44 protein-coding genes, 2 tRNA genes and 1 pseudogene are annotated in these 57671 nt (G+C 68.4%); 30 read left to right on the top strand and 17 right to left on the bottom strand.

Annotation, left to right across the window (positions count from 1 at the left end; all coding sequences use genetic code 11):
* The 4 genes and pseudogenes from QZ755_RS06050 to QZ755_RS06065 form a co-directional block, all read left to right on the top strand.
* A pseudogene (locus tag QZ755_RS06050) lies at positions 1-227 on the top strand (hypothetical protein); the annotation flags it as partial.
* Between the two features lie 67 nt (positions 228-294).
* A complete protein-coding gene (gene recN, locus QZ755_RS06055; protein WP_294320750.1) occupies positions 295-1959 on the top strand; it encodes a DNA repair protein RecN in 1665 nt (554 codons plus the stop codon).
* Positions 1956-2270, top strand: a complete 315-nt coding sequence (locus QZ755_RS06060) for a hypothetical protein (RefSeq protein ID WP_294320752.1) — start codon at positions 1956-1958, stop codon at positions 2268-2270. Before recN ends, QZ755_RS06060 begins: the two co-directional genes overlap by 4 nt.
* A 154-nt stretch (positions 2271-2424) precedes the next feature.
* Complete coding sequence (locus QZ755_RS06065; protein WP_294320753.1) at positions 2425-2925, top strand: homogentisate 1,2-dioxygenase; 501 nt, start codon at positions 2425-2427, stop codon at positions 2923-2925.
* Positions 2926-2931: 6 nt separating this feature from the next.
* Here QZ755_RS06065 and QZ755_RS06070 read toward each other — a convergent pair whose 3' ends face one another.
* Positions 2932-3294, bottom strand: coding sequence for a hypothetical protein (locus QZ755_RS06070; RefSeq protein ID WP_294320755.1), 363 nt, complete (start codon positions 3292-3294; stop codon positions 2932-2934).
* Positions 3295-3596: 302 nt separating this feature from the next.
* Positions 3597-4241: a DNA-3-methyladenine glycosylase 2 family protein gene (locus tag QZ755_RS06075; RefSeq protein WP_294320757.1), complete on the bottom strand. Its 645-nt coding sequence runs from the start codon at positions 4239-4241 to the stop codon at positions 3597-3599.
* 60 nt (positions 4242-4301) lie between these two features.
* On the opposite strand from QZ755_RS06075, the gene QZ755_RS06080 reads away from it, so the two are divergent.
* Positions 4302-4619, top strand: a complete 318-nt coding sequence (locus QZ755_RS06080; RefSeq protein ID WP_055818463.1) for a 2Fe-2S iron-sulfur cluster-binding protein — start codon at positions 4302-4304, stop codon at positions 4617-4619.
* 279 nt (positions 4620-4898) lie between these two features.
* On the opposite strand, the gene rlmB is transcribed toward QZ755_RS06080, so the two are convergent.
* A complete protein-coding gene (gene rlmB / locus QZ755_RS06085; RefSeq protein WP_294320764.1) occupies positions 4899-5648 on the bottom strand; it encodes a 23S rRNA (guanosine(2251)-2'-O)-methyltransferase RlmB in 750 nt (249 codons plus the stop codon).
* 180 nt (positions 5649-5828) lie between these two features.
* Between rlmB and QZ755_RS06090 the strand changes: the two genes are divergently transcribed.
* Both QZ755_RS06090 and QZ755_RS06095 read left to right on the top strand, forming a co-directional pair.
* Positions 5829-5915: transfer RNA gene (locus QZ755_RS06090), tRNA-Tyr, on the top strand.
* A 44-nt stretch (positions 5916-5959) separates the two neighbouring features.
* On the top strand, positions 5960-6280 hold the full coding sequence (locus QZ755_RS06095) for a YnfA family protein (protein WP_294320867.1): 321 nt from the start codon (positions 5960-5962) through the stop codon (positions 6278-6280).
* A gap of 8 nt (positions 6281-6288) precedes the next feature.
* Here the strand turns inward: QZ755_RS06095 and QZ755_RS06100 are convergent.
* Positions 6289-6362: transfer RNA gene (locus QZ755_RS06100), tRNA-Gly, on the bottom strand.
* 131 nt (positions 6363-6493) lie between these two features.
* Here QZ755_RS06100 and QZ755_RS06105 point away from each other — a divergent pair.
* The 5 genes from QZ755_RS06105 (at position 6494) to QZ755_RS06125 (ending at position 12272) form a co-directional block, all read left to right on the top strand.
* A complete protein-coding gene (locus tag QZ755_RS06105; RefSeq protein WP_294320766.1) occupies positions 6494-7834 on the top strand; it encodes a cation:proton antiporter in 1341 nt (446 codons plus the stop codon).
* A 42-nt stretch (positions 7835-7876) separates the two neighbouring features.
* Positions 7877-9223 (top strand): histidine--tRNA ligase, encoded by a 1347-nt coding sequence (gene hisS, locus QZ755_RS06110; RefSeq protein ID WP_294320768.1) that lies wholly within the window; start codon positions 7877-7879, stop codon positions 9221-9223.
* Positions 9220-10290: a peptide chain release factor 1 gene (prfA, locus tag QZ755_RS06115; RefSeq protein ID WP_294320770.1), complete on the top strand. Its 1071-nt coding sequence runs from the start codon at positions 9220-9222 to the stop codon at positions 10288-10290. The genes hisS and prfA overlap by 4 nt, the downstream gene beginning before the upstream one ends.
* 58 nt (positions 10291-10348) lie before the next feature.
* Positions 10349-11167, top strand: a complete 819-nt coding sequence (gene prmC, locus QZ755_RS06120) for a peptide chain release factor N(5)-glutamine methyltransferase (RefSeq protein ID WP_294320773.1) — start codon at positions 10349-10351, stop codon at positions 11165-11167.
* Positions 11168-11408: 241 nt separating this feature from the next.
* Positions 11409-12272: a DUF4167 domain-containing protein gene (locus QZ755_RS06125; RefSeq protein ID WP_294320775.1), complete on the top strand. Its 864-nt coding sequence runs from the start codon at positions 11409-11411 to the stop codon at positions 12270-12272.
* Positions 12273-12336: 64 nt separating this feature from the next.
* Here QZ755_RS06125 and QZ755_RS06130 read toward each other — a convergent pair whose 3' ends face one another.
* The gene (locus QZ755_RS06130; protein WP_294320777.1) at positions 12337-14058 is read right to left on the bottom strand and encodes an acyl-CoA dehydrogenase; all 1722 of its coding nucleotides are present in this window, start codon (positions 14056-14058) and stop codon (positions 12337-12339) included.
* A 46-nt stretch (positions 14059-14104) separates the two neighbouring features.
* On the opposite strand from QZ755_RS06130, the gene QZ755_RS06135 reads away from it, so the two are divergent.
* The 9 genes from QZ755_RS06135 (at position 14105) to QZ755_RS06175 (ending at position 30834) form a co-directional block, all read left to right on the top strand.
* Positions 14105-15061, top strand: a complete 957-nt coding sequence (locus QZ755_RS06135; RefSeq protein ID WP_294320779.1) for an L-threonylcarbamoyladenylate synthase — start codon at positions 14105-14107, stop codon at positions 15059-15061.
* A gap of 103 nt (positions 15062-15164) precedes the next feature.
* Positions 15165-16619, top strand: a complete 1455-nt coding sequence (locus QZ755_RS06140; RefSeq protein ID WP_294320781.1) for a globin-coupled sensor protein — start codon at positions 15165-15167, stop codon at positions 16617-16619.
* Positions 16620-16840: 221 nt separating this feature from the next.
* Positions 16841-19327, top strand: a complete 2487-nt coding sequence (locus QZ755_RS06145) for a circularly permuted type 2 ATP-grasp protein (RefSeq protein ID WP_294320783.1) — start codon at positions 16841-16843, stop codon at positions 19325-19327.
* On the top strand, positions 19327-20211 hold the full coding sequence (locus tag QZ755_RS06150) for a transglutaminase family protein (protein WP_294320869.1): 885 nt from the start codon (positions 19327-19329) through the stop codon (positions 20209-20211). The genes QZ755_RS06145 and QZ755_RS06150 overlap by 1 nt, the downstream gene beginning before the upstream one ends.
* Positions 20212-20273: 62 nt before the next feature.
* A complete protein-coding gene (locus QZ755_RS06155) occupies positions 20274-21065 on the top strand; it encodes a hypothetical protein (RefSeq protein WP_294320784.1) in 792 nt (263 codons plus the stop codon).
* A complete protein-coding gene (locus tag QZ755_RS06160; RefSeq protein ID WP_294320786.1) occupies positions 21055-22506 on the top strand; it encodes a DNA polymerase Y family protein in 1452 nt (483 codons plus the stop codon). The genes QZ755_RS06155 and QZ755_RS06160 overlap by 11 nt, the downstream gene beginning before the upstream one ends.
* A 258-nt stretch (positions 22507-22764) precedes the next feature.
* Positions 22765-25968: an error-prone DNA polymerase gene (locus QZ755_RS06165; protein ID WP_294320788.1), complete on the top strand. Its 3204-nt coding sequence runs from the start codon at positions 22765-22767 to the stop codon at positions 25966-25968.
* 48 nt (positions 25969-26016) lie between these two features.
* Positions 26017-29274 carry a PAS domain-containing hybrid sensor histidine kinase/response regulator gene (locus tag QZ755_RS06170; RefSeq protein WP_294320790.1) on the top strand — a complete coding sequence of 1086 codons (3258 nt, stop codon included), beginning with the start codon at positions 26017-26019 and terminating at the stop codon, positions 29272-29274.
* Between the two features lie 594 nt (positions 29275-29868).
* The gene (locus QZ755_RS06175) at positions 29869-30834 is read left to right on the top strand and encodes an alpha/beta hydrolase (protein ID WP_294320792.1); all 966 of its coding nucleotides are present in this window, start codon (positions 29869-29871) and stop codon (positions 30832-30834) included.
* Positions 30835-30840: 6 nt separating this feature from the next.
* On the opposite strand, the gene QZ755_RS06180 is transcribed toward QZ755_RS06175, so the two are convergent.
* On the bottom strand, positions 30841-31461 hold the full coding sequence (locus QZ755_RS06180; RefSeq protein WP_294320794.1) for a response regulator transcription factor: 621 nt from the start codon (positions 31459-31461) through the stop codon (positions 30841-30843).
* A gap of 163 nt (positions 31462-31624) precedes the next feature.
* Positions 31625-33559: an acetate--CoA ligase gene (gene acs / locus QZ755_RS06185; protein ID WP_294320796.1), complete on the bottom strand. Its 1935-nt coding sequence runs from the start codon at positions 33557-33559 to the stop codon at positions 31625-31627.
* A 161-nt stretch (positions 33560-33720) separates the two neighbouring features.
* On the opposite strand from acs, the gene QZ755_RS06190 reads away from it, so the two are divergent.
* A complete protein-coding gene (locus QZ755_RS06190; RefSeq protein ID WP_294320797.1) occupies positions 33721-35382 on the top strand; it encodes an MFS transporter in 1662 nt (553 codons plus the stop codon).
* Positions 35383-35551: 169 nt separating this feature from the next.
* On the opposite strand, the gene QZ755_RS06195 is transcribed toward QZ755_RS06190, so the two are convergent.
* Both QZ755_RS06195 and QZ755_RS06200 read right to left on the bottom strand, forming a co-directional pair.
* Positions 35552-35740: a YbdD/YjiX family protein gene (locus tag QZ755_RS06195; RefSeq protein ID WP_294320800.1), complete on the bottom strand. Its 189-nt coding sequence runs from the start codon at positions 35738-35740 to the stop codon at positions 35552-35554.
* Positions 35724-37805, bottom strand: coding sequence for a carbon starvation CstA family protein (locus QZ755_RS06200; protein WP_366509163.1), 2082 nt, complete (start codon positions 37803-37805; stop codon positions 35724-35726). Before QZ755_RS06200 ends, QZ755_RS06195 begins: the two co-directional genes overlap by 17 nt.
* A gap of 241 nt (positions 37806-38046) precedes the next feature.
* On the opposite strand from QZ755_RS06200, the gene QZ755_RS06205 reads away from it, so the two are divergent.
* Positions 38047-38544: a low molecular weight protein-tyrosine-phosphatase gene (locus QZ755_RS06205; protein WP_294320802.1), complete on the top strand. Its 498-nt coding sequence runs from the start codon at positions 38047-38049 to the stop codon at positions 38542-38544.
* A gap of 79 nt (positions 38545-38623) precedes the next feature.
* Here QZ755_RS06205 and QZ755_RS06210 read toward each other — a convergent pair whose 3' ends face one another.
* The 4 genes from QZ755_RS06210 to QZ755_RS06225 are packed head-to-tail and all read right to left on the bottom strand — an operon-like array spanning position 38624 to position 41331.
* Positions 38624-39253 (bottom strand): DUF1190 domain-containing protein, encoded by a 630-nt coding sequence (locus QZ755_RS06210; RefSeq protein ID WP_294320804.1) that lies wholly within the window; start codon positions 39251-39253, stop codon positions 38624-38626.
* A gap of 11 nt (positions 39254-39264) precedes the next feature.
* Positions 39265-39678 (bottom strand): DUF350 domain-containing protein, encoded by a 414-nt coding sequence (locus QZ755_RS06215; RefSeq protein WP_294320806.1) that lies wholly within the window; start codon positions 39676-39678, stop codon positions 39265-39267.
* A 13-nt stretch (positions 39679-39691) separates the two neighbouring features.
* A complete protein-coding gene (locus tag QZ755_RS06220; RefSeq protein ID WP_294320808.1) occupies positions 39692-40330 on the bottom strand; it encodes a DUF2491 family protein in 639 nt (212 codons plus the stop codon).
* Positions 40327-41331 carry a potassium channel family protein gene (locus QZ755_RS06225; protein ID WP_294320810.1) on the bottom strand — a complete coding sequence of 335 codons (1005 nt, stop codon included), beginning with the start codon at positions 41329-41331 and terminating at the stop codon, positions 40327-40329. The genes QZ755_RS06220 and QZ755_RS06225 overlap by 4 nt, the downstream gene beginning before the upstream one ends.
* A gap of 93 nt (positions 41332-41424) precedes the next feature.
* On the opposite strand from QZ755_RS06225, the gene QZ755_RS06230 reads away from it, so the two are divergent.
* Genes QZ755_RS06230 through QZ755_RS06240 form a run of 3 tightly spaced genes read left to right on the top strand, consistent with a single transcriptional unit; the run spans position 41425 to position 43776 of the window.
* Positions 41425-41856: a YjfI family protein gene (locus QZ755_RS06230; RefSeq protein ID WP_294320811.1), complete on the top strand. Its 432-nt coding sequence runs from the start codon at positions 41425-41427 to the stop codon at positions 41854-41856.
* 13 nt (positions 41857-41869) lie between these two features.
* Entirely contained in the window at positions 41870-42613 is a 744-nt protein-coding gene (locus QZ755_RS06235; protein WP_294320813.1) for a PspA/IM30 family protein, read from the top strand.
* On the top strand, positions 42613-43776 hold the full coding sequence (locus QZ755_RS06240) for a glutathionylspermidine synthase family protein (RefSeq protein WP_294320815.1): 1164 nt from the start codon (positions 42613-42615) through the stop codon (positions 43774-43776). Before QZ755_RS06235 ends, QZ755_RS06240 begins: the two co-directional genes overlap by 1 nt.
* A gap of 267 nt (positions 43777-44043) precedes the next feature.
* Here the strand turns inward: QZ755_RS06240 and QZ755_RS06245 are convergent, their stop codons facing one another.
* On the bottom strand, positions 44044-44355 hold the full coding sequence (locus QZ755_RS06245; RefSeq protein WP_294320817.1) for a DUF167 domain-containing protein: 312 nt from the start codon (positions 44353-44355) through the stop codon (positions 44044-44046).
* Positions 44356-44432: 77 nt separating this feature from the next.
* Between QZ755_RS06245 and QZ755_RS06250 the strand changes: the two genes are divergently transcribed.
* Positions 44433-46103, top strand: a complete 1671-nt coding sequence (locus QZ755_RS06250) for an MFS transporter (protein ID WP_294320818.1) — start codon at positions 44433-44435, stop codon at positions 46101-46103.
* 104 nt (positions 46104-46207) lie between these two features.
* Positions 46208-49603 carry an acyl-[ACP]--phospholipid O-acyltransferase gene (locus QZ755_RS06255; RefSeq protein WP_294320819.1) on the top strand — a complete coding sequence of 1132 codons (3396 nt, stop codon included), beginning with the start codon at positions 46208-46210 and terminating at the stop codon, positions 49601-49603.
* A gap of 202 nt (positions 49604-49805) precedes the next feature.
* Here QZ755_RS06255 and QZ755_RS06260 read toward each other — a convergent pair whose 3' ends face one another.
* The 3 genes from QZ755_RS06260 to QZ755_RS06270 form a co-directional block, all read right to left on the bottom strand.
* Positions 49806-51176, bottom strand: coding sequence for a hypothetical protein (locus QZ755_RS06260; protein WP_294320820.1), 1371 nt, complete (start codon positions 51174-51176; stop codon positions 49806-49808).
* A gap of 281 nt (positions 51177-51457) precedes the next feature.
* Positions 51458-52873, bottom strand: coding sequence for a DUF4139 domain-containing protein (locus QZ755_RS06265; RefSeq protein ID WP_294320821.1), 1416 nt, complete (start codon positions 52871-52873; stop codon positions 51458-51460).
* Positions 52874-53124: 251 nt separating this feature from the next.
* The gene (locus tag QZ755_RS06270) at positions 53125-54915 is read right to left on the bottom strand and encodes an IlvD/Edd family dehydratase (protein WP_294320823.1); all 1791 of its coding nucleotides are present in this window, start codon (positions 54913-54915) and stop codon (positions 53125-53127) included.
* 220 nt (positions 54916-55135) lie between these two features.
* On the opposite strand from QZ755_RS06270, the gene QZ755_RS06275 reads away from it, so the two are divergent.
* Complete coding sequence (locus QZ755_RS06275; RefSeq protein WP_294320826.1) at positions 55136-56455, top strand: sugar MFS transporter; 1320 nt, start codon at positions 55136-55138, stop codon at positions 56453-56455.
* A 10-nt stretch (positions 56456-56465) separates the two neighbouring features.
* The gene (araD1, locus tag QZ755_RS06280) at positions 56466-57452 is read left to right on the top strand and encodes an AraD1 family protein (RefSeq protein ID WP_294320828.1); all 987 of its coding nucleotides are present in this window, start codon (positions 56466-56468) and stop codon (positions 57450-57452) included.
* The last annotated feature ends 219 nt before the right edge of the window (positions 57453-57671 follow it).

Below are 57671 nucleotides of genomic sequence, written 5' to 3' on the forward strand. Positions count from 1 at the left end.
ATCCGGTCGAACTCGCCGCGCTGGTCCCGCCGGGCCAGCCGATCGTGCCGCCCGCCGTGCACCCTGCGCCGCCGCCGCCCAAGCCGACGGTGGAGGTGCTGCCGCCCGAGAACGGCCCGGCCGCGCCGATCTCCGCCCCCTCCGGCGCCACCCCCGCCTCTCCGCCCTCCACGGTCGGGACGGGTGCCGGCGCCGTGCCGCTGCCCAGCGGCGAAACGCCGCGCTGAGCCTTCGGCGGACGGGACGGAACATAAGCGGTTCAAATCCGTCCCCGATCGGCCTACATCGGGCGCGATGCTGACCCGGCTTTCCATCCGCGACGTGGTGCTGATCGAGGCGCTGGACCTCGATTTCGCTGCTGGCCTGGGCGTGTTGACCGGGGAAACCGGCGCGGGAAAATCGATCCTGCTCGACGCGCTGGGCCTCGCGCTCGGCGCACGCGGCGATACCGCGCTGGTCCGCCACGGCGCGAAGCAGGCGGCGGTCACCGCGATCTTCGCCGCGCCCGTGCCCGATGGCCCGGTCGCCCGACTGTTCGACGATAACGGCCTCGACCTCGAACCGGGCGAGCCGCTCATCATCCGCCGCATCGTAAAGGCCGATGGCGGCAGCCGCGGCTTCGTCAACGATCAGCCCGCGTCGGCCGGCCTCTTGCGCGACCTCGCGCCGCATCTGGTCGAAATCCACGGCCAACATGACGATCGCGGCCTGCTCAACCCGCGCGGTCACCGCGCGCTGCTCGACGGGTTCGGCCGGATCGACACTGCCCCTTTGTCGCGCGCCTATCGCGACTGGCGCGGGGCGGAGGCGACGCTGAGCGCGGCCCTGGCCGAGATCGAGGTGGCGCAGCGCGACCGCGAATGGCTGGAACATGCCGTCGCCGAACTGACCGCACTCCGTCCCGAATCGGGCGAGGAAGAAACGCTGGCCGAACGCCGCCGCTCGATGCAGCGCGCCGAAAAGGTCGCCGACGACCTGACCCAGGTCGAGGAGCGTCTCGACGGCGCCAACGGCGCGCTGTCGGCATTGCGACAGGCGGCCCGTGCACTCGAACGTATCGCCGACGCGCATCCCGCGCTTACCGAATCGCTGGCGGCGGTCGATCGCGCGCTGGTCGAGGCAGAGGCGGCGGAGACTGCGCTCCGCGACGCGACCGACGCGCTCGCCTTCGATGCCGGCGCGCTGGAGGATGACGAACAGCGGCTGTTCGCGCTCCGGGCGATGGCGCGCAAGCACCGCGTGCAACCCGACGACCTCGCCACCCTGGCAGAGGATCTGACCGCGCGACTGGCGCTGCTCGAATCGGGCGAGGCGGGCCTGGGCAAGCTGGAGGCGACCGTCGCGAAGGCGCGCGCCGCCTATGCGACGGAAGCCGATCGCGTCCACGCCGGCCGTACCGAAGCGGCCGCGCGACTCGACGCGGCGGTGGCGGGCGAACTGGCGCCCCTCAAACTCGACGCCGCCCGCTTCCGCACCGTCGTCGCCGAACTGGACGATGGCCAATGGTCCTCATCGGGTCGCGACCGGGTGGAGTTCGAGATTTCGACCAACCCCGGCGCGCCATTCGCGCCGCTCGCCAAGATCGCGTCCGGCGGTGAACTCTCGCGCTTCATCCTCGCGCTGAAGGTCGCGCTGGCCGAAGAGGGCGGGGCGGCGACGATGATCTTTGACGAAATCGATCGCGGCGTCGGCGGCGCGGTGGCGTCCGCAATCGGCGACCGGCTCCACCGCCTGTCGCGCGCCACGCAGCTGCTGGTCGTCACCCACAGCCCGCAGGTCGCGGCACGCGGCGACCGCCACCTGCTGATCGCCAAGCGCCACGACGGCATCGTCACCCGCACCGGCGTCCGGCCCCTGTCGAGTGACGAACGCCGCGAGGAAATCGCGCGGATGCTCTCCGGCGCGGAGATCACCGATGAGGCGCGGGCGCAGGCGCGCCGCCTGATCGAACCGGCGTGACCGAACCGCCGCACACGCCCGATGGCCGCTATATCGTGGTCGACGGCGTGCTGTGGCGCGCGACCCGGCCCGACCTGCCCGAAGCGGAGCGCGATGGGCTGGTCCATGCCCTCATGGACGCGCGGCGCGCGGTAGGGGCGGGCAAGCGCGCCGCCGATGACGCGGCGGTGGCAAAGGCGGGCAAGGCGGTCGATGCGGCCAAGGTCGCGTTGGGCGAACGCGGCCCCGTCTGGTGGACCGACGGCGCGCCCGACTATAACCGGCACAAGGTGGCGAACACGCCCTACGCCGACTGGTGTGCGGGGCGGTAGCGTTGTCGCTGGCCGAACCATATGTCATCCCAGCGCAGGCTGGGATCTCCCGATGATGGCGCGCAGCAGTCGGCCCGGATAACGGATGCTTCAAATAGCCGCGCCCACGCTGTAGCGTGCGCCGGTACCGACCTTCGAGCTGACGGGAACCTCCATGCTGCTGGCGACCCTTATCGCGCTGTCCCTGCCACAGGTGGTTGCCACCCATCGGGACGAAGCCTGCCCGCCAACGCCGATCGCTCTGCCGCGCGGCATGGAGGGGTGGAGTCGGCCAACCGCCGTCGCCGCGGCGGCGACCGCGGCGAAGCCTGTGCTGCTAACCGCGCGATCCGCCGTGCGCGCGACGCTGCTGCCCATCACCGGCGTGACCTATGCCGTACCGCCGGCCAAGCCCGGTGCGGCGACCAGCCATGGTGGCCTGTTCGCGTTCGATGTGGCCCGCGCCGGGCGCTACCGCGTCGCGCTCGGATCGCCGGCATGGATCGACGTACTCCGCGGCACGATGCCCGTCGCATCGGTGACGCACGGCCACGGCCCGTCCTGCTCGACGATTCGCAAGATGGTCGATTTCGACCTCAAACCCGGTCGCCACCTCCTCCAGATCGCGGGCAGCGAACCGGCGGCGGTGACGCTCATGGTGCTACCGGTCGACTGACCGGCCTTACCCCCGTGTCGCGTTCCAATTGAACAGGAACCGGCGATGCTCGGCCCAGGTTTGCCCCTCGACCACCTTGCCCCGCAGGCAGGCGCTGCTGTGATACGGCCCCACGCCGTCACGGGTGCGGAAACTGACGCAGGTCCGCCCGCGATCGGTCTTCCACTGGCCCCCCTCGATGCTGCTGTCATAGAAGCTGCCGGTGACCGATCCGTCCACCGCCAGATGCAGTTCCATCGTCTTTACATAGGGTTTGGCCGGATCGGTGCTGAGGTCGACCTGCCAACGCCCCTCCAGCGGGTTGGCGGGTGCGGCGGCGATGAGCGGCGCGGCCGTCAACAGGGCGGCAAGCAGGAGCGTTCGGCGCATGATCCCCTCCGATATCCGGGGGCAGCGTAGCCGCAATCCCCGCATGGGGAAATCGCTTTCCTACATCGGATCGCCCTGTCAGCGTCGCTGCACTCTTTGACCCATCGATCGCTATTGCGCAGCAGTCGCAAATAACGCGCGAAAGCGTGGTGAGTGTGAACTTTGTGAACTTTGGCTGGAAAAGTGTTTGTTTTCAACGCAGCGTCACCGGCAAAGCCGGTGCCGTCGGTCGGCGCTTTTCGCGCCGCCGGCCGGACGCGCCTTGAGCCTTGGTCCAGCCATGCTGGACCTTGGCCGGCGCGTCAGATCGCGCTGTTCTTCGCCGCCTTCGTCTCTGGATCGAACATATAATGGTGCCACGCGAATACCGTCGCGGCGCTGCGGTGCGGGCGCCATTGTTCGGCAAGGTCCCGGATCTGCTTCTCGCTCGGCCGCTCGGGCAGGCCCAGGATCTTGCCGATCTCGACCTGCACCGCCAGGTCGCCCGCCGGCCACACGTCTGTCCGCCCCTCGGCGAACAGCAGGTAGATTTCGGCCGACCACCGCCCGATCCCCTTGACCCGCACCAGCTGCGCGATGGCCTCCTCATCCTCCTCCGGCAGATGGGCAAGGTCGAGCCGCCCGCTCAGCACCTCGTCGGCAAGGCTGCGGGCATAGCCGCTCTTCTGCCGCGACAGCCCGGCGGCACGCAGTTCCTCGTCGCTTTTGGTCGCGATCATGGCGGGGTCGGTGGCATCGCCCAGCAGCGCCTCCAGCTTCTTCCACACCGCGTCCGCCGCCTTGTAGCTCACCTGCTGCCCGACGATGGTGCGCAGCAGTGTGACATAGCCCCGCTCGCGGATGCGCGGTTCGGGATAGCCCGCATAGGCCAGCGCCGCCGCGAATGCCGGTTCGCGCGCGGCCAGCGCATCCAGCGACGTGCGCAGCTGTTCGGCGGAAAGCCCCATGTCCGGTCCTTGAAATGCGTCGGTCGCCCCGGCATGGGGCGACGAACAGGAGAAGATACGATGCCAACGCTTACCGTCGTCGACCGTGCCGGGGAAGAACGAACCGTGGACGCGGAGGTCGGGCTGTCCGTCATGGAAGTGCTGAAGATCAACGGCTTCGACGACATCCTCGCGCTGTGCGGCGGCTGTTGTTCGTGCGCGACCTGCCACGTCCATGTCGACGCGGCCTATCTCGACCGCCTGCCGCCGGTCAGCCCGGACGAGGACGACCTGCTCGACGCGGTGGACGACCGCGACGCGACCTCGCGCCTGTCGTGCCAGCTGCCGGTCAGCGAGGCGCTGGATGGGATGCGGGTGGTCATCGCGAAGGAAGACTGACGCGGCAGCGTAGCTGGCGCGCAGCCCTTCCACGCGCGGCCGGCGGGGCAATGCCCCGACCGACGGCATGGGCTTTGCCCATGGCGCTCTTGGGGGGGTACGCTCCCGTCTACCCACCCCGTTCGGTTCGAGCAGCTTCGAGCCTATCGAGAAGCGCCCGTCGAAAACCGAGAATCCCGCCCACCACAACCCGCCATGGGCAAAGCCCATGTCGTCGGTCGGGCTAAAGCCCGCCGGCCGGCACGGGGATGATGCGAACCAGCTGGCGCTGCTTCGTCTTCATCCCTCGTGCGTGGCCACCGCATACAGCGCGATCGCCGCCGCATTCGACACGTTCAAGCTCTCGATCCGGTCCGAAATCGGCAGCTTGGCCAGGATGTCGCAATGCGCCGCGGTATTTTGGCGCATCCCCTCACCCTCGGCACCCACGACCAGCGCGACCCGCTTAGGCCCCAGCGCCTGTGCCAGTGTCGTCTCGGTATGGCCGGTCAGCCCGACGCGCCAGTACCCGGCATCGCCCAGTTCGACGAGCGCGCGCGAAAGGTTCACCACCCGCACCCACGGCACGCTCTCCAGCGCGCCCGATGCCGACCGTGCGACCGTGCCCGATTCGGGCGGCGCGTGGCGGTCCTGCGTGACCACGCCCAGACAGTCGAACGCCGCCGCCGATCGCAGGATCGCACCGACATTGTGCGGGTCGGTCACCTGGTCGAGCAACAGGATCGGGCGATCATCGTCGCGCCCCTGTTCGATCAGGTCGGCCAGCCAGATATCCTCCAGCGGATCGGCCTCGACCACGATTCCCTGGTGCGGCGCATCGGCGGGGACCAGCCGGGCGAGGTCGGCGGCTTCGGCGAACACCACCGGCACGCCGTCCGGCAGGACCAGCTGCGACCCCATTTCGCGGGTACACCAGATCTTGCGGATCACCCGTTCCGGGTTGTCGAGCGCGGCGAAGGCGGCATGCCGGCCCCAGAAGCGGGGGCGTTGCGGCGATGCCTTGCTGGGGCGGTGTCCTTTGCGGGCCATGTCGGTCTTTCGAATCTTTCGGGGTGCGGCCGTGGTCGGCAAACGCGATGCCCGGCTCATAGCCGCGACGGGCGGCCGCGCGCAAATCGGCAACAAAGTTGCAGGCAGGCGTTGACAGCGCGGCGCGGGGACGGCAATGGGCGCCCTCGCTCAAGCGGCCTCGCCGCCTGAGTGGCGGCTGGACAGGTGGCCGAGTGGTTAAAGGCAGCAGACTGTAAATCTGCCCGGGTTTCCCGTACGCTGGTTCGAATCCAGCCCTGTCCACCACCGCCCGCGCGGGTAGCGCGGCGGTGCCCCAGCGGGAGGCAGTCATCCCGACCCCCATTCTCTTCATCCTTGCCGCTGTGTGCGAGATCGCGGGCTGCTTCGCCTTCTGGGCTTGGTGGCGGCTCGACCGGTCACCGCTGTGGCTGGTTCCCGGCATCGCCGCGCTGGTCGCCTTCGCATGGCTGCTCGCGCAGAGCGACACCGCCGGGGCCGGACGTGCCTATGCGGCCTATGGCGGCGTCTATGTGCTGGGCGCGGTGCTGTGGGGCTGGGCGGTCGAGGGGATGGCGCCCGACCGGTTCGACCTGATCGGCGCGGCACTCTGCATCGCCGGCTGCGGGGTGATCCTGTTCGGGCCGCGATGATGTAGGGTTGGAGCGGGTAACGGGAATCGAACCCGTGTATTCAGCTTGGAAGGCTGCTGCACTACCATTGTGCTATACCCGCCCACGCGCTTGCACGTCAGGGCGATGCACCTGCCACAGCGGACCGGGACAGGTCAACCGCCTCGTGCAACGCCTTGCTTTTACAGCATCCAGCCCTATTGCTCCGACCACAGGATGCCGGGGGAGGGCACGATGCTGAACGAAATGGGCGCCGCGATCGGCGACGTGCTGAACCCGCACGGGCCGGCGGTACAGGCGGCAAAGAGCTTTGCCCCGTCCGACTATTCGATCCATTTCTTCCTGCAGCTGGCGGTGATCCTGCTCGCGTGCCGCGTGGTCGGCTGGGCGGGCAAGCGCTTCCTGAACCAGCCGCAGGTGGTGGGGGAGATGATCGCGGGCGTCGTCCTCGGCCCCTCGCTGCTCGGCCTGTTCTTCCCCGATCTGCAGGCGGCGATCTTTCCCAAGGAAACGCGCGGCGTCCTCTATGCGGGCGCGCAGCTGGGCGTCGGCCTCTACATGTTCCTTGTCGGCCTGACGCTCCGGCTCGACCATTTCCAGACGAAGGCGCGCAGCGCCGCGATGGTATCGGCGGCGGGCATCGCCATGCCGTTCCTGCTGGCGGTGCTGGTGACCCCGCTGCTGCTCACGGTGCCCGGCCTGTTTGCGGAGGGGATTTCGACCGGCAGCGCGACGCTGTTCATGGGCGCCTGCATCGCGCTCACCGCCTTTCCGATGCTGGCGCGGATCATCCACGAACGCGGCCTTGCCGATACCGCGCTCGGTACGCTGTCGCTGACCGCCGGGGCGTTCGACGACGCGGTGTCGTGGTGCGTGCTGGCGATCGTGCTGGCGACGTTCGGTGCGGGTGCAGGCGTCGCCATCCTCGCGATCGGCGGGGCGCTGCTCTATGCCGCGTTCCTGATCCTGTTCGGCAAGCGCCTGCTCGCCCCGCTGGGCCGCGCGGTCGAGGCGAAGGGTGAAATGAGCATGACCGTGCTGTCCGTGACGCTGATGCTGTTCTGCATGTCGGCGTTCTTCATGGATGCGATCGGCATCCATGCGATCTTCGGCGGCTTCATCCTGGGCGTGTTCATGCCGCGCGGGCTGTTCGTCGAGGAACTGAAGCGCAAGGTCGAGCCGCTGGCGGTCGTGCTGCTGCTGCCGATGTTCTTCACCTATTCGGGGCTGAACACGCGGATGGACACGGTCAGCTCGCTGCCGCTCCTGCTGATCGCGCTGGGCGTGCTGGCGGTGTCGGTCCTCGCCAAGTTCGGCGCCTGCTGGGCCGCGGCACGGTTGGCGGGCGAGGACAACCGCACCGCGCTCGGCATCGGCGCGCTGATGAACTCGCGCGGGCTGATGGAACTCATCATCATCAATATCGGCCTGCAAAAGGGGATTATCGGCCCGACCTTGTTCGCGATGCTGGTGCTGATGGCCATCGTCACGACCGTCATGGCGACCCCGTTGTTCGAGGCGGTCTATGGCAGGCAGGCACGGGCCAGTGGCGAACTGGGACATGTGCCTGCGTAAACACTGGCGTTCGTACCCCGGACGCCATAAATCGCGCGCACAATGGCAAAGATCACGACTCCGCGCCCGGTGCGCGGCACCCAGGACATTTTCGGCGATTTCGAACGGCGCTTCACCCATGTCGCCGAGACGTTCGAGCGCGTGCGCCGGCTATATTGCTTCAACCGGGTCGAAGTACCGGTGTTCGAATCGACCGCCGTCTTCGCCCGTTCGCTGGGCGAGACGACCGATGTCGTGTCGAAGGAAATGTATTCGTTCGAGGATCGCGGCGGCGATTCGCTGACGCTGCGCCCCGAATTCACCGCCGGCATCGCCCGCGCGTTCCTGACCGAAGGGTGGCAGCAGCACGCCCCGCTGAAGCTCGCGACGCACGGCGCCGTCTTCCGCTACGAACGCCCGCAAAAGGGCCGCTATCGCCAGTTCCACCAGATCGACGCCGAAGTGATCGGTGCGGCGGAGCCGATGGCCGATGTCGAACTGCTGGCAATGGCCGACCAGCTGCTGAAGGAACTGGGCATCGCCGACGGCGTGACGCTGCAGCTCAATACGCTGGGCGATGCCGAGACGCGCGACGCCTGGCGCACCGCGCTGGTCGAGCATTTCGAGGCCCATCGTAGTGAGTTGTCGGAGGACAGCCTCAAGCGCCTGACCAAGAACCCGATGCGCATCCTCGATTCGAAGGACCCGCGCGACCGGCCGATCGCCGATTCGGCACCGGGGATCGACTCGTTCCTGACGGCGGAAGCGGCGGACTTTTTCGCGGCAGTGACGTCGGGACTGGACGCGGCGGGGGTCCAATGGACCCGCAACGACCGGCTGGTGCGCGGCCTCGACTATTACCGCCACACCGCGTTCGAATTCGTCACCGACCGGCTGGGCGCGCAGGGCACGGTGCTGGCCGGCGGGCGCTATGACGGGTTGATCGAAAGCCTTGGTGGCCCGGCGACGCCGGGCGTCGGCTGGGCGGCGGGGATCGAGCGGCTGGCGATGCTGCTGGAGGAGCCGGATGCGCCGCGCGCCGCCGTCTGCGTCATTCCGCGCGAAGGTGGCGCGGACGCTGCCGCAATGACGCTGCTCCAAGACCTGCGTGCCGCCGGGGCGGTTGCCGACATGGCCTATCGCGGCAATATGAAACGGCGCATGGCCAAGGCCGATACGCAGGGTGCATCGATGGTGGCACTGGTCGGGGCGGATGGCGGTGTCACTGCCAAGCTGCTGGCGACCGGCCGACAGATCGACGTGACCGCCGAGGACCGCGAGGCATTTCTGCACGCTGCCACCCTGTATTCGTCGGGTGTGACCGATGGCGACGTCGAGGGCGATTCGGTGCTGGAGGAAATGATCGGCGAATGGCGCCAGGGCCTTTGGCAGGCATCGGATAGCGAATGACCATCGCCCCCGAACGCATCGCCCAGATCGAGGCGCGGCGCGACGAACTGGCGGCGCAGATGGCGACCGGCGACCTGCCCGGCGACCGCTTCGTCGCGGTGTCGAAGGAATATGCCGAGCTGGAACCGGTCGCAGCGGCAGCGGGCGAGGTGCGTCGGCTGCGCGCCGAGAGCGAGAGCCTGTCGTTCATGACACAGGACGCCGATGACGACTTGCGTCAGATGGCGGTGGAGGAACTCCACGCCAACCGCCAGCAGCTCGAAGCGGCCGAACGCGCGCTGTCGCTCGCCCTGCTGCCGCGCGACGCGGCGGACGAACGTGCGGCGATGCTCGAAATCCGCGCCGGCACCGGCGGCGACGAAGCGGCGTTGTTCGCGGGCGACCTGTTCCGCATGTATCAGCGCTATGCCGACACCCGCGGCTGGCGGGTCGAACTGATCTCGGCATCGGTATCGGACGCCGGCGGCTACAAGGAAGTCGTCGCCAGCGTGACCGGCGCGGGCGTGTTCGCGCGGTTGAAGTTCGAAAGCGGGGTCCACCGCGTGCAGCGCGTCCCCGCGACCGAGAGCGGCGGCCGCATCCACACCAGCGCTGCGACCGTCGCGGTCCTGCCCGAAGCCGAGGATGTCGATGTCCAGATCGACGACAAGGACCTGCGCATCGACGTATACCGCTCGTCCGGGCCGGGCGGTCAGTCGGTCAACACGACCGATTCGGCGGTCCGCATCACCCACTTGCCGACCGGCTTGGTCGTGATCCAGCAGGACGAAAAGTCGCAGCACAAGAACAAGGCGAAGGCGCTCAAGGTCCTGCGCACCCGCCTGTACGAGGCCGAACGCCAGCGGCTGGCCGACGAACGCGCCGGCACCCGCCGCTCGATGGTCGGGTCGGGCGACCGGTCGGAACGCATCCGCACCTATAATTTCCCGCAGGGGCGGGTGACTGACCACCGCATCAACCTGACGCTCCATCGCCTGCCCGAAATCCTCGAGGGCGAGATGGAGGAACTGATCGGCGCGCTGATCGCGCAGGACGAGGCGGAGCGGCTGGCGACGCTGGATGGGTGATGTCGGGGCGTTGAAAGAAGAAGGTGGATTTCGTGTCTCCGCGCCTTCGCGTGAACCCATGACCACGCTGCGCCAGGCACTGACGCAGGCGACCGCCCGCATCGCCACGCTGTCCGACTCCCCCCGCCTAGACGCCGAACTCCTCGCCGCCCACTCGTTGGGCTGTACCCGCGAAGCCATGCTGCTCGCCCGGCTCGACTATCCGGTCCCCGCCGCATTCGAGGCTTTGGTAGAACGCCGGCTGACCCATGAACCGGTCGCGTACATCACCGGCAGCCGCGCCTTCTGGACGATCGACCTGCTGGTCGGCCCCGGCGTGCTGGTCCCGCGTGCCGACAGCGAGACACTGATCGAGGCGGCGGTCGATCATTTCGCCGGTCGCACGCCCGCGCGCATTCTCGACCTTGGCACCGGGCCGGGCACGTTGCTGCTCGCCGCGCTGGCGGAATGGCCGCAGGCGACCGGGCTGGGCGTCGACGCATCGGCGCAGGCGCTGGACTATGCCCGGCGCAACGGGGACGCGTTGGGGATGGTCGACCGGGTGACCTGGTTGGAGGGTGACTGGACCGCCGGGATCGACGGCCCGTTCGACCTGATCCTCGCCAACCCGCCCTATATCGGTACCGGCGAAGCGTTGCCGCACGAAGTCGCCGGCCACGAACCGGGCGGCGCGCTGTTCGCGGGGGTGGACGGCCTGGACGATTATCGCCGCATCGTCCCCGAACTGCCCCGGCTGCTGGCGCCGGGCGGCATCGCTACGATCGAGATCGGCCACGAACAGGGCGACGCCGTGCTGGCGTTGGTCGCGGACGTCGGTTTGCCCGCGCGGCTGGTCCGTGACTTGGGCAGCCGCCCGCGCTGCGTCGTCGCGGGTTGATCGCGTCTTGCGGCGACCCCATCTTTCCGCTTGGAGTTGCACGACGCACCCGCTAAGACCGGCAGCGGGGCAGGCACCATCGACGGAGGCGTCGATCGCGGGGCGTGGCTCCTTCCATCGTCATCAACCACTGTCGTCCGGTGGTCATGGCAGGCGGACGGTGCCCGTGCATCGTTTCGCGCAGTGGCTCGCATCCGGGATCGCGAGATCGACGGACAGGTAAGGACAGGACAACCAACCCTTGATGAACAATCGTCAGGCCGGCCGCCGTCGCGGTCGCGGTGGCCAGCGTCAGCCGGGAAGCGGCGGCGGCAATCCGCGTGATAACGGCAATCGCATCGACAATCGTGCCCGCGGCAACGCGGCGCAGCTGCTTGAGAAATACAAGAACCTGGCGTCCGACGCGCAACGCGCCGGCGACCGGGTGAACACCGAATATTACCTTCAGTTCGCCGACCATTACTTCCGCGTGCTGGAAGCCGGTCGTTCGCGGGTCGAGGAACAGCGCCGCAGCCGCGACGAGTTCGACGGTAATGACGAGGATGATTTCGACGGCGACGGCGACAATGGCGCCGAAACCGGCGGCCAGGATCGCGGCAACCGCGACGATCGCGGCCAGCAGCGGGACCAGCGCGAGGATCGCGGCAACCGCGACGATCGCCAGCCCCGCGCCCAGCGCGAATATCGCGAAGACCGTGCCCCGCGCGAGGAGCGTCAGCCGCGCGAGGAACGCCAGGCACGCGACGATCGCTTCCAGCGCGAAGACCGGCCCCAGCGCGAACGCCTGCGTCGCGACGGCGGACGCACCACCGCCCCGGCCAATGACGGCGCGGAACTGCGCGGCGTGGAGGGCGAAGTCGGCACCCAGCAGAACGAGCCTGCCGAACCGACGCCGGACGTCGCGGTCGAGGCGAAGCCCGTCCGTCGCCGCACGACCCGCACCCGCGTGGAGGCGGCACCCGCCGATCCGGCGGAGGTCGCGCCGTCGATCGAGGCCGATCGCCTGCCGCCGTCGCTGTCGGCGAACGATGATGGTGCGGAGCGTCCGCGCCGCCGCCGCCGTGTCCGCGCCGACGAGGAAGAGGCCGTGCCGCCGGCCGCCTGATCGGGCAACGATGGCAAGCCGATCGGGGCCGGTATCGCACCACGCGATGCCGGCCCTTCGACCATTATCCCGCCGCGAACTGTTCGGCGGTTAACGCGTACAGCCCGCCGGCGCCGGCCATTGCCGCCATGCCCAGCCCACGCGCTTCGGGCACGATCCGGTCGAGATGGAAGGCGACCGCCGCCCGCTTCCGCGCAACGAAGTCGGGATCTGCCACGCTGTCCAGCGCACGGCCCTGCCGTTCCAGCAGCCATCCGCTGACGCAGGTCGCCAGCATTGTCAGGAACGGATAGCTGCCGGCCAGCCGGTCATCGACCGGAGCCTCCAGCATCCAGCGGGCGACGGCACGGGTATCGTTCAGCAGGTCGCGCAGAGCGGCATGGCCGACCTCCGCCTCCATGTCGGCGAACAGCGCCTCCACGCCCGCGCCGCTGTCGCCCGACAGCTTGCGCCCGACCAGATCGGCGGCCTGGATGCCGTTGGTCCCTTCGTAGATCGGGGTGATGCGCGCATCGCGATAATGCTGCGCCGCGCCCGTTTCCTCGACATAACCCATGCCGCCATGGACCTGCACGCCAAGGCTCGCGACCTCGCAACCGATGTCGGTGCCGTGCGCCTTGGCCAGCGGCGTGACCAGATCGAGTCGCGTCTTGGCCCCTGCCACGCCCAGCGTCGCAAGGTCGACCTGTCCCGCAGCGTAATAGACCAGGGCGCGTGCGGCCATGGTCTGCGCGGTCATGCGCAGCAGCATCCGGCGGACATCGGGGTGTTCGATGATCGCCACCGGCGCGCCGCCGGTCGACGCACGCGCCGACTGGATGCGATCGCGGGCATAGGCGACGGCGCGCTGCGTCGCAGCCTCCGCCACCTGCACCCCCTGCAGCCCCACATTCAGGCGGGCATTGTTCATCATCGTGAACATCGCGCGCATCCCCGCGCCCTCCGCCCCGATCAACTCGCCGATACAGTCGCCATTATCGCCGAACGACAGGACGCAGGTGGGGGAAGCGTGCAGCCCCATCTTGTGTTCGATCGACACGACGCGGACGTCGTTGGACTCGCCCGGTTCGCCATGGGCATCCACCCGGTATTTCGGGACGAGGAACAGCGAAATCCCCTTGGTCCCCGCCGGCGCGCCGGGCGTGCGGGCCAGGACAAGGTGGACGATATTGTCGGCCATGTCGTGATCGCCGAACGAAATATAAATCTTGGTGCCCGTGATCCGCCAGGTGCCGTCGCCGACCGGTTCGGCCCGCGTCGTCAGCGCGCCGACGTCCGATCCGGCCTGCGGCTCGGTCAGGTTCATCGTGCCGGTCCATTCGCCGGTCGCGAGCTTCGGCAGATAGCGTGCCTGTTGTTCGGGACTGCCATGATGGGTCAGCGCCTCGATCGCACCGACCGTCAGCGTCGGCGCAAGCGCAAAGCCCAGATCGGCGGTGCCCAGCGTCTCCAGCACGGCGGTCGCCACGGCAAAGGGCAGCGCCTGTCCGCCGAATTCGGCCGGCGACCCGATCGTGCCCCAGCCGCCCGCGACATAGGCCTGATAGGCGGCGCGATAGCCATCGGGCATCACCACGCCGTCGGGGGTCCAGCGCGCGCCGATCGTGTCGCCGGTGCGCGCCAGCGGCCGCCATTCGCCAGCGGCGAAATCGCCGATCCCGGTCAGGATCGCGTCGAGCAGGTCGGGGGTCGCATCGGCAAAACGGGGGGCGTCGGCGATCGTTTCGATCCCTGCGGCATGGGTCAGCACGAAACGCTGTTCGGCGGTGGCGGGGGTCAGGTCCATTTGCCCTCTCTCGATCCTTGGTTTTTGGCGGTATAGGCACCGAACCATGACTGCTTCAAACGCTTCGATCACCACCGTTTCCTTACCCTACGGCACGGCGGGGATCGCGGCGGCGGCGCGGGTGATCGCGGATGGCGGCTGCGTCGCGATGCCGACCGAGACGGTCTATGGCCTTGCCGCCGACGCGACCGATTCGCGCGCGGTGGCGGGCATCTATGCGGCGAAGGGGCGGCCGGGGTTCAACCCGTTGATCGTCCATGTCCCCGACCGCGCCGCCGCCGAGGCGCTGGCGATCTTCGATGAAGCTGCCGACCGGCTGGCCGAGGCGTTCTGGCCGGGGCCGCTGACGCTGGTGCTGCCGATGCGCAAGGGGGCGGGGATCGCGTCGCTGGTGACGGCGGGGCTTCCCACCATCGCGATCCGGGTGCCGGCGCATGATGCGATGCAGGCGCTGCTCGCCGCGACCGGCCGGCCGCTGGCAGCACCTTCGGCCAATGCCAGCGGATCGATCAGTCCGACCCGTGCCGAACATGTGCTGCGGAGCCTGGACGGACGTATTCCGATGGTGATCGACGCCGGACCGACGCCAAGCGGGATCGAATCGACGATTATCGCCTGTGCCGACGGACGGGTGCGGCAATTGCGACCGGGGCCGATTTCGCGCGAAGCGGTAGCCGATCTGTTGGGTGTCGCGATCGGTGGCGCCGGGGCGGGGATCGAGGCGCCGGGGCAACTTGCCAGCCATTACGCCCCGTCCAAACCGGTGCGGCTGAACGCGACCGTGCGACAGGCGGGCGAATGGCTGATCGGGTTCGGCACGGTGCAGGGCGACGATACGCTGTCGGCACGGGGCGACGCGGTGGAGGCCGCGGCGCGGCTGTTCGATGCGTTGCACATCGCCGATAGCGCCGGGACTGCGCGGATCGCGGTGGCACCGGTGCCGGACAAGGGCTTGGGCGCGGCGATCAACGACCGGCTGCGCCGCGCGGCGGTGCCCGCCTGATCGCTCGCCAAGCTACGGGCGGGCGGTCATTTTTTCAGCTTTCAGGCTACGCGACGTTAACCCATGCTCCAGTATGGTACGTTTTGTACCAAGGGAGGGTCGGGTGAGCGGATCGGACGAGATTGATTTCGACAAGCGCCTGGCGGCGTTCGACTATGACGAACACAGCTATGGCGCGTTTCCGATGGTTCGGCGCGCGATCGAACGCCATGCGCCCGCCGCACTGAACGCGCTGTATCGCCACATCGCCAACACGGCGTCGATCCGCGGCATGTTCGCGTCCCAGGCGCGGATGGACCATGCCCGCGACAAGCAGCTGGACCATTGGCGCAAGCTGTTTTCCGGGCCGATCGACCGCGACTATGCCGCCGCTGCGACCAATATCGGCAACGTCCATGCCCGCATCGGGCTGGCGCCGACCTGGTACATCAGCGGCTATGCCCGGATGCTGGAACATGTCCTGCCCCGGCTGGTGCTGGGGCGGCTGGGCCTGCCGTTCGGCGCGCGGGCGCGGGCACGGGCGGCGACCGCGCTGGTCAAGGCGTCGCTGATCGACATGGACATCGCGCTGGCCGCCTATTTCACCGCCGAACAGGCGGGACGCCGTGCGGTGATCGAGCGTTGTGGAGCCGCCTTCGAACGGATGGCGCAGGGCGACCTGACCGTCTCGCTCGACGGGCTTCCCACCGAATATCAGGCGCTGGCCGACAGTTTCGAAGCGATGCGGGTGCAGATGTGCGAGACGCTGGGCATGGTCACCCGCTCGGGTGAGCAGATCCGCATCGGATCGGGCAATATCCGCCATGCATCGGACGATCTGTCGCAGCGGACCGAGCAGCAGGCGGCGAGCCTGGAGGAAACCGCCGCCGCGATGGACCAGATCACCAGCACGGTCCGCCAGACCGCCGACGGTGCGTCGCGTGCCGACCGGATTGTCGGCGAAGCGCGCAGCGAAGCCGAGGAATCGGGCCGGATCGTGCGGCAGGCGGTCGACGCGATGGGCGGTATCCAGCGGTCGTCGGCCGAGATCAGCGAAATCATCAGCGTGATCGACGGCATCGCGTTTCAGACCAACCTGCTGGCGTTGAACGCCGGCGTTGAGGCGGCAAGGGCGGGTGATGCCGGCAAGGGCTTCGCCGTCGTCGCGTCCGAAGTGCGCGCGCTGGCACAGCGATCGGCCGACGCGGCCAAGGATGTGAAGGTCAAGATCACCGCTTCGTCGGATCAGGTCGATGCCGGGGTCGATCTGGTCAATGCGACGGGACAGGCGCTGCAACGGATCATCGGCCGCATCGGTGAGATCAGCGAACTGGTGTCGGGCATCGCCACGTCGGCGGCGCAGCAGTCGATCGGGCTGCAACAGGTCAATACTGCCGTGTCCGAGATGGACAATGTGACCCAGCGCAACGCTGCGATGGTCGAGGAAGCGACCGCCGCCGCCCGTATTCTGGCGCAGGAAGCCGAGGTGCTGGCTACCGAGGTCGCCCGCTTCCGGCTGGAGGGCGCAGGAGCGGTGAACGAGGTGCATCGGCTGCAACAGCGCCTCGCGGTGGCGTGATCCGCTTCCGTCGCCCCGGCGCAGGCCGGAGCCTCGCGCGGCTGGGAGGGCACTTTGTAGCCGGGAGATCCCAGCCTTCGCCGGGATGACCTATGTGGCTGACCGGGCATTCACCGCGCCCATTTGTCGTCCCTCTGCGTTTGCGACGGCCTGACGTTCCGTAAACGCCTTGCGCCCCGGCGGCGTGCGTGCTTGGGATCGCACGGGATCGGGAAGGGGTTATGGCCAGCCGCGCAAGCAATGGACGGGTCGATGCCGGCGTGACGGATGCGCGCTGGCTGGACGACTATCGCGCGCGCGCGCCGCGCGGCGACATGCTGTGCGAGGCGACCGGGATCGACCGCGCGGCATGGGAAGCGGCGTTCGACGAACTGGCCGGCGTGCCCGATACATTGTCGGGCGCGCGCGAACGCGCGCAGCGCCATGCCGACGACATCGGCACCGCGTACCGCGCGGCGGGCGAGAAGGAGGAGCGCCGCTGGCCGCTGTCGCCGGTTCCGTTGCTGATCGGTGCCGGGGAATGGCGCGGTATCGCCGAGGGGATGGCGGAGCGCGCCGAGCTGTTCGAGCGCGCCATCGCCGACATCCATGGCGAACAGCGGCTGGTGGCAGATGGTGTGCTGCCCGCGATGCTGGTGACCGGGTCGCCGCTGTTCCTGCGCCCGATGGTCGGGCTGACGCCGCCGGGCGGGCATCAGCTGCATTTCGTCGCCGCCGACCTGTGCCGGGGGCCGGACGGGCGCTGGCGGGTGCTGGCCGATCACCTGCGCGTGCCGGTGGGGGCGGGCTATGCGCTGGAAAACCGGCTGGCGATGGGGCGGACGCTGGGCGGGTTGCCGTCGCGGGTGAATGTCGAACGCCACGCGCCGTTCTTTGCCGCGATGCGCGCGGGGATTGCCGCAGCGTGTCGCCGGGCCGAACCGCGCATCGGGCTGCTGACGTCGGGCAAGCTCAACCCCAGCTATCCCGAACAGGCGCATCTGGCGCGTTATCTGGGCTTCCTGCTGGTCGAGGGGGCCGATCTGGCGGTGCGCGACGACCAGCTTTACGTTCGTACCATTGCAGGCTTGAAGCGGATCGACGCGTTGTGGCGGCGGATCGACCCGCGGTTGATTGATCCGCTGGCGTTCGATGCCAATTCGACCATCGGCGTGCCGGGGCTGGTCGATGCGATGGCGGCGGGCAATGTCGTGATCGCCAACGCGCCGGGCGTCGGCGTGCTGGAATCGCCGGCCTTTGCCGCGTTCCTGCCCGCGCTTGGCGAGCGGTTGCTGGGCCATGCGCCGTCGCTGTCGTCGATCGGGACATGGTGGTGCGGCGACTCCCAAGCGCGCGCGCATGTCCTGTCGTCGCTGGACCAGCTGGTGATCGGCCCCGCCTTTGCCGGGCCACCGGTCGCAGGATTGCCGGATGGGGCGGTGCTCGGCGCGTCGCTGGACGGTGTGGCGCGCGAGCGGCTGGTCGCGGCAATGGCGCTGCGCCCACAGGATTATGTCGGGCAGGAGGTCGCCGAACTGTCGACCATGCCGACCGCGTGCGGCGAGGGGCTGTTGCCGCGTCCCTTCTCGCTCCGGGTCTTTGCCGCGCGCGGTGGCGACGGGCGCTGGGTCGTGCTGCCGGGCGGCTTCGTGCGGATCGGCGATCAGCCCGACGCGCGTGCGGCGGTGATGGGGGAGGGGTCGTGGTCGGCGGACGTCATCGTCCACGGGCCCGATCCGGTCGCGCCGGTATCGCTGCTGCAACCGACCGACAGCGTGGAACTGCGCCGCAATCCCGGCACGCTGCCCAGCCGGGTCGCCGACAACATGTTCTGGCTCGGCCGCTATCTGGAGCGGGGCGAAGCGCTGCTGGGCGTCATCCGCGTGCTGTTCGGCCATTCGATCTCCGCCGATACCGGTGCGGCGCTGGCCCCGGCAACGGTCGAGCGGCTGGTGACGATCATCGCCGATACCGGCGCCGCCCCGCGCCCGCCCAGTCATCGCCGCCGCGACCTGGTCGATTTCGCGCGGGAAGCGATGGAGGCGGCAGATGGCTGGGGCAGCGTGCGCGCGGTCAACCGGCTGGCGACCGGCATCGGCGGCATTTCGCGCGACCGGTTGTCGGCGGACATGGTGCGCCTGCTGGATGCGCCGCATCCGACCACGGGCACGCTGCTCGACCGCGCGGGCACGTTGCAGCGCCGCTATGCTGCGCTCGCCGGGCTGTCGGCCGAACATATGGGGCGGACCGATGCGTGGCGGTTCCATGATCTGGGCCGGCGGATCGAACGCGCGCTGGCGGTGACGCGGACGCTGTTGTCGGTCGATCTGCGCCGGGCCAATGCCGAGGACCTGTCGACCCTGCTCGACCTGGCCGACAGCCAGATCAGCTATCGCCAGCGCTACCTGATCGGGTTTGCGCGGGTGCCGGTGATCGACCTGATCGCGCTCGACCCCGGCAATCCGCGCGGGATCGCGTATCAGGTGGAGACGATCGTGCAGCATCTCTGCAAGCTGCCGGTGCTGAACGATGCCGGTATCGCCGAACCGCAGCAGCGCATCGCCGCGCGCCTGACCGCCGGCATCGCCATGGCATCGGCGGAACGGGTCGATCGCGGCTGGGTATTGGAGATCAACCAGCAGTTGCAGAAGCTGTCCGACGCCATCGCCACCCGCTATTTCCTGCAGGGTGCGCAGGCGCTGCGCGAAGCCGGGCTGACGCTGGCATGATGCGCTATGCCATCCGCCACATCACCCGCTTCGATTATGAGGAAGCGGCGGGGTTCGCGCGCTGCAACCTGCGCCTGCGGCCGATCCTGTGGTCGGGGCAGACGCTGGAGGACTATGCGCTGCTGGTCGAACCGGGTGGGCATACCCATCCGGCGCGGGCGCAGGCGGGGCTGGCCAATGTCACCCGGCTGGTGGTCGAACGGCCTGAGCGGACGCTGACGATCGAAAGCCGCGCGACGGTCAGCGTGGATCGTGCGATCCCGCTGCCGTCGCCGACCGATCCGACGCTGGCCGATATCCGCAGCCTGGTGGCGAACGTTGCCGATGCCGGCCCGGCCAGCCCGGTCAGCTACCTCTTCCCCTCCGCGCATGTGCCGATTGTGCCGGAGATCGCGGAATGGTGTGCGGAGGATCTGAATCCTGATCGCGGCGTGCTGGACGCGGCGATCGCGCTTGTCCGGCGGATACAGCGCGACTTCGCCTTCGATCCGACCGCGACTCTGGTCGACACGCCGCCCGCCGAGGCCTTCGCCAAGCGTGGTGGGGTATGTCAGGATTTCGCGCAGATCATGCTGTCGGGGCTGCGCGGCGCCGGGCTGCCCGCCGCCTATTGCTCGGGCTATCTGCGCACGCTGCCGCCGCCGGGGCAGGAGCGGCTGGTGGGCGCCGATGCGACCCATGCGTGGGTATTGGTGTGGGCCGGTCCCGATCTGGGATGGATCGGGGTCGATCCGACGAATGGCATCTGGATGGCCGAGGATCATGTCGTGATGGCGATCGGCCGCGACTATGCCGATATCGCCCCGATCGATGGCGTCGTGCTGGGGTCGGGCGCACAGACGATGCAGGTGTCGGTCGATGTGGAGCCGTTGACGGTCGGTTGATCGCGTCCCCCATCCAACCCGGATTGACGAATCCATAAGGGTTGGAGGATAAAGAACAAACCATGAACGCAGAGTCGCCCACCCTGTCCGCCCTGAAGCGGCAAGTCGCCGCCATGGAGCGGCGTGCGCCGGCGGGCAAGGCAGTGCGGGTGGCGACCGGGCATGGCGATATCGACGCCGCGCTGGGCGGCGGCATCGCGCGCGGGCGCCTACACGAGATTTTTGCGGCCGAAGCGGGCGATGCCGGCAGCGCGACGGGCTTTGCGGGAATGATGTCGATTCGGCTGGGCGGCGGCATCGTATGGCTGCGCGAGGAGGCCGCAGTGCGCGGGGGCGGGCACTTGCACGCGCCGGGACTGGTCGAGATCGGCGTCGATCCCGCGCGGCTGCTGCTCGGCTTCCTGCCCGATGCGCTCTCGGTGCTGCGCGCCGCCGCCGATGTGGTGCGCTGCGCCGGAGTCGGGGTGGCGGTGATCGAGCTGCATCGCGATCCCCGGCCGCTCGACCTGACCGCCAGCCGCCGCCTGGCGCTGGCGGCGGAGGAAAGCGGGGTGACGGCGCTGCTGCTGCGCATCGCCGCGACGCCGGTGGCGAGCGCTGCCGACACCCGCTGGGCGGTGCGGTCCTGCGCGTCGCAGCCGCTGCCGGCCAATGCGCCGGGGCATCCGACCTTCGACCTTGAATTATTGCGTCAGCGCGGCCGGGGTGCCGATGGTCGCTGGCAAGTGGAGTGGAACCGTGAGCAAGCCGTCTTCACCAGTCCGGCCCAGCGGCCGACGCCATCTGGCGCTGTGGTGGCCGTTCCTGCCTACCGACCGGTTGCTATCCCGATCCCCCTGCGCCGTGCCGGATGACGCGCCGTTCGTCTGCGTCGAGACGGTGCGCGGGGCCCTGCGCATCGCATCGGTCGACCGCCAAGCGGCGGACAAGGGAATCGCACCGGGCATGGCGCTGGCCGATGCGCGGGCGCAGCTGCCCGATCTGGTCGCGGTCGATGCCGATCCGTTCGCCGATCATGGCTGGCTGGAGCGGATCGCGGACGCCTGCGACCGGTTCACGCCGCTGGTGGCGCTCGATGGCGGCGACGGGGTGACGCTGGACATTACCGGCTGCGCGCATCTGTTCGGTGGAGAGGGCGCGCTGGTTGCCGAGGTCGAGGCACGGCTGGCGCGGTTCGGGATGCTGCGCCATGCCCTTGCCGATACACCCGATGCGGCGCAGGCGCTGGCCCGGTTTCAGAGTGCCCCTGCGGCAAGCGAGGCGGCGGCGGTCCGGCGGCTCGGGGTCGCGGCGCTCCGGCTGGATGACGAGATTGCGGTGGCATTGCGCCGGGCGGGTCTGCGCACCATCGGCGATCTCGCCAGCCGCCCGACCGCGCCGATCGCGGCACGCTTTGGTGAGGAGACGGTAGCGGCACTGGCGCGCCTGCTTGGCGATGCTGATCAGCGGTTGCGGCCGCGCCGGGTGCTGCCGGCGTTGTTCTTCGAACGGCGCTTTGCCGAACCGATCGCGCGCGACGGCGATGTGCTGGCGGTGATCGGCGAACTGGCGGCGGAGGCGGAAGACGAGCTGACCGCGCGCGATCGGGGCGGGCGGCGCTTTGCGGTGCGGTTGTACCGGGCCGATGGCGCGCTGCGCGATCTGGCTGTGGAAAGCGGCCTTCCCTTGCGCGATCCGCCGTCGATCCTGCGGCTTTTCCGCGAACGGATCGATGCGTTGTCCGATCCGATCGATCCTGGCTTCGGCTTCGACATGATCCGCATGAGCGTGCCTGCGCTCGAACCGCTTGCCGCCACGCAGCTGCAGCTGGAGGGCGGTACGGTCAGCGAAGAGGCGATGGCGGCGCTGGTCGACCGGCTCAGCACGCGCCTGGGGCGCGGGCGGATCGCGCGGGTCGCGCCGGGCGACAGTCACCTGCCCGAGCAGGGAATGCTGACCATCGACGCGATCGACGCGCCGATGCCGACCGGCTGGGACGCGCCGGAAGCGGGCGAGCCGCCGCTGCGCCCGATCCACCTGTTCGACCCGCCACAGCGGATCGAGGTGATGGCCGAAGTACCCGATGGCCCGCCGCACCGCTTTCGCTGGCGCCGCGTCCTGCACGACGTGATCCGCTTCGAAGGGCCGGAGCGGATCGCGGCGCAATGGTGGCGCCGCGGGCAGGCCAAGGTGCGCACGCGCGACTATTACCGGGTCGAGGATGTGCGCGGACGGCGCTACTGGATATTTCGCCACGGGCTGTACGATCGGGAGACACCCGATCCCATGTGGTACGTCCATGGGGTGTTCGCGTGACCTGTCCACCCCGTTACCCCAGCAAAGGCTGGGGTCTCCCCGTGGTGGGCGCTGCGTCCTTGCCGCGGGAGATTCCAGCCTGCGCTGGAATGACGTTTGTGGCTGGTGGGGCAGGGGCAGGCGCTTGTTCCCACTTCCGTCATTCCCGCGAAGGTGGGAATCCATTCACGCCGACGCTGTGGATGGAGTCGCAACGTCGGCGCATATGGATTTCCGCCTTCGCGGGAATGACGATACCGGCTGGCTTGGCCCCGTGAGATGCCTTTCGCCGAACTGATCGCCGCGACGCATTTCTCGTTCCTGCGCGGGGCGTCGCCGCCGTGTGACATGGTGGCACAGGCGAACGCGCTGGGAATGGCCGGGATCGGGATTGCCGACCGCAACACCGTGGCGGGGGTGGTGCAGGCGTTTCTCGCGCTCAAGAAGGCGAATGAGAAACTGGCCGAGCAGGGATTGCCGCCCAACGACTTCGATCTGGTCGTCGGCACGCGGCTGGTATTCGCCGATGGCACGCCGGACATCGTCGCCTATCCGACCGACCGCGCGGCATGGGGGCGGCTGACCCGGTTGCTCAGCACCGGCAATCTGCGGGCGAAGAAGGGCGAGTGCCACCTCGAACTGGCCGATCTGCTGGCGTGGCAGGAAGGGTTGCTGCTGATCGTCACCGCGTCCGATGCGGCATTGCTGGCGCGGCTGCGCGATGCCTGTCCGGGGCGGGTGTGGCTGGCGGCGACGATGCCGCGCGGCGGGCGCGACCGTAGGCGCCTTGCCGGCCGGATCGCCCTTGCGCGCGACATCGGCGTGCCGCTGCTCGCGACCAACGATGCGCTGTACGCGACCCATGAACAGCGCCCGCTGCACGATGTGCTGACCTGTATCCGCGAGGGCACGACGATCGCTGCGGCCGGGCGGCGGCTGGCCGCCAATGCCGAACGGTATCTGAAGGACCCGGCGGAGATGGCCCGGCTGTTCCGCGACTGCCCCGAAGCCGTGGCGGAAAGCCTTGCGATCCTGAAGCGGATCACGTTTCGCCTGACCGACCTGCAGTACGAATATCCGCACGAACCGGTGCCCGAAGGGTGGCAGGCGCAGGACTGGCTGGAGCATCTGGCGACGACCGCCGCGCACGAACGCTATGGTCCCGATCTGCCCGATGGCGTGCGGCGGCGGCTGGACGAAGAGTTCGTGCTGATCCGCCAACAGAAATACGCCCATTATTTCCTGACGGTCCATGATCTGGTCCGCTTCGCGCGCAGCTGCGTGCCCCCAATATTGTGCCAGGGGCGCGGGTCGGCGGCCAATTCGATCGTGTGCTTCCTGCTGGGCGTCACCTCGGTCGATCCCAGCCAGCACGACCTGCTCTTCTCGCGCTTCGTGTCCGAAGAGCGGGACGAGCCGCCCGACATCGATGTCGATTTCGAACATGAACGGCGCGAGGAAGTGATCCAGTATATCTACAGCCGCTATGGCCGCGACCGGGCCGGCATCGCCGCGACCGTGATCCACTATCGCCCGCGCAGCGCGGTGGGGGAGGTCGGCAAGGTGCTGGGCCTGACCCGCGATGTGACGCAGCGGCTGGGCAGTACAGTGTGGGGGAGTTTCGCGGGCGCGATGGAGGCGCGGCGCTATACCAGCGCCGGGTTCGACCTGAACAATCCCGACATCGCGCAGCTGCGGTGGCTGGTCGACCAGATCCTGGAATTTCCGCGCCATCTGTCGCAGCATGTCGGCGGGTTCGTGCTGACGCAGGGGCGGCTGGACGAGATGGTGCCGATCCATAACGGCGCGATGGAAGGCAGGACCTTCATCGAATGGGACAAGGACGATATCGACGCGCTGGGCCTGATGAAGGTCGATGTGCTGGCGTTGGGGATGCTCACCTGCATCCGCAAGGCGTTCGACCTGCTGCGCCGGCACGATCTGGGCGAGCATGACCTGACTGTCGATCTCGAAGCGAACGACATGCGTGTCTATAAGATGCTGCACCGGGGCGACAGCATCGGCGTGTTTCAGGTCGAGAGCCGGGCGCAGATGAACATGCTGCCGCGGTTGAAGCCCGAAAGCCTCTACGACCTGTCGGTGCAGGTCGCGATCGTGCGGCCGGGACCGATCGAGGGGGATATGGTGCATCCCTATCTGCGGCGGCGTTCGGGGGTGGAGAAGGTAACCTACCCCTCACCCAAGCCGCCGCACGACCCGGACGAACTGCGCACGCTGCTGGGGCGGACATACGGCGTGCCGCTGTTCCAGGAACAGGTGATGAAGCTGGCGATCACCGCCGCCGGCTTCACCCCGAACGAGGCGAACGCGCTGCGCCGGGCGATGGCGACGTTCCGCAATCCGGGTACGATCGACCAGCTCCGCGAAAAGCTGGTGAGCGGCATGACCGCGCGCGGCTATGAACCGGACTTTGCCGAGCGCTGCTTCCGCCAGATCGAGGGGTTCGGCAGCTATGGCTTTCCCGAAAGCCACGCACTGTCGTTCGCGCGGCTGGTCTATGTGTCGTCGTGGATCAAGTGCCACCACCCGGCGGTGTTCGCCTGTGCGCTGCTCAATTCGCAGCCGATGGGATTCTATGCCCCGGCACAGATCGTCCGCGACGCGCGCGACCATGGCGTCGACGTGCGCGGGATCGATGTGAATGTGAGCGCATGGGATAATGGGCTGGAGGGAGACGCCCTCGCGCTCAGGCTCGGCTTTCGACAGATGGACGGGTTTCGTGCGGGCTGGGCGGAGGCGATCGTCGCAGCGCGTCCCTTTGCCAGCGTCGAGGAACTGGCGCGCCGCGCCCGGTTGCCGCAGCGCGCGCTCAGGCTGCTGGCCGATGCCGATGCGTTCCGGTCGATCGGGCGCGACCGGCGCGAGGCGTTGTGGGAGGTGCGGCGGACGCCCGATGCCGAACTGCCACTGTTCGCCCATGCCCGCGCCGCCGAGCTGGGCGCGGAGCCGGACATGGCATTGCCGGCGATGCCCGAGGTCGAGCATGTCGTGACCGATTACCAGACGCTCAGGCTGTCGTTGCAGGGCCATCCGATGCAGTTCCTGCGCACGCGGCTCGATCGGATGGGGGTGACCAGCTGCGCCGGGATCATGGCGGCGAAGGCGGGGGCGAAGGTGACCGCCGCCGGCCTGGTCCTGGTGCGCCAGCGGCCGGGCAAGGGCAATGCGATCTTCGTCACGCTGGAAGACGATACCGGCATCACCAATGTCGTGCTGTGGGCGCGGCTGTTCGAGGCGTATCGGCGCGAGGTGATGGGCGCGCGGCTGATGCTGGTCGAGGGGGAGGTGCAGCGTACCCGCGAAGGGATCGTCCACCTGATGGGCGCGCGGGTGCGCGACCGCAGCGACCTGCTCGACACGTTGGGCGAGGCGAGCGTGCAGGAATCGGAGGTCGTCCGGCCGATGGCGTCGCGCCATCCCCGCGACGTGCGGCTGGTGCCCAAGTCGCGCGATTTCCACTGACAAGCGCCCCGGCCACCGCGTAGGACGGCGGGCAGGGGGAGGATCGCCATGAACGGGTTGCTGCTGTTCGTCGTAGCGATCGGCTATGCCGCGCTGCTGTTCGCGGTGGCGTGGATCGTGCGGCGGCGGGGCATCGCGGCCGGGCAGCGCCGGGCGGTCTATACGCTGGGGCTGGCGGTTTATTGCAGCAGCTGGACCTTCAACGGCGCGGTCGGCAGCGCGGTCGCCGATGGCTGGGCGTATCTGCCGATCTATCTGGGGCCGATCCTGTTGTTCGTCGGCGGCAGGCGGTTGCTGGTGCGGCTGGTGGTGGCGGTGCAGGCCGATGGCGCGACGTCGATCGCCGACTTCATCGGCGGGCGGTTTTCGCGCAGCCGGGGGGTGGCGGCGCTGGTCACGCTGATCGCGCTGACCGGCACCGTGCCCTATGTCGCGTTGCAGCTGCGGTCGGTCGCAACCAGCTATGGCGCGCTGTCGGGCATGGCCGACGCCACGCGGCCGATGATCGTGACTGCGATCGTGCTTGCCGGGTTCGCCATCGCGTTCGGGACGCGCGGCGATGCCAAGGCGCGAGCCGATGGCGGGCTGCTGGCGGCGGTGGCGGTCGAATCACTCATCAAGCTGGCCGCCTTTGCCGGGGTTGCGCTGTTCGCGCTGTGGTTGGTGGTGCAGGCGGCACCGGCGGACCGGGCGGTCGGGCTGGCGCGATTGGCGCGCGGGTTTGCCCGGCCGCCGGCGGTCGGCGACTTCACCATCGCGACGCTGCTGGCGATGGCGGCGATGCTGTGCCTACCGCGCCAGTTCCATGTGACGGTGATCGCGGCACATGACGGCCAGGACCCGGTGCGGGCGCGGTGGCCGTTCGTCGCCTATCTGGCGCTCACTGCACTGCTGGTCGTGCCAATCACCTGGGGCGCGCTGGTGCAGGGCGGCGCGACGCGGCCCGACCTGCTGGTGATCGCCATGCCACTGGCGGCGGGCGCCCCCACGATCGCGCTGCTGGGGTTCGTCGGCGGCTTTTCGGCGGCGACGGCGATGGTGGTGATGGAGACGGTCGCGCTGGCGACGATGGTGTCGAACGACCTGATCGCGCCGCTATTGCTGCGCAGCCCGCGCATGGCCGCCGCGGCGCATGTCGGGCGCACGCTGTTGTGGGTGCGCCGGGCGGTGATCGTCGGGATCATCGCGGTGGCGCTGTTGAGCGCGCTGCTGATCCCGATGACGCGGGGGCTGGCGACGATCGGGCTGGTCGCCTTTGCCGCGATGGCGCAGTTCGCCCCGGCGCTGGTGCTGGCGGTGCTGGGCGGCGGGCGCGATCCGATGGCGGCGAAGGCAGGGCTGGCCATCGGGCTGGGCGGATGGACGCTGCTGCTGTTCGTGCCGACGCTCCGCGGCGCGGTGCTGCCAATCCCGGCGATGCCGGGAATGGGGGCGGTCGCGACGGGGGCGGTGGTGACGCTGGCCGCGAACCTGATCGTCCATGCGATCGTCGCGATGTCGCGTGCGCCGCGTCTGCCGTTCGTGCGCGACGATCGGGTGCCGCCGGTCCGCGACCTGCCCGAGCTGATCCAGCTGGTCGCGCGCTTCGTGGGCGAGGAGCGCGCCGCCGCCGAGCTGGGCAGCGGCACGCATATCGATGCCCGTGCGGCGCGCCGGGCCGAGCGGCTGGTGGCGCAGGCGGTCGGCGTATCGTCGGCCCGGCGGCTGGTCGCCTCCGCGCTGTCGGGCGAGGGACTGGGCGCCGAGGATGTGGCGCGGATGCTGGACGAAAGCGGGCAGAGCCTGCAATTCTCCAAGGGGCTACTGGCCGCCACGCTGGAGCATATCGATCCGGGGGTCAGCGTGGTCGATGCCGAGCTGAACCTCGTCGCGTGGAACCAGCGCTATCTCGACCTGTTCGGCTTTCCGCCCGGCATGATCCGGGTCGGGGCGCCGATCGCCGATGCGATCGCGTTCAACGCCCTGCGCGGCGATTGCGGGCCGGGCGAGGTCGAGGATCATGTGCGGCGGCGGCTGGCGCATATGCGGCGGGGGACGCGGCACAGTTTCGAACGCGTGCGCAGCGACGGGCGGGTGCTGAAGACGGTTGGCGGGCCGATGCCGGGCGGCGGCTATGTCATGTGCTTTTCGGACATCACCGCCGAGGCGCAGGCGCTGCGCGCGGTCGAGACGGCGCGGGCCGAGCTGGAGCGGCGGGTCGAGGCGCGAACGCGGGCGCTGTCCGATGCCAATGCCGCGCTGGCACGGGCGACGGCGGACAAGACCCGGTTCCTGGCCGCCGCCAGCCACGACCTGTTGCAGCCGCTCCACGCCGCGCGGCTGTTCACCGCCGCGCTGGCACGTGGGGCGGATGACCGGGCGAAGCCGCTGGTCGAGCGGATCGACCAGTCGATCGCGGCGGCCGACCAGCTGCTGCGCGCGCTGCTCGACATTTCCAGGCTGGATGCCGGGGGGATCGTGCCGGTGCCGACGCGGTTCGCGGTGCGGGGGCTGCTGGCCGAGCTGGTCGACAGCTTTGCCGATCAGGCGCGGGCGAAGGGGATGGTGCTGCGGCTGGGGCCGGGGGATGCGGTGGTGGCGACCGACCGGGTGCTGCTGCGCTCGATCGTGCAGAACCTGCTGGGCAATGGGGTACGCTACACCGCGCGGGGCGGGGTGGTGATCGGGGTGCGGCGACGGGGGGGGCAGGCGCGGATCGAGGTGGTCGATAGCGGGCCGGGCATCGCCGACGCCGACCGGGCCAAGGTGTTTCGCGAGTTCGAGCGGCTGGCGACGGCGGAGGATGCCGGGCTGGGGCTGGGCCTCGCCATCGTTGCGCGGACGGCGGCGTTGCTGGGGGCGGAGGTTGATCTCGACAGCCGGGTCGGGCGGGGGAGCCGCTTTGCGGTGACGCTGCCGATGGTGGCGGGGGTTGCCGCACCGCTGCCGGAGCGGGTGGTGGCGCGCGATGTGGGGCCGCTGTCGTGCCTGATCGTCGACGACGATGCCGGGGTGCGGCGGGCGATGGCGGCGCTTGCCGTCAGCCGCGGGCACCGGGTGCGGGTGGCGGCTTGCGTCGAGGAGGCGTTGTCGGCGGTGACCGAGGACGTTGCGTTCGTCGACCACGACCTGGGCGGGTCGGTCGACGGACTGTCGCTGATCGCAGCGCTGCGGGCGCGGCGGCCGGGGCTGCGCGCGGCGCTGGTGACGGCGGATGCCAGCCGGACGCTGGCCGAGGCGGCACAGGTCGCGGGGGTGGCGGTGTTGCTGAAGCCGTTGTCGGGTGAGCTGTTCGATGCATGGCTGGCCGCGCCGGGCGAGCAATAGCGGATCTATTGCCAGCCGCCTGAGGCGCGGCCGGCCGGCGGCGCGCAAGGCGCCGTCCGACGACATGGGCTTTGCCCATGGCAGGCCTTATTGAAAACAAAGGGTTTTTCGCCCAAAGTTCACAAAGTTCACACTCGCCGCGCCGGGCGAGCACTAGCGGAGCTATTGCCAGCCGCCCAAGGCGCGGCCGGCCGGCGGCGCGGAAGGCACCGTCCGACGACATGGGCTTTGCCCATGGCAGGCCTTACTGAAAACAAAGGGTTTTTCGGCCAAAGTTCACAAAGTTCACACTCGCCGCGTTTTCGTGGCGCATCGGATCGGGCGGCCGCGCAGGAGCCGGTTGAAGCCCCAGCCTTCGCGGGGGCGACGCGCGTGTCCGGGCGGCTGGCAATCTGGTGAGGTGAAGTTAACCCCGGTGGTCGGCGATGAGAAAGAGCGACGGCGACTTTGGCAGGTCGCAGGCCTGTAGGACAGCGCCGGTGTCCTGTTTTCCTCCGACCCCTAGAAACGCTGGGGATGGACCCGAGCAACGATCCTTTGCCGGGTTGGGCGCCGCGACCTAGCGTCCGGCGACGCATCCCGAAGGAGAACCCCGTGCCGCGCATCCTTGCCCTGTTGCCGATCGCGCTGTGCCTGGCAGCGAGCGACACGCCGCCGCTGCCGAAGAACGAGCGGGTCGGGGTGTGGGAGGCACCGGCCGGCGGAACCCAGATACCGTTGTGGCCGGCGGACGTGGCGTTGGCCAAGCCCGACACCGGCGACCGGCCGGAGGCGACCGGCAACGGCACCGGGCTGGTCGCGGGGCGCAAATGGCATTGGGCGAGCTATGTCACGCGGCCGACGATGACGCTGTTCCGGCCGAATGGGCGGGGTAACGGCGCGGCGGTGCTGGTGCTGCCGGGCGGCGGGTTCGAGGTGATCGCGACCGATCTGGAAGGGACCGAGATCTGCGACTGGGTGGTCGCACAGGGCATGACGTGCGCGATGTTGAAATATCGTGTGCCGCAGGTGTGGCCGCAGGTCGACGGACGGCAACAGCGGCCGAAGGTGCTGCTGGCGCTGGAGGATGCGCAGCGGGCGATGGGGCTGCTGCGGGCGGATGCGAAGCGGCTGGGGATCGACCCGCACAAGGTCGGCGTGATCGGCCTTTCGGCGGGGGCGTATCTGGCGGCGAATATGAGCAATACCGAGGCGCGGACCTATCCGTCACACGACGCGGCCGACCGGGTGTCGCCGCGACCGGACTTTGCGGTCATCGCCTATACCGCGCGGATGCTGGACGACAGCAAGGGGCGCAACAGCCTGGACCTCAGGCCATGGGTGACGATCGATCCGAAGGCACCGCCGACCTTGCTGCTGCACGCGATGGACGATCCGATGGACGAGGTGCGCCAGCCGCTGGCCTATGCGCTGGCGCTGAGCGATGCGGGGGTGCCGGTCGATCTGCGCTTCTATGCGAAGGGCGGCCATGCGTTCGGGCTGCGGGCGGGGGCCAACCCGATCACGCGCGAATGGCCGGGGCAGGTGGCGCAGTGGCTGCGCAACCTGGGGATGTTGTGAGCGGGACTATCCGGTGACCTCCAGCCCCAATGCGCGGGCGGCGACGGCGGCTTGCGTGCGGTTGCCGACGTCGAGCTTGCGCAGGACGGCGGTCATGTGAACCTTTACCGTCGCCTCGGCGATGCCGAGGTCGTGGGCGATCTGTTTGTTCAGCCGTCCCGCCAGCACGCCGAGCAGGACGCGCAACTGGGTGGGGGTGAGCGCGGCGACGCGGGCGGCCATGTCGTCGTGGTGGTCGGCGTCGAGGGTCATGCGGTCGCCGGCGAGCGCGGCGGCGATGGCGGCTTCGATCGATTCGAGCGGGGCGTCCTTGCCGACGAAGCCGACCGCGCCGAAACGGGCGACCTGTGCGAACGCCGCCGCGCGGTCGGCACCGGAGACGACGAGGATGGGGACGTCGGGTGCCTCGGCATGGAGCAGCGCCACGCCGCTATAGCCGACCGCACCGGGCATGTTCAGGTCGAGCAGGATCAGGGCGAGGTTGTCGGTGTCGCGCGTGGCGTGGACGGCGCGGTCGAGCGAGCCGGCCTCGACGATGTTCGCGTCGGGGCGGACCTGCAGGACGGCGAGGGTCAGCGCCTGGCGGAAGAGGGGGTGGTCGTCGGCGACGAGGATGGTGGTGGTCATCGCGCGATAGGTGCTTCTGTGCGAACCCGCATCATCCGTACCCCCGCGCAGGCGGGGGTCCAGAGGGCGGCAGAACGACCGGTTGCGTTCGTGACCCTGGACCCCCGTCTGCGCGGGGGTACGGGTGGTTCCGGGACATGCGGTTCAGAGCCGCAACTGCTCCTCACGCCGGGCGGATGCGTTCGCTGACCAGCGTGTCGACCACCGACGGATCGGCGAGCGTCGACGTGTCGCCCAAATTCGACGTGTCGTTCTCGGCGATCTTGCGCAGGATGCGGCGCATGATCTTGCCCGAGCGGGTTTTCGGCAGGCCGGGCGCGAATTGCAGCGCGTCGGGGGTGGCGACGGGGCCGATTTCCTTGCGGACCCACGCACGCAGTTCGGCGCGCAGGTCTTCGCTCGGTTCGTCGCCGGCGTTGAGCGTCACATAGGCGTAGATGCCCTGGCCCTTGATGTCGTGCGGCATCCCGACGACGGCGGCCTCGGCGACCTTCGGGTGGGCGACCAGCGCGCTTTCCACCTCGGCGGTGCCCATGCGGTGGCCGCTGACGTTGATGACGTCATCGACCCGGCCGGTGATCCAGTAATAGCCGTCCGCGTCGCGGCGCACACCGTCGCCGGTGAAATATTTGCCGGGATAGGTCGTGAAATAGGTCTGGAAGAAGCGGTCGTGATCGCCCCACACCGTCCGCATCTGGCCGGGCCAGCTGTCGGTGATGCACAGGTTCCCCTCGGTCGCGCCGGTCAGTTCCTTGCCCTCGGCATCGACGATCATCGGCTGGACGCCGGGCAGCGGCTTGGTCGCGCTGCCGGGCTTCAGGTCGGTGGCATAGGGCAGCGGCGAGATGAGGATGCCGCCGGTTTCGGTCTGCCACCACGTATCGACGATCGGGCAGCGGCGGTCGCCGACGACGCGGTGATACCAGTCCCATGCCTCTGGATTGATCGGTTCGCCGACCGACCCGAGGATGCGCAGCGATGCGCGGCTGGATTTGGTGACCCAGCTGTCGCCCTCACGCATCAGTGCGCGGATCGCGGTGGGGGCGGTGTAGAAGATGTTGACGCCCAGCCGGTCGATCGTTTCCCAGAAGCGGCCATGGTCGGGATAATTGGGTACGCCGTCGAACATGACCGTCGTCGCGCCGTTCGACAGCGGGCCGTACACCACATAGCTGTGCCCGGTGACCCAGCCGATATCGGCGGTACACCAGAACACTTCGCCGTCGCGGTAATCGAACACGTCGCGGAAGGTGGTGTGCGCCCAGACCAAATAGCCGCCGGTGGTGTGCAGCACGCCCTTGGGCTTGCCGGTCGAACCCGACGTATAGAGGATGAACAGCGGGTCTTCCGCATCCATCGGTTCCGCCGGGCAGTCGGGCGAGGCGTCGGCCAGCAGGTCGTGCAGCCAGTGGTCCCGGCCCTCGACCATCGGCACATTGCCGCCGCTGCGGCGAATGACGATGACGGTTTCGACGCCGGGGGCGTGCTCGAGCGCCTTGTCGACATTGGCCTTCAGCGGAATGCGTTTTCCCCCGCGACAGCCTTCGTCGGCGGTGATGACGAGGCGGCTGTCGCAATCGATCAGGCGGTTGGCGAGGCTGTCGGGGGAGAAGCCACCGAACACGATCGAATGGATCGCGCCGATGCGGGTGCAGGCGAGCATCGCGGCGGCGGCTTCGGGCACCATCGGCAGATAGAGGGTGACGCGATCACCCTTCTTCACGCCCTTGCCCTTCAGCACATTGGCGAAGCAGCAGACCTGTTGGTGGAGTTCGCGGTATGTGACCTTGCGAGTTTCGCCCGGTTCGTCGCCTTCCCAGAGGATCGCTACCTGGTCGCCACGGGTTTCGAGATGGCGGTCCAGACAGTTGACCGACACATTGGTCTGGCCATCGGCGAACCAGCGGATGCGGAAATCACCCTCGTCGAACGACGTGTCCTTGACCTGGCTATAGGGGCGCGACCAGTCGATGCAGCGGCCGCCCTCGCGCCAATAGGCGTCCGGATCGGCAACCGATGCGGCGTAGCGCGCGTCATATTCGGCCTTGTCCACCTGTGCGGCGGCGTCCTGCGGTGCCGCATGGATCGTCTGGGTCATGTGTCTCTCCTGTGCGCCTGATGTGCGGTCGCGGGTGCGCGCGTCAAGCCGGGGGCGCCTACGACCATGGTCTTACTGGCCGCCCTGGCCCAGGCAGATGACACTGGCGCGGCACGAAACTGCGCCGGGCGAGCGCGGTCGGACTTGGAGAGGATGCCGGAATGGCAGGAGCAACGACGGCCGGGGCACACCCCAAGGGCCAGAACGAAAAGCTGGTGATCGCGGCGTCGTCGCTGGGCACCGTGTTCGAATGGTACGACTTCTACCTGTACGGGTTGTTGGCGAGCTATATCTCGAAGCAGTTCTTTTCGGGCGTGAACGAGACAACCGGGTTCATCCTCGCGCTGGGTGCGTTCGCCGCCGGCTTTGCGGTGCGGCCGTTCGGGGCGCTGGTGTTCGGGCGGATCGGCGATCTGGTCGGGCGCAAGAACACGTTTCTGGTGACGATGGGGCTGATGGGCCTGTCGACCTTCGCGGTCGGGTTGCTGCCGAGCTATGCCAGCATCGGTGTGGCCGCGCCGATCATCCTGGTGCTGCTGCGCATTGTGCAGGGGCTGGCGCTGGGCGGCGAATATGGCGGGGCGGCAACCTATGTCGCCGAACATGCGCCCGACGGGAAGCGGGGGCTGTACACCAGCTTCATCCAGACGACGGCGACCATGGGGCTGTTCGCGGCGCTGCTGGTCGTGATCGGGTTCCGCACGTTGCTGGGCGAGGAGACGTTCGGCGGGTTCGGATGGCGGTTGCCGTTCCTCGTGTCGATCCTGCTGCTGGGCGTATCGATGTGGATCCGGCTGCAATTGTCGGAAAGCCCGGTGTTCCTGAAGATGAAGGAAGAGGGCAAGACGTCGAAGGCGCCGCTGACCGAGGCGTTCCTGCGCTGGCCGAACCTGAAGGTCGTGCTGATCGCGCTGTTCGGCGCGGCGATGGGACAGGCGGTGGTGTGGTACACCGGGCAATTCTATGTCCTGTTCTTCCTCGAAAAGATGATGAAGGTCGATGGGGCGACGGTGAACGTGCTGCTGGCCATCGCGCTGGCGCTGGGCACGCCGTTCTTCGTGTTCTTCGGCTGGCTGTCGGACAGGATCGGGCGGAAATGGATCATCATGGGCGGCTGCGCGATTGCGGCGCTGACCTATTTCCCGCTGTTCGGGGCGCTGACCCATGCCGCTAATCCGGCGCTTGCCGCAGCGCAGGCGGCGTCGCCGGTACGGGTGACCGCGCATGACGATGATTGTTCGGTGCAGTTCGATCCGGTCGGGCGCAACAAATTCGATGCGAAAAGCTGCGATATCGCCAAGTCGTATCTGGCGAAGAACGGCATCAGCTATACCAATGTCGAGGCGCCGGCGGGGACGATCGCCAGCGTGGCGGTCGGCGACCGGGTATTGCTGGCACCCGATCCGGCAAAGGTGACGGGGCCGGCGCGCGCGGCGGCGATCACCGCGTATCAGGGCGAGGTCGCGGCGGCACTCAGCGCGGCGGGCTATCCGGCCAAGGCCGATCCGGCGGCGATCAACAAGCCGTTGGTGGTGCTGATCCTCTGGTTCATGGTGATCCTGGTGACCATGGTCTATGGCCCGATCGCCGCGCTGCTGGTCGAGCTGTTCCCCAGCCGCATCCGCTATACGTCGATGTCGCTGCCCTATCATATCGGCAATGGCTGGTTCGGCGGGTTCCTGCCGACGACCGCCTTCGCGATGGTCGCGGCGACCGGGGATATCTATTACGGGCTGTGGTATCCGGTGGTGCTGGCGGTGGTGACGCTGGTGCTGGGCGTGCTGTTCCTGCCGGAGACGTTCCGGCGCAATATTCGGGACTGAGAATGCGCCCCTTCCTGAAAAGGGAGGGGTTTTTGTACCTGCCCCACGCACGTCATCCCAGCGCAGGCTGGGATCTCCCGGTTATCGGGCGGGGCAGGAGCCGCGAGAGACCCCAGCCTGCGCTGGGGTGACGTGTTTGGTGAAGGCGCGGGCGGTGTGGCCGGTGCTGTCAACAACAACGCGGTGGCGCGCCTGGGCCGGTGCCGTAGCGGCGGGCGATGCGATCGCGGTGGAACTCCTTGACGCTCATGACCGGTTCGCCGGGATGATGCGCCGTCCGATGCGCGACGTAGCGGTCGTAGTCGGGGACGCCGACCATCAGCCGCGCGGTTTCGGCGAGCCTATGCAGGAAGGGCATCGCCGACCTCCTGCGCGGTCGGGACAGGCGATGCCTTTGCCTTGCGGATCGCGCCGATGCCGTAGGCGAGGATCGACAGCACGACGACGATGAACAGCACGCACAACGCCGCGTCGATGCGGTCGTTGATGATGATCCGCTGCATCTCCGCCGCCGTCTTGGCGGGCGCGAGAATTTCACCGCGCGCCAAGGCGTCCGAGAAGACATTGGCGTGGGCGAGGAAGCCGATCTTCGGATTGGCGTCGAACAGCTTCTGCCAGCCCGCGGTCAGCGTGCAGATCAGCAGCCACGCGGTCGGGATCATCGTCACCCACGCATAACGGTCGCGCTTCATCTTGAAGAGCAGCACCGTCGACAGGATCAGCGCGATGGCGGCGAGCATCTGGTTCGAGATGCCGAACAACGGCCACAGCGTGTTGATGCCGCCCAGCGGATCGGTGACGCCGCTATAGAGGAAATAGCCCCACGCGGCGACGGCGAGCGCGGTACCGATCAGGTTGGGGCCGATGCGGTGCGTTTCCTTCATCGCCGGAATGAAGCTGCCGAGCAGGTCCTGGATCATGAAGCGGGCGACGCGCGTACCGGCATCGACCGTGGTCAGGATGAACAGCGCTTCGAACAAAATCGCGAAGTGATACCAGAAGGCCATCATCGCCTGTCCGCCGATCACTTGGCTGAGGATGTGCGCCATGCCGACCGCCAGCGTCGGCGCACCGCCCGCGCGCGACAGGATGCTGGTTTCGCCGACGTCGCGGGCCAGCTGGTCGAGCATGTCGGGGGTGATGACGAAGCCCCAGTTGGCGATCGCCTGTGCCGCGCTGTCGGCGGTGGTGCCGATCAGTGCGGCGGGGGCATTCATCGCGAAATAGACGGCGGGGTCGAGGACGCAGGCAGCGATCAGCGCCATGATCGCCACGAAACTCTCGGTCAGCATCGCGCCATAGCCGATGAAGCGCAGGTCGGCTTCGCTCGCGACCATCTTCGGCGTGGTGCCGCTGGCGATCAGCGCGTGGAAGCCGGAGACCGCACCGCAGGCGATGGTGATGAACAGGAACGGGAAGAGCTTGCCCGAAAAGGCCGGGCCGGTGCCGTCGATGAAATGGGTGACCGCCGGCATCTGCAGGTCGGGGCGGACATAGAGGATTCCGAGCGCGAGGCCGGCGATCACCCCGATCTTAAGGAAGGTCGACAGATAATCGCGCGGGGCAAGCAGCAGCCAGACCGGCGCGACCGAGGCGACGAAGCCGTACGCCATCAGGATCAGCGCCAGCGCGGTGCCTGAATAAGTGAACATCGGGGCGAAGACCGGCGAATGCGCCACCGGCTCCCCGCCGATAATTGCCGCCATCAGCAGGACGAAGCCGATCACCGACATTTCGGCGATCTTGCCGGGGCGCAGGAAGCGGCCGTACAGGCCCATCAGCACCGCGATCGGGATGGTCGCGAAGACGGTGAAGGTGCCCCACGGACTGCCGGTCAACGCCTTGACCACCACCAGCGCCAGCACCGCCAGCAGGATGACCATGATCATCAGCACGCCGACCAGCGCGATGGTGCCGGGGATCAGCCCCATTTCGCTGCGGATCATGTCGCCCAGCGACCTTGCATCGCGGCGGGTGGAGAAATAGAGGATCAGGAAATCCTGCACGGCCCCGGCGAAGACCACGCCGGCGAGCAGCCAGAGCGTGCCGGGCAGATACCCCATCTGTGCCGCAAGGACCGGACCGACCAGTGGGCCAGCCCCGGCGATCGCGGCGAAGTGGTGGCCGAACAGCACGCCCTTGTGCGTCGGGACGTAATCCAGCCCGTCGTCGCGGCGGACGGCCGGGGTCGGGCGCAACGGATCGACGCGCAGGACGCGTGACGCGATGAACAGGCCGTAGAAGCGATAGGCGATGGCATAGACGCACATCGATGCGACGACGATCCACAGCGCGTTGACCGGTTCGCCGCGCATCAGCGCGATCCAGCCCAGCGCGATCGCGCCGACGATGGCGACGATCGCCCAGCCGATCCATTCGCGCGCGGTTTGCGGCGCGATCGGTGTGACTGCTGCGGTCGCCATGCGTCTCTCCCCTGTTTTGGGATATTCTTGGCGTAACGCGGCGAGGGATGCCATGGGTTTCGTTGCTCGGGATGATCCTTTCCCACCCCGTTTGGTTCGAGCAGCTTCGAGCCTGTCGAGAAGCGTCCGTCGAGAACGTGGGCGTTTGGGGCAACGCCTTCTCGACTTCGGTTCTCGACAGGCTCGAACCTTCGCTCGAAGCAAACGGATGGGTTAGGAACAGAAGTGTTAGGAGATACCGATGCCGCAAACCCCATCGATCCTGTTCGTCTGTCTCGGCAATATATGTCGCTCACCGTTGGCGGAGGCGGCGTTGCGCGATGCCGCGGCGCGGGCCGGAGTGGCGGTCGAGGTCGATTCGGCCGGGACCGGCGCGTGGCATGTCGGCAACCCGCCCGACCGCCGAGCGCAGGCCGAGGCGCGGCGGCATGGTATCGACATTTCCGGCTATCGCGGGCGACAGGTGCAGGCGGCGGATTTCCGGCGCTTCGACCATATCTATGCCCTCGACCGCGACAATCTGGCGGAGTTGCGACGGCGGGCGCCGATGGATGCTACCGCGGTGGTCGCCCTGCTGATGGACGTGGTGCCGGGGCGGGAAGGACAGGCGGTGGCCGATCCCTATTATGGCGACGATGCCGGGTTCGCGGTGACGTGGGCCGATGTGTCGGCGGCGGCGGAGGCGATCGTGGCGGGTTTACACCCCGATCGTCGGTCCCCCGGAGGCGGGAACCCTTAGACGCCGACGCTGCGATCAGAGCCGGGACGTCAAAATCTATGGATTCCCGCCTTCGCGAGAATGACGAGGCTGGTGGCAATCACCCCCCGAACGACCGCCCGCCGCCCCAGCCGCCGCTGGAGCGCGCGCTCACCCGGCCGCCGAAGCCGCCGCGCGAGACGACCGAGCTGCGCGTCTGGATGCGCTGGGTCGTGACCGGGGTCGTGATCGCCTTGCTGCCGACATTGTAGCGATAGCCGTTGTTCGGGCTGAGATAGGCGCCCGACCCAGTGTACCAGCCGCCACCGCCGTTGCCGTCGCGCCGTTCGCGGTACAGTCCGCCGTAATTGTAGCGCGCCGAGTTGTTGTTGAATATCTGTCCGATCAGAAAGCCGGTGAGGAGCGGGGTGAAGAAGCTCTGTCCGCCTTCGCTGCGGCGCTGGCACTGCGCGGCGCCGAACTGTTCCTCGCACAGGGCCTGGCTGTCGTAGCGCGGCGCGGCCTTGGCGTCGTCGTTGAACGCCTTTTGCTGGGCGGCGACGCAGGTGGCACGGTCGTACTGGCCGCTGTCGACGCATTGCTGGATCGTCTGGAACGCGGCGACCTCGGTCGGCGGGCCGAAGCGGGCCTGTTCGTTATTGTCGTCACAGCCCGACAGCATCGCGACCGCACCGACGGCGGTGAGGCCGGCGGCGACCGAGCGTTTGCGGCGGGGGGGCAGGGTGGTCATGGATCGGCCCTTCAATAGGTCATCGACGCGGCGTTGAGCAGGCCGACCCCGATCGAGGTCGCCGCGCTGTAGGTCGCGCTGGCGAGGTTGCCGGCTTCGATCCGCTGCGCCATGTCGCGCACGACGACGCGGCGGATGATGAGCGCGGCGACGATCTGGATCACGCCGGCAAGCAGTGCCCAGGCGGCAAATTCGACAACGCCGCTGGTTACTTCGAGCGCGGAGGCGAGTGGCAGCGCGAAGCCGATGATCGCCCCGCCCAGCGCCACCGCCGCGGCGGTGTTGTTCGCTGCGATCAGCGCGCGTTCGTCATAAGGGGTCGAGACCTGATACAGCCATTTGAAGACGGTCAGGAACAGGCAGGCAAGGCCGAAGGCGACGATGAAATGCAGCGCCCCGTTCGTGAAATAGGCCATGTCGAACATCGCGGTCCCCTTGTCAGGCGTTGAATTCGGCGGGCAGCAGCGGCAGCCCGACCATGATCTCGTGCGTCAGGTCGCCACCCTCGGGCTGCATCGCCAGCGCCAGCAGCAGTTCCTGCCCCTCGGGCGGGACTTCGCGGGCGTACAGCATACAGGCCTGCTTGATGTGGCGGACCGGGCGACCGGTGCGTTCCTCATAGACCGCTTCCCATAGTTCCACCGGCGGCTGCACCCGGTCGTCGTCGGGATACCAGAAGCGGTCGAAGCGGGCGAGGCCGGGTTCGTCCCACAGCGGCTGCGACAGGCGGTTCCGGAAGGCGCCGGTATCGGCCCAGTTGGTCGGATAGGTCGACGACCACGGGCGGAACAGGGTGAAGTCGTCGGCATCCGACCCGTCGGCGCGCTGGCTGACCGCCTGCAACATCAGTTCGTCGTCGGTGTAGAACCGGTGGACATGGCTGCCATCGTCGAGCCGGATCAGCCCCTGTGCGGTGATTTCCAGCGTGTCGCGGTCGAGGGTGAAGGCCGCACCGGTTAGCCGCCGCCACGCCAGCGCGTCCAGCCGCACCTGTCGCCCGATGGTGATGTTGCGCACCACCGCCACCGCCGGGGTTTCTTCACGGGGAGCGCCGCCGAACAGGCTGCCGAAAATCATGCCGCGATCCTTGTGCGCGCGATGTAGAACAGCCGGTCGCCGACCGCGATCTGGCCTGCGGGGTCGAATACCGGCGAATTGCTGCCAGCACCACAGGTTGCGACCAATATCCCGCCCTTCGCCCGAAGGTCGCGCGCGGCGTCGTCGAAACTGCCGCCGGTGCGTGCGGTGGTGGCATAGAGCGTCCCGCCATCGTCGGTGTGGCTGGCCAGCTGGGCGATCAGGCGGCTGGAGCCGGGATCGCTCAGTGCCTTCACCACCAGCTCGACCGTCGGGGTCAGCACGACCTCCACCTGCGGGCAATGCGCGGCGAGCAACCCGGCAGTGTCGGCATCGCGCAGGAAGCAGACGACATGGCCGGTGTCGTTGAGCGCGGTGACGGCCAGCGTTGCGGCCAGCGTATCGGGGTCGGACGGGCCATAGACGATCACCCGCTCCGCCGTCGCAACCCCGGCGCGGCGCAGATCGGCGGGCGCGGTGAGCGAGCCTACGCGGACGAAGCGATGCGTCGCGGCGTCGCCCGACAATTCCTGCGTCGCGACCAGCACCAGTTCGTGGCCCTGCCCGTCGGCGACGATCTCCGCGATCATCCGGGGCGTGCGATCGGGGTCGTAGCCGACCAGGACGATATGGCCGCGCATCGCGCTATAGTCCCCCAACCCCATGCGCCGTCGCCGCCAGCGCGCCGACACACCGGCAAAAGCGCGGGCGATCGACACGGTGAACAGCGCGATCGCGCCGGGCATGACGAACAGCGCGGTGACGATCCGGCCCATGTCCGATTTCGGCGACAGGTCGCCATAGCCGACCGTCGAGGCGGTCGTCGCATACCAGTAGAGATAGGCCGACGGGCGCAGCAGGTCGGTTTCGCCCGCGAACGACAGCAGCTCCCACGACAGGGTCATGTGCAGGACCAGCAGTGCGAACAGCACGCCGCGATGCAGTTCGCTGGCCGCGAGATAGAGGCGCCGCAGATATGTGCCCAGACTGAATGGCTTCATTCCTCGACTGCCCCCGCACCTTGCTTTTTGGTCGCGCCTTATGCTTGGGGTGTCAAGCATGGCCAACACACCGGCCGCGTTTCGGAGGGATGAATGGACGACACACCCCGTAGCTGGACGACCACGGGCCTTGCCGATGCCTTGCGTGGGGCCGAGTTTGCCGACGAGCTGAGCGTCGAGCGGATCGAGCAGGCCGAACCGGTGCTTAAGGTCACCATGCATCATTTCGGCGACCTCGCCATCTTCGCCTCGGTCGCGGGCGAGCAGATCGTCGTGTCGTCGCTGTTGTGGCCGGTCGACGAACAGGCGGAACCGGACGCGTTCAACCGGTTCCTGCTGAAGACGCAGAAGCTGGTGCCGCTGTCGAATTTCGCCATCGCCGAAGTCGGCGGACGCGAATATTATGAGCTGGTGGGTGAGCTGTCGGTCGAATCGTCGCTGCATACCGTCCTGATCGAACTGCGCGTGCTGGCGCAGAACGCGATCGAGGCGGCGTCCGAGCTGCGCACCGAATTTGCCGCGTAACGGAGTAGGTTGGATGTCGATGTGGAAGAATCTGGTCGCGCTGGTCCGCGGCACCGCGCATGAAACCGGCCAGTCGATCGTCGATGCGAAGGCGCTGACGATCCTCGACCAGCAGATCCGCGATGCCGGGTCGCTGCAAGCGAAGGCGCGCGACGACCTGGCGACGCTGACCGCCAAGCGGCGGATGATCGAAAAGGAGCTGGAGGCGCTTACCTCGCAGCGGGACAAGTATGAATCGTCGGCGCGCGCGGCGATGGCGCGCGGCGACATGGACCTGGCGCGCGAAGTCGCCGAGCGGCTGGCGACGATCGAAAGCGAGGCGACGCTCAAGACGCCGCAGATCGCCGACATGCGCGCCGCCGAGGACAAGATTCGCGCGATCATCAAGACCGGCGACGGCAAGATCGACGCGCTGCGCCGTGAGGTGGACGTGGTGCGCGCCAACGAGAGCGTGCAGAAGGCGCAGGCGTCGGTCGCCAGCAGCTATGGCGGGGCGGCATCGTCGCTGGGATCGGCGGCGGACAGCCTCGCCCGGCTGAAGGAGCGGCAGGCGATCCGCGAGGAGAAGTTCCGCGCATCGGCCGAGCTGGAGGATATGCGCACCGGCGCCGACCTCGATTCCAAGCTGAAGGCTGCCGGGCTGCTGCCCGGATCGTCGAGCGCCGACGACATCCTCGCGCGGCTGTCGCAGCCCAAGGACGCCGCGCCGCGCCTGTCGGACGGCACGCGCGACGGCGGGACGATCGGGCGCGACTGATGGAACGCCGCGCGGTCGCCCCCCGTCCCGACTGGCGGGCGACCGCCGAGCGGATGGGATTCACCTTCCACCATCAGGACGGACAGAAATATTGGGAGGAGGGGGCCTATTACGCCTTCTCGCTCGACGCGGTGGAGCAGGGGATCGAAGGTCCCAGTGCGGAACTGCACGGCCTGTGCCGCGATCTGGTGGACGAGGTGGTCGGCAGCGACACGCTGATGCACCGCCTCGCCATCCCGCAAGATATGCGCGACGTGGTGGCGGCGTCGTGGCGCGCCCATGCGCCGTCGCTTTATGGGCGGTTCGACTTCGCCTTCGACGGAACCGGCCCGGCGAAGCTGCTGGAATATAACGCCGATACGCCGACCAGCATCTTCGAGACCGCGCTGTTCCAGTGGCAGTGGCTGGAGGATCGCATCGCCGAGGGCACGCTGCCCGAGGGTGCGGACCAGTATAACAGGCTGCACGATGCGCTGGTCGAACGCTTCGGCGCGCTGTTCACGCGCGGCAGCACGGTGCATTTCGCGTCGGTCGACGACCATGTCGAGGACCGGCAGACGGTCCGCTATCTGGAGGATGTCGCGCGGCAGGCCGGGCTGGACCCGGCGTTCGTCGCGATCGACCGGATCGGCGTCGATGGCGACGGGGCGTTCGTCGATGGTGACGACGTGCTGATCGGCGCACTGTTCAAGCTGTACCCGTGGGAGGATATGCTGCGCGAACCCTATGCCAAGGAACTGGCGGCGACCAAGACGCTGTTCCTCGAACCGGCATGGAAGGCGCTGTTGTCGAACAAGGGTATCCTGCCGCTGTTGTGGCAGCGGCACCGGGGGCATCCGAACTTGCTGCCGGCCGCCTTTGCCGACGATGCGGCGGCGCTGGCGGAGATCGGCGATGCCTATGTCCGCAAGCCGATCTTTTCGCGCGAGGGGTGGGATATCGAGCTGTTCGATGGAGCGACCACCGCGCGCGGGCCGGACGGCGGCTATGGCGAGGAAGGGCATATCGTCCAGGCGCTCAGCCCGCTGCCGGTATTCGACGGCAACCATGCGGTGGTTGGGTCGTGGATCGTCGGCGACGAGGCGGTCGCGCTGTCGGTGCGCGAGGATGACGGGCCGATCACCCGCGATCTGGCGCGGTTCGTGCCGCACGCGATTGTTTGAGGGGGGCTGTTCCGCAAACGCCCCGTCATTCCGGCGTAGGCCGGAATCCATTGTGTCGGGTGTTCTCGATGGAGGCGCGACGGGGCCGCTTCCATGGATCCCGGCCTTCGCCGGGATGACGAAGGGGTAGAGACGGTGCGTAACTATCATCGTCGTTCCCGCGCAGGCGGGAACCCATTGCCGCTGACGATCATGATGGAGTCGCGACGGTAGCGTGTATGGATTCCCGCCTTCGCGGGAATGACGATCGGGGTGCGGGAATGACGGTTAGGGCAGGAGTGTCCTAAGCGCCGCCTCCATCGCCACCGCATCGCCCACGATCCGCAACCGCTTCACCCGGCTGGTCTGCCCCGCCACCAGCGTTACCGATCCCCGTCCGACCCGCAACGCCTTCGCCACGAAGCGCACCACTTCGTCATTTGCCGCGCCGTCGACCGGCGGTGCGGCAACGCGCAGGCCCAGCGCGGTCGCGTCGCCCTCCAGCGCGACGACGCCGGTCACCGCCGTCTTCGACGCCTTCGGCGTGGCGCGGATCGTCAGCGTTGCGCCGGTCGCATCGAGGGTGAAGGGATCGCGCATCGTGCGTCCCATGCCGCGCGGGCGAACCGCGACGCAAGTCGCTTGGCACAAAGCGGCGCTTGCCGCATTCAGCCTGCATGGCATCGACCCCTGCAACGACCGCGACGGCGACGCATAGCTCCCCGCTGTCGATCCCGATCTTTCGCGCCATCTGGATCGCGTCGATGGCATCGAACTTCGGCGGGTTGATCCAGTCGGTCGGCGCGTCGTGGATGATGACGTCGCTGGCGGCGTCGCCGCAGATGATCGCGCTGGTGCAGGCATCGACGACGCTGCCGATCATGCTGCTGTCGCTCTGGGCCGGGGCGGTCGCCGACAATCTCGACCGGCGGCGGGTGATGCTGGCGGCGCAAAGCTTCATGCTGATCGTGTCGGTCGGTCTGGCGGTCTGCGCCTGGGCAGGGTGGCTCAGCCCGTGGCTGCTGCTCAGCTTCACCTTCCTGATCGGATGCGGCACCGCGATCAACGGACCGGCATGGCAGGCATCGGTCGGCGACATGGTGCCCAGAAGCGTGTTGCCGAGCGCGGTCGCGCTCAATTCGATGGGGTTCAACATCGCGCGCAGCGTCGGGCCGGCGCTGGGCGGCGCGATCGTCGCGGCGGCGGGGGCGGCGGCGGCGTTCCTGACCAATGCGCTGAGCTATATCGGGTTGATCACGGTGCTGGCGCGGTGGAAGCCAGACTATGCCCCGCGCCTGTTGCCGCGCGAGACGCTGGGATTGGCGATGGCGGCCGGCGTCCGTTACGTCCGCATGTCGCCGTCGCTCCGCACCGTCCTGCTGCGCGCCGCGCTGTTCGGGATCGCCGCCAGTGCGGTGCCGGCGATGATGCCGCTGGTCGCGCGCGACCTGGTGACCGGCGGGCCGCTGACCTATGGCGCGCTGCTGGGTGCGTTCGGGGCGGGGGCGGTCGGCGGGGCGCTGACCAGCGTCCGGCTGCGGCGGCGCTGGGCGCCCGAGAAGCTGGTGCGCATCGCCGCCACCGCGCTGTCGGCGGGCGGGGCGATCGCGGCGCTCAGCCCGTGGTTGCCGCTGACCATGGCGGCGCTGGTGCTGGCGGGTGCCGGCTGGGTCGCGGCGCTCAGCACGTTCAACGTGTCGGTGCAGATGGCCGCGCCGCGCTGGGTCGTGGCGCGCGCGCTGGCGCTGTACCAGATGGCGGCGTTCGGCGGCATGACGATGGGCAGCTGGCTGTTCGGATCGATCGCGGAAGGGCGGGGCGTGGAGGCCGCGCTGCTGACCGCCGCCGCGGTGCAGATGCTGAGCGTCGTCGCCGGGTTCAAGCTGCCGTTGCGCGATATCGAAACCGCCAACCTCGCCCCGCGCGGCTGGGAAACCCCCGATACCGAGGTGCCGGTGGAGGCGCGGTCGGGGCCGGTGGTCGTCACGATCGATTATCGCATCGATGCAAAGGACGTGGTGACGTTCCTGAACGTGATGAACGAGCGGCGGCGCATCCGGCGGCGTGACGGGGCGCATCACTGGGCCTTGCTGCGCGACCTGAACGATCCCGAGCTGTGGATCGAGCGCTATCACGTCTCCACCTGGCTGGACTATATCCGCCACAACCAGCGCCGGACCGAGGCGGATCGTGCGAACAGCGAGGCATTGCTCGCGCTGCACCGGGGCGAGGGAGTGCCGCGCGTCCACCGGATGATCGAACGCCAGACCGGATCGCTGCCGGTCAGCCGCCTGCCGACCCCGCGCGAAATGGCCGATCCGATGACCGATCCGACCCGTTCCAGCTGATATTGAACAGTGTTATTTTTCTGCTAGGCTGATGCGGACGGTTCGAATCGCGGCTATTGCGGCCAGGCGTTCGAACCGGTGTCGAACCCGCCAAGGGGGAATGCATGTCCGCACCTGATTTCTCGCTGCTGACCCGGCGTCGCTACGCACCGCTCTTCACCGTGCAGTTCCTGACGGCGATGAACGACAACCTGCTGAAGTTCGCGTTGCTGTTCCTCGCCAATTTCACGCTGTACCGCGCCGATCCGGCGAAGGCGGCGACGCTGGCGACGATTTCCACCGGCCTGTTCATCCTGCCCTATTTCCTGTTTTCGGGCCTTGCCGGGCAGATGGCCGATGCGTGGAACAAGGCGTGGCTGATCCGCGCGGTGAAGGGCGCGGAAATCGCGATCATGGCGCTGGCGCTTGCGGGATTCTGGTTCGAATCGGTGCCGGTGCTGCTGACCTGCCTGTTCCTGATGGGCGTGCATTCGACCGTGTTCGGGCCGGTCAAATATTCGATCCTGCCGCAGCATCTGCGCCCCCATGAACTGATGGGCGGGACCGGTCTGGTCGAGGCGGGGACGTTCGTCGCGATCCTGACCGGGCAGCTGCTCGGCGGGATCATTCCGCCATGGGAAGCGGGCGTGGCGGCGTTCGGCTTTGCGGTGCTGGGGTTTTTGGCGGCACTGGCGGTGCCGAGCGCGCCATCGGCGGCGCCCGACATGCGGATCGACCTCAACCCGTTCCGCAGCACCGCCGCGATCCTGCGCGCGGCGCATGGCGGGCGCGGGGTGTGGCTGGCGATCCTCGGGATCAGCTGGTTCTTTTCGGTCGGCGCGGTGGTCTTGTCGGAGTTCGCGCCGCTGGTCGCGGGGACGCTGAATGCGGCGCCGGAGGTGGTGACGCTGTTCCTCGCGGTGTTCAGCCTGTCGGTCGCGGCGGGGTCGCTGCTGGTCAATCGATTGCTCAAGGGCGAGGTGTCGGCGCGCTACGTCCCGGTCGCCGCGATCGGGCTGTCGGTGTTCCTGATCGACCTGTGGCTGACGAGCGGGCGGTTCGTGGTGCAGACGCCGGGCGCGGACATCGCCGCGTTCCTGGCGACGCCGGGCAGCTGGCATATGCTGGTCGACCTGGCCGGCATCGCGCTGTCGGGCGGGGTGTTCGTCGTGCCGCTCTATGCCATTCTCCAGACGTGGAGCGCGCCCGAAAAGCGGTCGCAGATCATCGCGGCGAACAATGTCATCAACGCGATCGTCACCGTGCTGATGGTCGCGGTGGTGACGGCGATGCTGGCGGGCGGGAGCAGCGTGCCCGGTATCTTCGGCGCGCTGGGGTTCGCGACGCTGTCGATCGCGCTGATTTCGTGCTGGCTGCTGCCCGAAACGGTGTTCAAGGCGGTGGTCCGCACCGCGCTGAGCCTCGCCTACCGCGTCGAGGTCGCGGGGGCGGAGAACATGCCGGCGCCGGGCGAGCGGGCGGTGGTCGTCGTCAACCACGTCTCGTTCCTCGACGGGCTGCTGCTGGCCGCCTTCCTGCCGGGCAAGCCGACCTTTGCGATCCACAGCCGGTTCGCGCACGCGTGGTGGATGCAGCCGCTGCTGAAGCTGTTCGACGCCTTTCCGGTCGATCCGACCAATCCGATGTCGGCCAAGGCAATGGTGAAGGCGGTGCGCGAAGGGCGGACGCTGGTGATCTTCCCCGAAGGGCGGATCACCGTCACCGGCGCGCTGATGAAGATTTTCGACGGTCCCGGCATGGTCGCCGACCGCGCCGATGCGCCGATCGTGCCGGTCCGGATCGACGGCGCCCAATATAGCCGCTTTTCGCGTTTGAAGGGCAAGGCGCGGCTGCACTGGTTCCCGAAGATCGCGCTGACCGTGCTGCCGCCGCGCCGGTTCGTGCTGCCCGAAGGGATCAGCGCGCGCGAGCGGCGGGCGATCGCCGGGCGGCGGCTGTATGATGTGATGAGCGAGATGATCTTCGCCACGTCGGATACCGACCGGACGCTGTACGACGCGCTGATCGATGCGCGGCACCTGCACGGGCACGCGATGGGCGTGGTCGAGGATGTGCAGCGCGTACCGCTGACCTATGACCGGCTGGTGACGGGCACGCAGGCGCTGGCGCGGCCGCTGGCAGTGGGGACGACGCAGGGCGAGGCGGTCGGGGTGCTGCTGCCGAACGTCAACGGCGTGGTGGTGACGTTCTTTGCGTTGCAGGCGACCGGGCGCGTGCCGGCGATGCTGAACTATACCGCCGGCCTCGCCAATCTGCGCGCAGCCTGTACCGCTGCGCAGATCCGGACGATCGTCACCGCGCGGGCGTTCGTCGATCAGGCGAAGCTGGGCGACGTCGTCGCCGGGCTTGTCGGCGAGGGGATCAAGGTCCGCTATCTGGAGGATATTCGGGAGACGATCGGGGCGTGGACGAAGGTCATGGCGCTGGTCCGCTCGCGCATGGCGGGACGGCTGCACCGGCGGCAGCGGGTGGCGGCGGACGCGCCGGCGGTCATCCTGTTCACCAGCGGGTCGGAGGGCGTGCCCAAGGGGGTGGTGCTGACGCATCGCAACCTGCTGGCCAACTGCCTGCAATTGTCGTCGCGGATCGATTTCAACCGGGCCGACGTGGTGCTGAACGCGCTGCCGGTGTTCCACAGCTTCGGCCTGACCGGCGGTACGTTGCTGCCGATCCTGTCGGGGGTTAAGACGGTGCTGTACCCCAGCCCGCTGCACTATCGGATCGTCCCGGCGCTGGCGTACGACGCCAATGCGACGATCCTGTTCGGGACCGATACGTTCCTGTCGGGCTATGCACGGATGGCGCATGGCTATGACTTCCATGCGCTGCGCTACATCTTTGCGGGTGCGGAGCGGGTGCGGCCGGAGACTCGGGCCGTCTATGCCGAGAAGTTCGGGCTGCGCATCCTGGAGGGCTATGGCGCGACCGAGGCGGCGCCAGTGATCGCGGTCAACACGCCGATGCACTTTCGCGCCGGGAGCGTCGGGCGGCTGCTGCCGGGGATCGAGGCGCGGCTGGAAGGCGTGCCGGGCATCGAGGAGGGTGCGCGGCTGGCGATCCGGGGGCCGAACATCATGGCCGGGTATCTGAAGGTCGATGCACCGGGCGTGGTGCAGCCGCCCGAGGATGGCTGGCACGACACCGGCGACATCGTGACGATCGACGACAGCGGCTTCGTAACGATCCGGGGGCGGGCCAAGCGCTTTGCCAAGATCGGCGGTGAGATGGTGTCGCTACCGGCGGTCGAGGGCTATGCTGCCAAGGTCTGGCCGGGGGCGGAACATGCCGTCGTGACCCGGCCCGATGCGAGGAAGGGCGAGCAGCTGGTGCTGTTCACGACGCAGGTGGGCGCGGCGGCGGGGGCGCTGTCGGCATGGGGCCGGGCGAACGGCGTGTCCGAACTGGCGCTGCCGCGCGACGTGCGGGTGGTGGATGCGCTGCCGGTGCTGGGCACGGGGAAGCTGGATTATGTGACGATGGGCGCGATGGCGGCGGGATAGGCTCGTGGGGGGCAGGGGTTCTCGACGAGGGTCGGGTCGGATTGTCCCCCGGACAATCCTGAACCATGCGGGGCATGGTTCACCCGACCCTCTTCTCGACAGGCTCGAAGCTGCTCGAACCGAACGGTTCTATGGGTGAGGGCGCATTTCCTCAGGTCACGCCGGATCAGGCTCGGGGTGACGGTGGAGTAATGGGCGGACGTCAGTAGCGATAGTCGAGCGTCGCGGTGTCGCCCGGCGCGATCGTCACCCGCCAGGTCGGGATGCCGTCGATCCGCTCCAGCCCCGCCGCCTTTACCTGCGCACCGGGAAAGCCGATCGGTATCTCGACATCGGCGGGCTCGGCGCGGGCGTTGGTGAGGGTCAGCCGGGCAGCGTTACCGTCGAGCCGCTGCTGGGTCACCAGCACCTGTGGGCTGGTGCCGGCAGCGATCAGCAGCGTTTCGCCCTCCGCGCGATCGGTCATCGTGCCGGTGCCGACCAGCAGATTCGTACCGTCGCGCGGGGCATAGAGTGCAGTCGTCCCGGCGGGCAGCGGGATGCCGAGGCCGTCGGCCTTCGTGTTCTTCACCCGCAGCACGATGCCGAGCGGGGCGGCATCGATCGGTTGGGCCAGCCCCACGCGCACGCGATAGATGCGGGTATAGGCAACCCCGTCCTGCCGCAGCAGCGCGACCTGCTTCTGCCCCTTGGCCGCGACGGTCGTGCGGCCGGGAATGCGGTAGAGCTTTACGTCGCCCAGATTTTCGGGCGGTGGCGGCGGGGCCGGGGGAGCGGGTGGGGCTGGCGGGGCTGCCATCATGACCGCCGGAGGTGCCATCCGCTGAAGACGCGATCCGGTAACGACGATTTCTTCCGCCGCCTCGAACTGTCGCAACCGCAGATCGGAGGTCGTCGTGCCGAGCGGATAGCAGCGCAGTTGCAGGCGGCCGGCCGCCGCGTCGACCTGCTCCACCCATTCGCGGTTCAGCCGGCCGGCGACGACCTGTACCTCGGCATCTGCGAACCCTTCCGCATTGCCGTTGGCGAGCGTGGTCCAGGCGAACAGGTCGAGCCGGTCGCCGTCCAGCGTGCCGACATAGCTGGCCGACCAGTCGAACCCGGTGGCGAGGTAGGACAAACGGACGGTGACGGTGCGGCGCGACGGGCTGTCGGTGGTGACGCTCAACACCGGTTTGGCGGCGAGGTCGGCGGGGATGCGGGCATATTTCAGGCTGTCGGCCAGACCGGCACAGCCCAGCGCCTCCACGCCGTCCGGGGTCCGGACGACCACGCCGCCGGTCGGGCCGGACAGGATCGTCGCTTCCTCCTCGCGTACCACGCCGCTGGTTCGGTCGGTGCGGCGCAGCGTCACGCGGTTGCCGAGCGTGCCGTCAACCAGCGCCGCCGGCGACAGGACGCGTGCGTCGCGGTTTTTCTCGACCGTGCCGCCGGGCAGGCCTTCGACCACCGCGCTGACCGGGATGATGCCCCCGGCGACCCCTTCGAAGCGCAGCACCGCACGACCCTTGGGTAACGTCACCCGGCGGGTTTCGGTGACCAGCGCATAGCCTTGCAGCGAGCGCAGGTTCATCGCGTCGCGGGGGGAGCGATAGGGGGCGCGGTAGAGGGTGACGGCGACGGCTTGCGGGGCGGGGGAGGTGACGGTGGGTGCCGGGTTGCGGGCGGACAGCGGCGCGTGGGTTGCCAGCAGGGCGGCAAGAGCAAGCGTAGCTGCGCCGCGACGGCCGTACCCCCGCGCAGGCGGGGGGCCAGGGTTGTTGAAGACCGACGTCGGCGCGCCTGGTCCTGGACCCCCGCCTGCGCGGGGGTGCGGCGTGGATGCGTGGGACGGCACGTCCCGGCACGCACGCATCAGTAGCGCGTGTCGAACGTCGCGGTGACGGTGGCCGATCCGTTGGCCGGGACCGGCACCTGCCACACCGCCTGTCCGGCATCGACCCGCTCGCTCGGGCGGCTCTGTTCGGGGATGCGGCTGTCGCTCCAGTCCAGCCCGCCCTGCGTCAGTTCGACCGTGACCGCGCCCGGCGTCGCGTTGGTCACCGTATAGCGCATCTTCGTCTGCCAGCGGCTGGCGTTGATGCGCGTGCGGCTTTCGACGACGGCGCGGACCTTCACGTCGAACGCGTCGCCGGTGGCGAGCGCGATCTTCGAACCCTGCGGGGTGTGGTCGATCGCCGCTTCGCCGGTGAATTGCGGCTGGCCGCGCGCATCGCGCATATAGACGCGGATCGTGCCGGCCGGCAGCGCGTCACCAAGGCCGCCCTTGGCCGCATTGCTGAAGCGGACGATGCTCTGTGCGCTGGCGGGCTGCTGCGTGGTGCCCAGCCAGCCGTTGACGAAGCGATAGCCGGTGGTCGCGGTCGCACCCTTCACGTCGAGGAAGCTGACCTGCTTGGTCTGCTTGTCGGCGATCGTTGTGCGTTCGGGCAGCGGATAGAGGTAGAAATCGCCCAGCTGTTCGCGGTTCGCGGTTTCGGTGCCGGGCTGCATCACCGGCTGACGCCGTGGGCGGTTCGGACGATAGATCTGCTGGTCGTCGTCGTTCGACCCGACGTCCCCCGCGACCAGCAGCGTGCGCGCGTTGGTGAAGGTCGTGCCGGTGGTGTTGGTCAGCGTCACCCAGCCCTGCACGTCGATCGTGCCGCTCTTGCGGTCGAGCAGTGCGACATAATCGGCTTTCCAGCCCAGTCCCCGGCTGAGATAGGAGAGGGTTGCCGGGCGGGTGCCGCTGCGGCTGCTGTCGAGCGTGACCGACAGGGTGGGGCGGGCGCGCAGCGACGGCGGCACCTTGTCAAAGATCGCGCGCACCGGCAGGCCGTCGTCGCGCAGCACCTCGATCCGGTCGCCGATCTGTAAGACGACGCCGCCGTTCACCGCCAGCACCGTTGCCCGTTCGCGCGTTTCCGCGCCGGTCGCGGGGTTGGTGCGCAGCAGGGTGATGGTTTCCCCCACCGCCTTTTCCATCAGGCTGGAGGGGGACAGCAGGTCGAAGTCGAAATTCTGTTCGACGATCCGCGCATCGGGGACCGCGAGCGAGACGGTTTCGGGGCGAATCTGCGCGCTGACGTCGGGAAAGTCCTGTCGTACGGTGCCGGAGCGAAGGTCGAGCGGGCGGATGTCCTGCACCAGCGCGACGTCGCCATTGTAGATGGTGACCGACACGTCGCCCTGTGCCGATGGCGCGATGGCGGCGGGGGTGCTGGCGTCCTGCGCCAGCGCGGGCAGGGGAGCGAGGAGGCTCGCCAGCAGCAGCCAGTTCGGTTTCATCGCGCATCCCCCCGTTGTTTGGCGGGAGTGTGGCGGGGGGATGTTACGTTGGCAAGGCGGGGGTGTTCTACCTTCCATCTCACCCCGTTCGGTTCGAGCAGCTTCGAGCCTGTCGAGAAGCGTCCGTCGAGAACGGCCTTTTTGGGGCAACCCCTTCTCGACTTCGGTTCTCGACAAGCTCGAACCTGCGCTCGAAGCAAACGGTGTGGGTAAGGGGGGAGGAGGGAGTCGCGCGCCCCCCTCCCAAACCCTCAATGGTTGTCGCGTGGCAACCCTCGCGTCTGGGCGATCTGCTGGAACGCTTCGGAGCCTTCGAGGATCGCGCCGGTCGACATCTGGCCGACGACCGAACGCTGGATCGCCTGCCACGGGGTCTGCGACGCCGGATACTGGTATCCCCCGGCGGCTTCCAGTTCCTGCCGACGCCCGGCCAGTTCCTCGTCCGACAGCAGCACGTCGGCGCGGCCTTTGCCCAAGTCGATGCGCACCCGGTCGCCGGTGCGCAGCAGCGCGAGGCCGCCGCCCGCCGCCGCTTCGGGCGAGGCGTTCAGGATCGAGGGCGAGCCGGACGTGCCCGACTGGCGGCCGTCGCCGATGCAGGGCAGCGCGCTGACGCCCTCGGTGATGAGGTAGGCCGGCGGGCGCATGTTCACGACCTCGGCCGCACCCGGATAGCCGATCGGCCCGGCGCCGCGCATGAACATCAGCGTTTCCGGGGTGATGCCGAGTGCGGGATCGTCGATGCGGTGGTGATAGTCCTCCGGCCCGTCGAACACGACCGCCGGCCCTTCGAACGCTTCCGGATCGTTGGGGTTGGACAGGTAGCGCTCGCGAAATTCGGGGCCGATCACGCTGGTCTTCATCACCGCCGCGTCGAACAGATTGCCCTTCAGGACGATGAAGCCGGCTTCTTCCTTCAGCGGCTGGCCGAACGGACGGATGACCTTTTCATCCTCGATCGTCGCGTCGCGGCAATTGTCGCCGATCGACTTGCCGTTCACGGTCAGCGCGTCTTCGGCGATCAGGCCGGCGCCCATCAGTTCCTTCACGACGGCGGGCACGCCGCCGGCGCGATAATAATCCTCGCCCAGATATTCGCCGGCGGGTTGCAGGTTCACCAGCAGCGGGACCTTGTGCCCCTGTTCCTGCCAATCCTCGATCGGCAGGTCGACGCCGATATGGCGGGCGATGGCGGCGAGGTGGATCGGGGCGTTGGTCGATCCGCCGATCGCCGAATTGACCTTGATCGCGTTGTGGAACGCGTCCTTCGTGAGAATATCGGAGGGCTTCAAATCCTCACGTACCATGTCGACGATGCGGAGACCCGTGCGGTACGCGATCTCCTGTCGGTCGCGATACGGGGCGGGGATCGCCGCCGATCCGGGCAGCTGCATCCCCAGCGCCTCGGCCAGCGAGTTCATCGTCGTCGCCGTGCCCATGGTGTTGCAATAGCCGGTCGAGGGCGCCGACGACGAGACGAGGCGGATGAATTCCTTGTTGTCGATCTCTCCGGCCGCCAGCATCTGGCGCGCCTTCCACACGATGGTGCCCGAACCGGTCCGCTCGCCCTTGTGCCAGCCGTTCAGCATCGGGCCGACCGACAGGGCGATGGCGGGGATGTTGACGGTCGCGGCGGCCATCAGGCAGGCGGGCGTGGTCTTGTCGCAACCGATCGTCAGCACCACGCCGTCCAGCGGATAGCCATACAGCACCTCGACCAGCCCCAGATAGGCGAGGTTGCGGTCGAGGCCGGCGGTCGGGCGCTTGCCGGTTTCCTGGATCGGGTGGACTGGAAATTCCAGCACGATGCCGCCCGCTTCGCGAATCCCCTCGCGCAGCCGTTCGGCCAGCACGAGGTGGTGACGGTTGCAGGGCGACAGGTCGCTGCCGGTCTGGGCGATGCCGATGATCGGCTTGCCCGATTGCAGCTCTTCCTGGCTCAGCCCGAAGTTCAGATACCGTTCGATATACAATGCCGTCATGTCGATATTGTCGGGATTGTCGAACCACGCGCGGCTGCGCAGGGGGGGCATGTCGGTCATCGAAGTTCCGGTTCACCAGAGAGGCTGTGGGCAGGGACGGTCAGGGCGGTGAAGGGCGCGCGCTGGCAGGGTTCGGCATCCCGAACCGCTCCCCCGCTTTCGTCCCCATGCCGCCGTTGACGCCATGCGTTACCGCATATAGTCAGACAAAATCGAATAGGGCAAGCGATGCGACGGAACAAACCGTCCCGCCACGCCGCTCAAGAGGGAGAAGACGAGGATGCCGGCCCCGATTTCCGCGCGCCCGGTGGGGGGCACGTCCGCCCCCGCCGGTGCGAGCTACGCGCCCGCGCTGACGCTGCTGGCCAGCCTCTTCTTCATGTGGGGGTTCATCACCGTCATCAACAACACGCTGTTGCCGCACCTGCGCAGCGTGTTCGACCTGAACTATACCCAGACCACGCTGATCGAGAGTGTGTGGTTCATCGCCTATTTCTTTGCGTCGATCCCTTCGGCGAAGCTGATCGAGCGGATCGGGTATCAGAAGTCGCTGGTCATCGGGCTGCTGGTGATGGCGGCGGGGGCGCTGGGCATGGTGCTGGCCGCCAGCCTGCCGTCGTACGGCGTCACGCTGGTCATGCTGTTCGTCATCGCCAGCGGCATTACGTTGCTGCAGGTGGCGGCCAACCCCTATGTCGCGGTGATCGGTCCTTCCGACACCGCGTCGTCGCGGCTCAATCTGGTGCAGGCGATGAATTCGGCCGGCACGATGCTGGCGCCGCTGTTCGGGGCGTATCTGATCCTTGGCCGGTCGAAGGGCGGCACGTCGGAGGCGGGCACGGTACTGACGCAGGCCGAACGGCTGGCCGATGCGCAGTCGGTGATCCTGCCCTATGTGCTGGTCGCGGTCGTGCTGGTCGTGCTGGCGGTCATCATCGCCCGCTTTCCGCTGCCCGCCATGGGATCGGCGACCAGCCGCGTCGCGAAGGAAGAGCGCAAGAAGCATTCGCTGTGGAACCACCGCAACCTGGTGTTCGGCGTGCCGGCGATCTTCATCTACCTGATCGCAGAGATCGGCGTCGCCAACCTGTTCGTGAACTTCGTCAGCCAGCCCGATATCGCCAACGTGACCAACGAACTGGCCGGGCGGTATCTGACGCTGCTGTGGGGCGGGATGATGGTCGGCCGCTTCGTCGGCAGCTTCGTGATGCAGAAGGTGGACGCGGGCAAGGTGCTGGCGTTCTTCTCGATCGGTGCATTCGTCGTGATGCTCGGCGCGACGTTCCTCCACGGGCCGGCGGCGATGTGGTCGCTGATACTGGTCGGGCTGTTCCATTCGATCATGTTCCCGACGATCTTCACGCTGGGCATCAAGGGGCTGGGGCCGCTGACCGAGGAAGGCTCGGGGTTGCTGATCATGGCGATCGCCGGCGGTGCGCTGGTAGTGGTGCAGGGCTGGCTGGCCGACAAATACGGCCTGCAATGGTCGTTCCTGCTGACCGCTGCGTGTGAACTCTACATCCTGTTCTATGCGCTGTGGGGGTCGAAGGTGACCAACCCGATCGCCGACGTGCCGCCCGACACCGACGTCTTCAATTAAGGAAACTCCGATGACCCTTCGTCTGTTGCAGCGCGTCGTTCCAGCGCGCGCCGTGATCGCCGCGACCGACGCCGGTGCGCACATCGTACCGGGCGTCGACAGCGTCCGCGCGCTGGCGCTGCGTGCGATCGAGGCCGGCCAGAGCATCGCTGATACGGTCGCAGCACTGGGGCAGGGTGAAGCGGTCGATGTCGTTGCGCTGCTGGAGTCAGGCGCGATCGGATCGCCGATCGACCATGACGATGCGGCGCACGTCATCCTGACCGGCACGGGCCTGACCCATCTCGGTTCGGCCGAGGGGCGCGACAAGATGCACCGCGCTGCCGCCGAAGCCGCGACCCAGACCGATTCGATGCGGATGTTCCTGGAGGGGGTCGAGGGCGGCAAGCCGGCGGCGGGCGAAGTCGGGCAGCAGCCCGAATGGTTCTTCAAGGGCGACGGCACGCAGCTGGTGGCGCCGGGCGGCGATTTCACCATGCCGCATTTCGCGCAGGACGGCGGCGAGGAACCGGAGCTGGCGGGCATCTACCTGATCGGTCCCGACGGTACGCCGCATCGCATCGGCCTCGCGCTCGCCAACGAGTTTTCGGACCATGTGACCGAACGGCACAATTATCTGTGGCTGGCGCACAGCAAGCTGCGGCAGGCGGCGCTCGGTCCGGAGCTGCTGGTCGGCGCCGCGCCCGATCATATCGAGGGGAGCAGCCGGATCGTGCGGGATGGCGCGACGATCTGGGAAAAGCCGTTCCTGTCGGGTGAGGCGAACATGTCGCACAGCTTGGGCAACTTGGAGCATCACCACTTCAAATATCCGCTGTTCCGGCGGCCGGGGGATATCCACGTCCATTTCTTTGGCACGGCGACGCTGTCGTTTTCGGACGGGGTGCGGACGGAAGAAGGCGATGTGTTCGAGATCGAAGCGGCGCCGTTCACGCTGCCGCTCAGGAACCGGCTGACGCGGGCGGCGGACGTGCCGGTGGCGGTGAGGGTTCTTTAGGCTTCGTCGTTCCGGCGGAGGTCGGGAGCCATTGTGTCGGGCGGTTTCGATGGAACCGCGACCGCCCCGTGTCAGTGGATCCCGGCTTTCGCCGGGATGACGGGTGGGGGCCATGCGCGTCACTCCCGTCGAGGCGGGATTCGGTTGGCGCTGTTGTTGCGGGTTTGTCGAGACGGAGGCGTGTTTGGATTCCCGCCTTTGCGGGAATGACGGGCAGGG

It is taken from the genome of uncultured Sphingomonas sp., assembly GCF_913776855.1.
Lineage (GTDB): Bacteria > Pseudomonadota > Alphaproteobacteria > Sphingomonadales > Sphingomonadaceae > Sphingomonas.

What these genes read in the sequence shown, in the direction of transcription:
- QZ755_RS06265 (WP_294320821.1), bottom strand. Translation starts at nt 52,873, where the DNA reads ATGAAACCGAACTGGCTGCTGCTGGCGAGCCTCCTCGCTCCCCTGCCC.
- QZ755_RS06210 (WP_294320804.1), bottom strand. Translation starts at nt 39,253, where the DNA reads ATGACCACCCTGCCCCCCCGCCGCAAACGCTCGGTCGCCGCCGGCCTC.
- QZ755_RS06065 (WP_294320753.1), top strand. Translation starts at nt 2,425, where the DNA reads ATGCTGCTGGCGACCCTTATCGCGCTGTCCCTGCCACAGGTGGTTGCC.
- QZ755_RS06260 (WP_294320820.1), bottom strand. Translation starts at nt 51,176, where the DNA reads ATGAACCTGCGCTCGCTGCAAGGCTATGCGCTGGTCACCGAAACCCGC.
- QZ755_RS06235 (WP_294320813.1), top strand. Translation starts at nt 41,870, where the DNA reads ATGTCGATGTGGAAGAATCTGGTCGCGCTGGTCCGCGGCACCGCGCAT.
- QZ755_RS06250 (WP_294320818.1), top strand. Translation starts at nt 44,433, where the DNA reads ATGGCATCGACCCCTGCAACGACCGCGACGGCGACGCATAGCTCCCCG.
- QZ755_RS06180 (WP_294320794.1), bottom strand. Translation starts at nt 31,461, where the DNA reads ATGACCACCACCATCCTCGTCGCCGACGACCACCCCCTCTTCCGCCAG.
- QZ755_RS06145 (WP_294320783.1), top strand. Translation starts at nt 16,841, where the DNA reads ATGGCCAGCCGCGCAAGCAATGGACGGGTCGATGCCGGCGTGACGGAT.
- QZ755_RS06075 (WP_294320757.1), bottom strand. Translation starts at nt 4,241, where the DNA reads ATGGGGCTTTCCGCCGAACAGCTGCGCACGTCGCTGGATGCGCTGGCC.
- QZ755_RS06230 (WP_294320811.1), top strand. Translation starts at nt 41,425, where the DNA reads ATGGACGACACACCCCGTAGCTGGACGACCACGGGCCTTGCCGATGCC.
- rlmB (WP_294320764.1), bottom strand. Translation starts at nt 5,648, where the DNA reads ATGGCCCGCAAAGGACACCGCCCCAGCAAGGCATCGCCGCAACGCCCC.
- acs (WP_294320796.1), bottom strand. Translation starts at nt 33,559, where the DNA reads ATGACCCAGACGATCCATGCGGCACCGCAGGACGCCGCCGCACAGGTG.
- recN (WP_294320750.1), top strand. Translation starts at nt 295, where the DNA reads ATGCTGACCCGGCTTTCCATCCGCGACGTGGTGCTGATCGAGGCGCTG.
- QZ755_RS06150 (WP_294320869.1), top strand. Translation starts at nt 19,327, where the DNA reads ATGCGCTATGCCATCCGCCACATCACCCGCTTCGATTATGAGGAAGCG.
- araD1 (WP_294320828.1), top strand. Translation starts at nt 56,466, where the DNA reads ATGACCCTTCGTCTGTTGCAGCGCGTCGTTCCAGCGCGCGCCGTGATC.
- QZ755_RS06080 (WP_055818463.1), top strand. Translation starts at nt 4,302, where the DNA reads ATGCCAACGCTTACCGTCGTCGACCGTGCCGGGGAAGAACGAACCGTG.
- QZ755_RS06245 (WP_294320817.1), bottom strand. Translation starts at nt 44,355, where the DNA reads ATGCGCGATCCCTTCACCCTCGATGCGACCGGCGCAACGCTGACGATC.
- QZ755_RS06240 (WP_294320815.1), top strand. Translation starts at nt 42,613, where the DNA reads ATGGAACGCCGCGCGGTCGCCCCCCGTCCCGACTGGCGGGCGACCGCC.
- QZ755_RS06275 (WP_294320826.1), top strand. Translation starts at nt 55,136, where the DNA reads ATGCCGGCCCCGATTTCCGCGCGCCCGGTGGGGGGCACGTCCGCCCCC.
- QZ755_RS06105 (WP_294320766.1), top strand. Translation starts at nt 6,494, where the DNA reads ATGCTGAACGAAATGGGCGCCGCGATCGGCGACGTGCTGAACCCGCAC.
- prfA (WP_294320770.1), top strand. Translation starts at nt 9,220, where the DNA reads ATGACCATCGCCCCCGAACGCATCGCCCAGATCGAGGCGCGGCGCGAC.
- QZ755_RS06205 (WP_294320802.1), top strand. Translation starts at nt 38,047, where the DNA reads ATGCCGCAAACCCCATCGATCCTGTTCGTCTGTCTCGGCAATATATGT.
- QZ755_RS06170 (WP_294320790.1), top strand. Translation starts at nt 26,017, where the DNA reads ATGAACGGGTTGCTGCTGTTCGTCGTAGCGATCGGCTATGCCGCGCTG.
- QZ755_RS06220 (WP_294320808.1), bottom strand. Translation starts at nt 40,330, where the DNA reads ATGATTTTCGGCAGCCTGTTCGGCGGCGCTCCCCGTGAAGAAACCCCG.
- QZ755_RS06215 (WP_294320806.1), bottom strand. Translation starts at nt 39,678, where the DNA reads ATGTTCGACATGGCCTATTTCACGAACGGGGCGCTGCATTTCATCGTC.
- QZ755_RS06155 (WP_294320784.1), top strand. Translation starts at nt 20,274, where the DNA reads ATGAACGCAGAGTCGCCCACCCTGTCCGCCCTGAAGCGGCAAGTCGCC.
- QZ755_RS06130 (WP_294320777.1), bottom strand. Translation starts at nt 14,058, where the DNA reads ATGGACCTGACCCCCGCCACCGCCGAACAGCGTTTCGTGCTGACCCAT.
- QZ755_RS06270 (WP_294320823.1), bottom strand. Translation starts at nt 54,915, where the DNA reads ATGACCGACATGCCCCCCCTGCGCAGCCGCGCGTGGTTCGACAATCCC.
- QZ755_RS06195 (WP_294320800.1), bottom strand. Translation starts at nt 35,740, where the DNA reads ATGCCCTTCCTGCATAGGCTCGCCGAAACCGCGCGGCTGATGGTCGGC.
- QZ755_RS06200 (WP_366509163.1), bottom strand. Translation starts at nt 37,805, where the DNA reads ATGGCGACCGCAGCAGTCACACCGATCGCGCCGCAAACCGCGCGCGAA.
- QZ755_RS06255 (WP_294320819.1), top strand. Translation starts at nt 46,208, where the DNA reads ATGTCCGCACCTGATTTCTCGCTGCTGACCCGGCGTCGCTACGCACCG.
- hisS (WP_294320768.1), top strand. Translation starts at nt 7,877, where the DNA reads ATGGCAAAGATCACGACTCCGCGCCCGGTGCGCGGCACCCAGGACATT.
- QZ755_RS06070 (WP_294320755.1), bottom strand. Translation starts at nt 3,294, where the DNA reads ATGCGCCGAACGCTCCTGCTTGCCGCCCTGTTGACGGCCGCGCCGCTC.
- QZ755_RS06165 (WP_294320788.1), top strand. Translation starts at nt 22,765, where the DNA reads ATGCCTTTCGCCGAACTGATCGCCGCGACGCATTTCTCGTTCCTGCGC.
- prmC (WP_294320773.1), top strand. Translation starts at nt 10,349, where the DNA reads ATGACCACGCTGCGCCAGGCACTGACGCAGGCGACCGCCCGCATCGCC.
- QZ755_RS06190 (WP_294320797.1), top strand. Translation starts at nt 33,721, where the DNA reads ATGGCAGGAGCAACGACGGCCGGGGCACACCCCAAGGGCCAGAACGAA.
- QZ755_RS06225 (WP_294320810.1), bottom strand. Translation starts at nt 41,331, where the DNA reads ATGAAGCCATTCAGTCTGGGCACATATCTGCGGCGCCTCTATCTCGCG.
- QZ755_RS06135 (WP_294320779.1), top strand. Translation starts at nt 14,105, where the DNA reads ATGACTGCTTCAAACGCTTCGATCACCACCGTTTCCTTACCCTACGGC.